Annotated in this window: 52 protein-coding genes, 3 tRNA genes and 3 pseudogenes (2 of these 58 running past the window's edge); 35 read left to right on the forward strand and 23 right to left on the reverse strand. The window is 71.3% G+C overall.

What is annotated here, in order from left to right; all coding sequences use genetic code 11:
• From ACO1BR_RS03120 to ACO1BR_RS03135, 4 genes are all read left to right on the forward strand, one after another.
• Positions 1-216: the 3' portion of a DUF3566 domain-containing protein gene (locus tag ACO1BR_RS03120; RefSeq protein WP_426793470.1), read on the forward strand. 489 nt of this gene lie to the left of the window's left edge; only the last 216 of its 705 coding nucleotides appear in the window; the start codon falls outside the window, past its left edge; the stop codon is at positions 214-216.
• An 88-nt stretch (positions 217-304) separates the two neighbouring features.
• Positions 305-378: transfer RNA gene (locus ACO1BR_RS03125), tRNA-Ile, on the forward strand.
• A 229-nt stretch (positions 379-607) separates the two neighbouring features.
• On the forward strand, positions 608-742 hold the full coding sequence (locus ACO1BR_RS03130; RefSeq protein WP_003958712.1) for a DLW-39 family protein: 135 nt from the start codon (positions 608-610) through the stop codon (positions 740-742).
• 185 nt (positions 743-927) lie between these two features.
• Positions 928-2,340, forward strand: coding sequence for a hypothetical protein (locus ACO1BR_RS03135; RefSeq protein WP_426793471.1), 1,413 nt, complete (start codon positions 928-930; stop codon positions 2,338-2,340).
• Between the two features lie 357 nt (positions 2,341-2,697).
• Here the strand turns inward: ACO1BR_RS03135 and ACO1BR_RS03140 are convergent, their stop codons facing one another.
• Positions 2,698-4,080: a protein kinase domain-containing protein gene (locus ACO1BR_RS03140; protein WP_426793472.1), complete on the reverse strand. Its 1,383-nt coding sequence runs from the start codon at positions 4,078-4,080 to the stop codon at positions 2,698-2,700.
• A gap of 67 nt (positions 4,081-4,147) precedes the next feature.
• Positions 4,148-4,696: a helix-turn-helix domain-containing protein gene (locus tag ACO1BR_RS03145; RefSeq protein ID WP_043265208.1), complete on the reverse strand. Its 549-nt coding sequence runs from the start codon at positions 4,694-4,696 to the stop codon at positions 4,148-4,150.
• 129 nt (positions 4,697-4,825) lie between these two features.
• Here ACO1BR_RS03145 and ACO1BR_RS03150 point away from each other — a divergent pair.
• A tRNA-Ala gene (locus ACO1BR_RS03150) sits at positions 4,826-4,898 on the forward strand.
• 581 nt (positions 4,899-5,479) lie between these two features.
• Here the strand turns inward: ACO1BR_RS03150 and ACO1BR_RS03155 are convergent.
• On the reverse strand, positions 5,480-6,853 hold the full coding sequence (locus ACO1BR_RS03155) for an MFS transporter (RefSeq protein WP_426793473.1): 1,374 nt from the start codon (positions 6,851-6,853) through the stop codon (positions 5,480-5,482).
• A 92-nt stretch (positions 6,854-6,945) separates the two neighbouring features.
• Between ACO1BR_RS03155 and ACO1BR_RS03160 the strand changes: the two genes are divergently transcribed.
• On the forward strand, positions 6,946-7,866 hold the full coding sequence (locus ACO1BR_RS03160; RefSeq protein ID WP_426793474.1) for a LysR family transcriptional regulator: 921 nt from the start codon (positions 6,946-6,948) through the stop codon (positions 7,864-7,866).
• A 58-nt stretch (positions 7,867-7,924) separates the two neighbouring features.
• Here ACO1BR_RS03160 and ACO1BR_RS03165 read toward each other — a convergent pair whose 3' ends face one another.
• Positions 7,925-8,644, reverse strand: coding sequence for a DUF5324 family protein (locus tag ACO1BR_RS03165; protein ID WP_426793475.1), 720 nt, complete (start codon positions 8,642-8,644; stop codon positions 7,925-7,927).
• A 293-nt stretch (positions 8,645-8,937) separates the two neighbouring features.
• On the opposite strand from ACO1BR_RS03165, the gene ACO1BR_RS03170 reads away from it, so the two are divergent.
• Positions 8,938-9,465, forward strand: a complete 528-nt coding sequence (locus ACO1BR_RS03170; protein ID WP_426793476.1) for a peptidylprolyl isomerase — start codon at positions 8,938-8,940, stop codon at positions 9,463-9,465.
• A 119-nt stretch (positions 9,466-9,584) separates the two neighbouring features.
• Complete coding sequence (locus ACO1BR_RS03175; protein WP_426793477.1) at positions 9,585-10,493, forward strand: rhomboid family intramembrane serine protease; 909 nt, start codon at positions 9,585-9,587, stop codon at positions 10,491-10,493.
• Positions 10,494-10,737: 244 nt separating this feature from the next.
• Here ACO1BR_RS03175 and crgA read toward each other — a convergent pair whose 3' ends face one another.
• Positions 10,738-10,992: a cell division protein CrgA gene (crgA, locus tag ACO1BR_RS03180; RefSeq protein WP_043265204.1), complete on the reverse strand. Its 255-nt coding sequence runs from the start codon at positions 10,990-10,992 to the stop codon at positions 10,738-10,740.
• A 178-nt stretch (positions 10,993-11,170) separates the two neighbouring features.
• On the opposite strand from crgA, the gene ACO1BR_RS03185 reads away from it, so the two are divergent.
• The 6 genes from ACO1BR_RS03185 to ACO1BR_RS03210 all read left to right on the forward strand — a co-directional run bounded on the left by ACO1BR_RS03185 (position 11,171) and on the right by ACO1BR_RS03210 (position 15,899).
• The gene (locus tag ACO1BR_RS03185; RefSeq protein WP_426793478.1) at positions 11,171-11,944 is read left to right on the forward strand and encodes a DUF881 domain-containing protein; all 774 of its coding nucleotides are present in this window, start codon (positions 11,171-11,173) and stop codon (positions 11,942-11,944) included.
• A gap of 37 nt (positions 11,945-11,981) precedes the next feature.
• Complete coding sequence (locus ACO1BR_RS03190; RefSeq protein WP_426793479.1) at positions 11,982-12,674, forward strand: class E sortase; 693 nt, start codon at positions 11,982-11,984, stop codon at positions 12,672-12,674.
• Positions 12,675-12,755: 81 nt separating this feature from the next.
• Complete coding sequence (locus ACO1BR_RS03195) at positions 12,756-12,932, forward strand: hypothetical protein (protein WP_201304759.1); 177 nt, start codon at positions 12,756-12,758, stop codon at positions 12,930-12,932.
• Complete coding sequence (locus ACO1BR_RS03200; RefSeq protein ID WP_159502823.1) at positions 12,929-13,585, forward strand: aminodeoxychorismate/anthranilate synthase component II; 657 nt, start codon at positions 12,929-12,931, stop codon at positions 13,583-13,585. The genes ACO1BR_RS03195 and ACO1BR_RS03200 overlap by 4 nt, the downstream gene beginning before the upstream one ends.
• Positions 13,582-15,123: a class E sortase gene (locus tag ACO1BR_RS03205; RefSeq protein WP_426793480.1), complete on the forward strand. Its 1,542-nt coding sequence runs from the start codon at positions 13,582-13,584 to the stop codon at positions 15,121-15,123. Before ACO1BR_RS03200 ends, ACO1BR_RS03205 begins: the two co-directional genes overlap by 4 nt.
• A 26-nt stretch (positions 15,124-15,149) precedes the next feature.
• Positions 15,150-15,899, forward strand: coding sequence for a class E sortase (locus ACO1BR_RS03210; protein WP_426793481.1), 750 nt, complete (start codon positions 15,150-15,152; stop codon positions 15,897-15,899).
• Between the two features lie 86 nt (positions 15,900-15,985).
• On the opposite strand, the gene pknB is transcribed toward ACO1BR_RS03210, so the two are convergent.
• The 6 genes from pknB to ACO1BR_RS03240 all read right to left on the reverse strand — a co-directional run bounded on the left by pknB (position 15,986) and on the right by ACO1BR_RS03240 (position 24,016).
• Positions 15,986-17,983: a Stk1 family PASTA domain-containing Ser/Thr kinase gene (gene pknB / locus ACO1BR_RS03215; protein WP_426793482.1), complete on the reverse strand. Its 1,998-nt coding sequence runs from the start codon at positions 17,981-17,983 to the stop codon at positions 15,986-15,988.
• 146 nt (positions 17,984-18,129) lie between these two features.
• The gene (locus ACO1BR_RS03220) at positions 18,130-19,599 is read right to left on the reverse strand and encodes a peptidoglycan D,D-transpeptidase FtsI family protein (RefSeq protein WP_426793483.1); all 1,470 of its coding nucleotides are present in this window, start codon (positions 19,597-19,599) and stop codon (positions 18,130-18,132) included.
• Positions 19,596-20,978 (reverse strand): FtsW/RodA/SpoVE family cell cycle protein, encoded by a 1,383-nt coding sequence (locus tag ACO1BR_RS03225; RefSeq protein ID WP_426793484.1) that lies wholly within the window; start codon positions 20,976-20,978, stop codon positions 19,596-19,598. The genes ACO1BR_RS03220 and ACO1BR_RS03225 overlap by 4 nt, the downstream gene beginning before the upstream one ends.
• Before the next feature lie 22 nt (positions 20,979-21,000).
• Complete coding sequence (locus ACO1BR_RS03230) at positions 21,001-22,536, reverse strand: PP2C family protein-serine/threonine phosphatase (RefSeq protein ID WP_426793721.1); 1,536 nt, start codon at positions 22,534-22,536, stop codon at positions 21,001-21,003.
• A gap of 132 nt (positions 22,537-22,668) precedes the next feature.
• Positions 22,669-23,187, reverse strand: coding sequence for an FHA domain-containing protein FhaB/FipA (locus tag ACO1BR_RS03235; RefSeq protein ID WP_426793485.1), 519 nt, complete (start codon positions 23,185-23,187; stop codon positions 22,669-22,671).
• Positions 23,188-23,197: 10 nt separating this feature from the next.
• Positions 23,198-24,016: an FhaA domain-containing protein gene (locus ACO1BR_RS03240; protein ID WP_426793486.1), complete on the reverse strand. Its 819-nt coding sequence runs from the start codon at positions 24,014-24,016 to the stop codon at positions 23,198-23,200.
• A 483-nt stretch (positions 24,017-24,499) separates the two neighbouring features.
• Here ACO1BR_RS03240 and ACO1BR_RS03245 point away from each other — a divergent pair.
• Positions 24,500-24,583, forward strand: a tRNA-Leu gene (locus ACO1BR_RS03245).
• A 680-nt stretch (positions 24,584-25,263) separates the two neighbouring features.
• On the opposite strand, the gene ACO1BR_RS03250 is transcribed toward ACO1BR_RS03245, so the two are convergent.
• On the reverse strand, positions 25,264-25,914 hold the full coding sequence (locus tag ACO1BR_RS03250) for an FMN-dependent NADH-azoreductase (protein WP_426793487.1): 651 nt from the start codon (positions 25,912-25,914) through the stop codon (positions 25,264-25,266).
• Between the two features lie 126 nt (positions 25,915-26,040).
• Here ACO1BR_RS03250 and ACO1BR_RS03255 point away from each other — a divergent pair, with 126 nt between their 5' ends.
• Complete coding sequence (locus ACO1BR_RS03255; protein WP_426793488.1) at positions 26,041-26,403, forward strand: winged helix-turn-helix transcriptional regulator; 363 nt, start codon at positions 26,041-26,043, stop codon at positions 26,401-26,403.
• Positions 26,404-26,430: 27 nt separating this feature from the next.
• Here the strand turns inward: ACO1BR_RS03255 and ACO1BR_RS03260 are convergent, their stop codons facing one another.
• Positions 26,431-26,865: a MarR family winged helix-turn-helix transcriptional regulator gene (locus ACO1BR_RS03260; protein WP_426793489.1), complete on the reverse strand. Its 435-nt coding sequence runs from the start codon at positions 26,863-26,865 to the stop codon at positions 26,431-26,433.
• 173 nt (positions 26,866-27,038) lie between these two features.
• Here ACO1BR_RS03260 and ACO1BR_RS03265 point away from each other — a divergent pair, with 173 nt between their 5' ends.
• From ACO1BR_RS03265 to ACO1BR_RS03280, 4 genes are all read left to right on the forward strand, one after another.
• On the forward strand, positions 27,039-28,310 hold the full coding sequence (locus tag ACO1BR_RS03265) for an ABC transporter permease (protein WP_426793490.1): 1,272 nt from the start codon (positions 27,039-27,041) through the stop codon (positions 28,308-28,310).
• A gap of 316 nt (positions 28,311-28,626) precedes the next feature.
• Positions 28,627-30,123, forward strand: coding sequence for a DUF2252 domain-containing protein (locus ACO1BR_RS03270; RefSeq protein ID WP_426793491.1), 1,497 nt, complete (start codon positions 28,627-28,629; stop codon positions 30,121-30,123).
• Between the two features lie 446 nt (positions 30,124-30,569).
• Entirely contained in the window at positions 30,570-31,550 is a 981-nt protein-coding gene (locus tag ACO1BR_RS03275; RefSeq protein WP_426793492.1) for a J domain-containing protein, read from the forward strand.
• Between the two features lie 10 nt (positions 31,551-31,560).
• Positions 31,561-31,905, forward strand: coding sequence for a rhodanese-like domain-containing protein (locus ACO1BR_RS03280; protein ID WP_426793493.1), 345 nt, complete (start codon positions 31,561-31,563; stop codon positions 31,903-31,905).
• A gap of 249 nt (positions 31,906-32,154) precedes the next feature.
• Here the strand turns inward: ACO1BR_RS03280 and ACO1BR_RS03285 are convergent, their stop codons facing one another.
• From ACO1BR_RS03285 to paaA, 6 genes are all read right to left on the reverse strand, one after another.
• Complete coding sequence (locus ACO1BR_RS03285) at positions 32,155-33,288, reverse strand: acyl-CoA dehydrogenase family protein (protein WP_426793494.1); 1,134 nt, start codon at positions 33,286-33,288, stop codon at positions 32,155-32,157.
• Between the two features lie 131 nt (positions 33,289-33,419).
• Positions 33,420-34,466, reverse strand: a complete 1,047-nt coding sequence (locus tag ACO1BR_RS03290) for a 2Fe-2S iron-sulfur cluster-binding protein (protein WP_426793495.1) — start codon at positions 34,464-34,466, stop codon at positions 33,420-33,422.
• Entirely contained in the window at positions 34,466-34,963 is a 498-nt protein-coding gene (gene paaD / locus ACO1BR_RS03295; protein ID WP_426793496.1) for a 1,2-phenylacetyl-CoA epoxidase subunit PaaD, read from the reverse strand. Before paaD ends, ACO1BR_RS03290 begins: the two co-directional genes overlap by 1 nt.
• Positions 34,957-35,676: a 1,2-phenylacetyl-CoA epoxidase subunit PaaC gene (gene paaC / locus ACO1BR_RS03300; RefSeq protein WP_426793497.1), complete on the reverse strand. Its 720-nt coding sequence runs from the start codon at positions 35,674-35,676 to the stop codon at positions 34,957-34,959. Before paaC ends, paaD begins: the two co-directional genes overlap by 7 nt.
• Entirely contained in the window at positions 35,673-35,939 is a 267-nt protein-coding gene (gene paaB / locus ACO1BR_RS03305; protein ID WP_159509564.1) for a 1,2-phenylacetyl-CoA epoxidase subunit PaaB, read from the reverse strand. The genes paaC and paaB overlap by 4 nt, the downstream gene beginning before the upstream one ends.
• Positions 35,940-36,046: 107 nt before the next feature.
• Positions 36,047-37,033: a 1,2-phenylacetyl-CoA epoxidase subunit PaaA gene (paaA, locus tag ACO1BR_RS03310; RefSeq protein WP_426793498.1), complete on the reverse strand. Its 987-nt coding sequence runs from the start codon at positions 37,031-37,033 to the stop codon at positions 36,047-36,049.
• Positions 37,034-37,200: 167 nt separating this feature from the next.
• Between paaA and ACO1BR_RS03315 the strand changes: the two genes are divergently transcribed.
• The 4 genes and pseudogenes from ACO1BR_RS03315 to ACO1BR_RS03330 all read left to right on the forward strand — a co-directional run.
• Positions 37,201-37,872, forward strand: coding sequence for a DUF5819 family protein (locus tag ACO1BR_RS03315; RefSeq protein WP_426793499.1), 672 nt, complete (start codon positions 37,201-37,203; stop codon positions 37,870-37,872).
• Entirely contained in the window at positions 37,869-39,248 is a 1,380-nt protein-coding gene (locus tag ACO1BR_RS03320) for an HTTM domain-containing protein (RefSeq protein WP_426793500.1), read from the forward strand. Before ACO1BR_RS03315 ends, ACO1BR_RS03320 begins: the two co-directional genes overlap by 4 nt.
• A 188-nt stretch (positions 39,249-39,436) precedes the next feature.
• On the forward strand, positions 39,437-40,198 hold the full coding sequence (locus ACO1BR_RS03325) for a TrmH family RNA methyltransferase (protein WP_426793501.1): 762 nt from the start codon (positions 39,437-39,439) through the stop codon (positions 40,196-40,198).
• A gap of 45 nt (positions 40,199-40,243) precedes the next feature.
• Positions 40,244-40,681 (forward strand): annotated as a pseudogene (locus ACO1BR_RS03330) (TrmH family RNA methyltransferase); the annotation flags it as partial.
• A gap of 85 nt (positions 40,682-40,766) precedes the next feature.
• Here ACO1BR_RS03330 and paaN read toward each other — a convergent pair.
• Positions 40,767-42,449 (reverse strand): phenylacetic acid degradation protein PaaN, encoded by a 1,683-nt coding sequence (gene paaN / locus ACO1BR_RS03335; RefSeq protein ID WP_426793502.1) that lies wholly within the window; start codon positions 42,447-42,449, stop codon positions 40,767-40,769.
• A 149-nt stretch (positions 42,450-42,598) separates the two neighbouring features.
• Between paaN and ACO1BR_RS03340 the strand changes: the two genes are divergently transcribed.
• Together ACO1BR_RS03340 and ACO1BR_RS03345 are read left to right on the forward strand one after the other, a co-directional pair.
• Positions 42,599-44,119: a 3-hydroxyacyl-CoA dehydrogenase gene (locus ACO1BR_RS03340; RefSeq protein WP_426793503.1), complete on the forward strand. Its 1,521-nt coding sequence runs from the start codon at positions 42,599-42,601 to the stop codon at positions 44,117-44,119.
• A gap of 2 nt (positions 44,120-44,121) precedes the next feature.
• Positions 44,122-44,712 carry a TetR/AcrR family transcriptional regulator gene (locus ACO1BR_RS03345; RefSeq protein WP_426793504.1) on the forward strand — a complete coding sequence of 197 codons (591 nt, stop codon included), beginning with the start codon at positions 44,122-44,124 and terminating at the stop codon, positions 44,710-44,712.
• A 178-nt stretch (positions 44,713-44,890) separates the two neighbouring features.
• On the opposite strand, the gene ACO1BR_RS03350 is transcribed toward ACO1BR_RS03345, so the two are convergent.
• On the reverse strand, positions 44,891-45,400 hold the full coding sequence (locus tag ACO1BR_RS03350) for an Lrp/AsnC family transcriptional regulator (protein ID WP_426793505.1): 510 nt from the start codon (positions 45,398-45,400) through the stop codon (positions 44,891-44,893).
• A gap of 225 nt (positions 45,401-45,625) precedes the next feature.
• Here ACO1BR_RS03350 and pdhA point away from each other — a divergent pair, with 225 nt between their 5' ends.
• The 6 genes and pseudogenes from pdhA to ACO1BR_RS03380 all read left to right on the forward strand — a co-directional run.
• A complete protein-coding gene (gene pdhA / locus ACO1BR_RS03355; protein ID WP_426793506.1) occupies positions 45,626-46,819 on the forward strand; it encodes a pyruvate dehydrogenase (acetyl-transferring) E1 component subunit alpha in 1,194 nt (397 codons plus the stop codon).
• Positions 46,816-47,850, forward strand: coding sequence for an alpha-ketoacid dehydrogenase subunit beta (locus ACO1BR_RS03360; RefSeq protein ID WP_426793507.1), 1,035 nt, complete (start codon positions 46,816-46,818; stop codon positions 47,848-47,850). Before pdhA ends, ACO1BR_RS03360 begins: the two co-directional genes overlap by 4 nt.
• Positions 47,850-49,280: a dihydrolipoamide acetyltransferase family protein gene (locus tag ACO1BR_RS03365; protein WP_426793508.1), complete on the forward strand. Its 1,431-nt coding sequence runs from the start codon at positions 47,850-47,852 to the stop codon at positions 49,278-49,280. Before ACO1BR_RS03360 ends, ACO1BR_RS03365 begins: the two co-directional genes overlap by 1 nt.
• 119 nt (positions 49,281-49,399) lie before the next feature.
• On the forward strand, positions 49,400-50,314 hold the full coding sequence (locus ACO1BR_RS03370) for an NTP transferase domain-containing protein (protein ID WP_426793509.1): 915 nt from the start codon (positions 49,400-49,402) through the stop codon (positions 50,312-50,314).
• Positions 50,311-51,852 (forward strand): molybdopterin molybdotransferase MoeA, encoded by a 1,542-nt coding sequence (locus ACO1BR_RS03375; RefSeq protein WP_426793510.1) that lies wholly within the window; start codon positions 50,311-50,313, stop codon positions 51,850-51,852. Before ACO1BR_RS03370 ends, ACO1BR_RS03375 begins: the two co-directional genes overlap by 4 nt.
• A pseudogene (locus tag ACO1BR_RS03380) lies at positions 51,849-52,252 on the forward strand (potassium channel family protein); the annotation flags it as partial. The gene ACO1BR_RS03375 and the pseudogene ACO1BR_RS03380, both read left to right, overlap by 4 nt.
• A gap of 35 nt (positions 52,253-52,287) precedes the next feature.
• Here the strand turns inward: ACO1BR_RS03380 and ACO1BR_RS03385 are convergent.
• Positions 52,288-53,289, reverse strand: coding sequence for a potassium channel family protein (locus tag ACO1BR_RS03385; RefSeq protein WP_426793722.1), 1,002 nt, complete (start codon positions 53,287-53,289; stop codon positions 52,288-52,290).
• 644 nt (positions 53,290-53,933) lie between these two features.
• Between ACO1BR_RS03385 and ACO1BR_RS03390 the strand changes: the two genes are divergently transcribed.
• A complete protein-coding gene (locus ACO1BR_RS03390) occupies positions 53,934-54,644 on the forward strand; it encodes a hypothetical protein (protein WP_426793511.1) in 711 nt (236 codons plus the stop codon).
• A 33-nt stretch (positions 54,645-54,677) separates the two neighbouring features.
• On the opposite strand, the pseudogene ACO1BR_RS03395 reads toward ACO1BR_RS03390, so the two are convergent.
• Positions 54,678-54,767: pseudogene (locus ACO1BR_RS03395) on the reverse strand (IS5/IS1182 family transposase); the annotation flags it as partial.
• Positions 54,768-54,925: 158 nt separating this feature from the next.
• On the opposite strand from ACO1BR_RS03395, the gene ACO1BR_RS03400 reads away from it, so the two are divergent.
• Positions 54,926-55,213: a nuclear transport factor 2 family protein gene (locus ACO1BR_RS03400; protein ID WP_426793512.1), complete on the forward strand. Its 288-nt coding sequence runs from the start codon at positions 54,926-54,928 to the stop codon at positions 55,211-55,213.
• A 151-nt stretch (positions 55,214-55,364) separates the two neighbouring features.
• Positions 55,365-55,734, forward strand: the 5' portion of a protein-coding gene (locus ACO1BR_RS03405; protein WP_426793513.1) for a class I SAM-dependent methyltransferase. Its footprint extends 260 nt past the window's final position; the window shows 370 of its 630 coding nt (coding positions 1-370); its start codon is at positions 55,365-55,367; its stop codon lies off the right edge, out of view.

The raw sequence follows: 55,734 nt of genomic DNA on the forward strand, positions 1-55,734 counted from the left end.
GGCAGGACGATCAGTGAGGCGACCGGCTCGGCGGACGGCGGCGGCTTCGATCTCCAGTCGTTCCTGTCGCTGCCGCGGGTGCTGCTGTTCACCTCCGTCATCGCGGTGATCGACGTGGTGCTGGCGACCGCGCTGGCCACGCTCGGCTCGTTCATCTACAACCTGTCGGCCGGCTTCGTCGGCGGTGTGGAGCTGACCCTCGCGGAGGACGAGTGAGTCCTCGGCCGGCGGGCGGTCCTGGAGCCTCGGGAACCGATTTTGGGAACGCCTCTGAAGTGCGCTAATCTTTCGTTGCAGCGAACGAGCGGCTATAGCTCAGACGGTTAGAGCGCTTCCCTGATAAGGAAGAGGCCCCAGGTTCAAGTCCTGGTAGCCGCACCGCACCATCGGCCCGGCCGGAGATTTCTCCGGCCGGGCCGATGCTTTTGCCGGGGCGATGGGAACCGACGGCGTGGGCGATTCGTTGTAGAGGGACGGAAGTTGAGGCCCTTCGGCGCCCGCGGAAGAGGTGTTGCCGAGTGCGGGCTAGATAACCGATCGGTATCGGCCGGTGTGTATCATCGGCCGACATAGGGTCCCCTACGTCAACGAAAGACGAGGTCGCGCGGTGAAGAAGCTTCTCCTGGTCGCACTGGCCGCCATCGGCGGGCTCCTCGTGTACCGCCAGATCCAGGCGGATCGCGCCGAGCAGGATCTGTGGACGGAGGCGACCGACTCCGTGCCCGCAGGTTCGGGTGTGTGAGACCACACGCACAGCACAGTTTGTAGGGACCCCGGTTGCCGATGGGCGGCCGGGGTTTCGTATGTCCGGGGTCGGGCAGACGGGCAGGTGGGTTTGCTGTCGCATAGCCTTCGATTGCAACAGCAAAGACCATGTCCGTGATGGTGGTGTCTGTGATGTGATCGGCGGGACGCGAGGGGGACGACATGGCACGACGACCATGCCGCGGGGCGGTGGCGGCGTTCGGGGGGCTGTTCGTGGCCCTCACCGCGGCGGTCCTCCCCGCCGCGGCGGCACCGTCCGCGGCGCCGGCCGCCGAGGGCACGGGCAGGGCGTACGGCGCCCCGAACGCCCGGGCGCTCTCCCGCCATGCGCAGCGATCCGGCCAACTCTCCGCGCCCGGCTACCGGTTCAGCGGTAAGCCGGTCCAGGGCACGGCCGACCGGCAGAGCGCGCCGGCCATCTCGCCGGGGCAGTATCTGGACAGCATCGGCCCCAACGAAGAGCGGTACTACGCCACCGACCTGGACGCGGCGTCGGCGGCGGACTTCTCGGCGACGGCGGTCCCGCCGCCCGGGGCGGCGGTCGACTCCCCGGACGCGCTGCACACCAAGGTCGTGTACGGCACGGACGGTTCCTGCGAGTCCACGACGGCGATGTTCGGGCAGCGGGAGGGAGCCGCACCGCTGACCTCGGGCGTCAGCCGGATCCCGTCGCAGCGCGGCACCAACAGCTGTGACAAGGCGGGCCGGTACTGGCTGGTCGTCGAGCGCACGGCGGCCAAGGGGGCGGGCGCCGCGCGCTGGCCGCTGGAGCTGACGTTTCACGTGGAACCACCGCTGGCGAAGGGCGTCGCCCCCGCCCCGGCCGAGCCGGACTACGGCGCCGGCGGCAAGGACGCCACGCTGCCCACCACCGCCCCCGAGGAGGTCTCCGGCGGCACCGGCTTCAACGACGCCCGGCTGCTGCACCAGGGCGTCTGGCGGGACAGGATCCTTCCGGCCCAGACGCTCTGGTACAAGGTGCCGGTCGGCTGGGGCCAGCAGCTGCGCTACGACGTGGAGTTCGCCAAAGAGCCCAAGGCCAAGGGCGCCGTCACCCGGACGTCCTTCGGCAGCACCCAGGTCTACACGCCGTACCGGGCGCCGGTCGGCAGCGGCACCGGACAGTTCATCCCGCAGGTGCCCTACAACGGGCGGGTGGCGTCGCTGAAGATGGGGACCGTGCCGGTCTCCTGGACCAACCGCTACGAGACCCACCCCGACGTCGTCCCCGTCCACGCCAAGGGCGACTTCTACATTGCCGTCACGCTGGGCGCCAGAGCCGCCCAGATCAGCCAGAATTCGCAGATCGACCTGGTGCTGCGGGTCGCCGTCCTGGGCAAGGAGAAGGCCGGACCGGAGGCCGCGGCGACCGCGGTCAAGAGCCTTGCCACGGGCGGCGGTTCGGGGTCCGTGGCGGGCCGCGGCGGATGGCCCGCGATCCGCGTGGCCGGGGTGTCCGTCGGCGTGGTGGGCGTCCTGCTGCTGGCCGGCCTCGGGACGTCGTACGTCTGGGCCCGCCGGAAGCCGCGGCCGACCGGTGCGGCGGCGGATCCGCGGAAGAGCGGCTCGTGCTGAAGGGGCGGGCGGCGCCGACCGGGGGCTCGCGGCCCTGGCGGAGCTGACCGGGCCGGCGCTCGCACCGGGCACGGTGGGCGTGGCCGCGGCCGGCGGCTTGCCGGGCTGTGCGAGGGCGCCCGACGGCACGGCGGTCAAGGGCAGCGCGGACACCGCCAACGCCCCGCAGCTCGCGCCGGGGCAGCACGCCGACACCATCAAGCGCGGTGGGACCAAGTACTACGCCGTCTCTCTCGACGCCACCGGCAACGCCTACTTCTCCGCGGCCGCCGCGCCGCGGCCCGGGACCAAGGTCGCGGACCACGCCGCCCGCCTCATCGGCCCGGACATCCCGCCAAAGCCCCTGGCCCGCAGGTGTCAGGCGGCGAACAGGGCCCAGACGCCGACCGCGATGCACAGCAGCGCCACGATGAGTACCGGGATCGCGACCTTCGGAGGCGGCCCCGGTCTGCGGTCCGGGATGTCGGGGCGCGGCGCCGCGGCGGAGCCCGGGGAAGGCGTCACCGGGGCGTGGGCGGCGCCCGGCGGCGGGCCGGGGAGCGGGGGCTGCCCGGTGGTGTACGGGCGGGTCGCGGACGCCTCCGGGTGGCCGGCGGCGGTCGGCTCGTAGCGGGGCATCGGGGCGGGGGTCCGCGGCGGGGTGCTCGGCGGGGCCGGGACGTTCCGGGCGGGCGGCGGTCCCGGCGGCATCGGCGCCGGGGTCGGCGGGGTGCTCGGCTGCGGCGGGATCTGCGGCTCCGGCGGCGCGAGCTGGAAGCTCCCGGTGTCCGACAGGGAGCCGGGCCCGACGGCGGCCGGCTCGCCGGTCCCGGAGGTGGCCACGATGGTGCTGTCGGTCGCGCCGTCGCCGCCGGCCGGGCGCAGTGGCCCGTCCGGCCCGAATCCGGCGGGCAGCGGCCCGATGTGGTCGAAGACCTCGACGACCTCGTCCTCGATCGTCGCCTCGGGCAGCAGCTCGGCCGCCGCCAACAGCGCCTTCCGGGCTCCCGTCGCCGTCTTGAAGCGGGCGTCCGGATCCGGGTGCACCAGTGAGGCCAGCACCTGCCACAGCGGTTCCGGTACGCCTTCGGGGGCGTTCGGTATGCCGTGGTCCGCGAAATGCCGGATCAACGCCTCCGCATCCGGCTTGACGCCGGTGAGCAGGGACAGCGCGACCAGCCCGGCGGCGAACAGGTCGGCGGGGAAGTCCGGTTCGGCGCCGAGCATTTGCTCCGGCGCGAAGTAACCGGGCGTGCCCACCACGTAGTTGGTCTCGGTGAGCCGCGGCTCTCCCTTGCGCATCGCGATGCCGAAGTCGGACAGCCGCAGATGGGGGCGGCCGGTGCCGGTCGCCTCCAGCAGGAGGTTCGCCGGTTTGATGTCCCGGTGCACCACGCCCTCGGCGTGTACGGCGGTCAGTCCGGCCAGCAGCTGGTCCATCAGGGTGCAGACCATCCGCGGCGGCAACGGGCCGTAGTCGCCGGACAGATGGGCCAGCGAGCCGCCGTGCACCAGATCCATGGTGAACAGCACCTTGTCGTCGTCCGCGGCCCAGCTCGCGGGGGCCAGCACATGCGGGTGGTCGATCCGCAGTGCCTGTTCGCGGACGAAGCGCAACAGCGTGTGCGCGTCGCTCTGCTGGAGCACTTTGGCCGCCACGTAGCGGCGCCGCCGGTGGTCCCAGGCGCGCCAGACCGCGCCCACTCCGCCCCGTCCGATCGGATCCACGAGCTCGTACCGACCGGCGAAGATCTCACCCATTGCGCCCCGTCCGCTTCTGGCTCACGAGTCCCCTGCGACCGACTCTCGGCTGGCCAACGCTCCCCGGCTAACTCTGGTGCGCCTCGTAATGGGCGACCGCGTCCGCGGTGCGGCCGGCACCGTAGACCCTGAGGAACTCTGCCAGTTCGGGGTGCGTGGGGGCGAGGGTGGTCGCCGCCTCGATGATGTCCCCGGCGTCGGAGACCGACCGCAGGAGCGACTGGATCTCCCGCACCACCCGGCGCACCGTGGTGGCTCCCGTGGAGGACGTGGTCTGCGCGGTGTTGTTCAGCACCGAGCCGCCCGCCGTCTTCTTGATCTCCTCCATCCGGTCGGTGGCCTCCGCGGCGCTCACGCTGCCGTCCGCGACCTGCCCGGCCAGCTCCTGGAGCGCCTGGACCCGCTGGACCACGGCCGGGTTGCCTATCTTGGCGCGCTGCCCGCTCATCAGCTGGGACAGCATCGGCGCGGACAGGCCGAGCACCGAGGCCAGCCGGGCCTGGTTGAGCCCGAGGTCGTCGATCAGCCGGCGGAACAGCGCGCCCAGAGGTTCCCCGTACCAACTGCGCTGGAGCTCCCGGGCCCGCGCGGTGGCTTCCTGCTGTGCTGCGTCCATGCCGTCTCCCCTGTCTCCCCGATCGCGCTTCGCTGCCGCGAATCTCGCGAAGCATCCTACGGAGAGCAACGGTGTGCGGCGATACCCGGTCGGGAAAGCGCGCCCACACCGGGTACCCTGTTCCGCGAAGGGGCCTTAGCTCAGTTGGTAGAGCGCTGTCTTTGCATGGCAGATGTCAGGGGTTCGACTCCCCTAGGCTCCACTCCATCAGACCTCTCTGACCTGCGGAAACGCGGTTGGAGGGGTCTTTTTGTCCCGGTTTTCCGTGCTGGCGTGTCAGCGCGGCGGCGCTGACGAAGAGCCTTGCGGCTCCCTGTTCACGGGCTGCGGGGCGGCTCTTGTTCCCCCGGTGGATCCCCTGGACCCCGTGCAGCTCGTCCGATGCGCCCGCAGCCGCTGGGCGGTGGTGTACGTCGTGCGGCCCGGATCCGGGACAGCCGTACTTCTCAGGGAGGCGACCGGCCGGGGCGGCGGCGCGGTCGAGTTCACCGAGCCTGAGCCGCGGAAGGAGCCGAGGAACCTGGGCAAACTCATGTGCTCTGCTTCAGCGTTCCTCGGGGAAGGCGTCGCCGTACATCGGAAGGCCGCTCACCGACTGCTCCCGGGAGACCTCCTCTTCGATCACGTACCAGTCGCGTCCCGGTTGCGGGTTCGCCCCCTGGGCTCCACCGCATGAACCCCTCCGACCTGCGGGGACGCGGCCGGGAAGTCTATTTGTACGGTCTGTGTGGTCTGTGCGGTCCGTGCCGCGGTGCGGACCGGTGCGGCGGGCGGGGCCCGCCGTCACCGGCGGGCGGTGGCACCCGCGCGGAAGACCAGCAGCAGCGCGGCCGATCCGATGACGACGAGTACGCCGCCCGCGCCCGGCAGGCCGCCCAGGGTGCCCAGGACCGCGACGCCGAGCGCCGAGCCCGCCTGCCGGATGCCGTTGAGGGCGCCCTGGCCGGTCGCGGCCAGCTCGGCCGGCGCGGCGACGGCCATCTCCGCGGCGGCGCCGGGGATGGAGAGGGTGCCCGCGGCGGCGAGGGCGAGCTCGGCCGCGACGACCACGGCGAGCGGGGCGTGCCCGCCGCCGGCGAGGAGCAGCAGCGCCCCGGCCAGCGCGGTGGCCGACATTCCGGTCAGCAGCACCGGGCGGGCCCCGTGCCGGGCCACCAGGCGGCCGGTGAAGAAGGGCATCACGCACACCGGGAAGGTGAGCGGCAGCGACGCCAGGCCGGCCGCCAACGGGGAGAGCCCGTAGGCGTGCTGGAGCCGGACGGCGAGCAGGTACATCCCGCCGAAGTAGGCGAAGCAGGACACCGCGGCGGCCAGCATCGCGGCCCGCACCCGGGGCAGGGCCAGCAGTGTGGGCGGCAGTACGGGAGCGGCGGCGCGGCGTTCCACGGCGGTCAGCGCGGCGCCGGCGAGCAGCGCAGCGGCGATCGGCCCCCAGGCGTACGGCGCGGCCCAGCCCTCGATGCCGGCCTCGACCAGGCCGAAGGTGAGCGCGGCGAGTGCGGCGGTGGACAGCAGCAGCCCGGAGCGGTCCAGGGCGGTGCCCGCGGACCGGGCGGCCGGCGCCGGGAGCCGGCGGGCGAGCAGCAGGGCGGCGAGCGCGAGCGGCGGGTTGACGAGGAACACCAGCCGCCAGCCGCCGAGTTCGATCAGCCCGCCGCCCAGTACGGGCCCGGCGGCGGCGCCCAGGCCGCTCAGTGCGGCCCAGGCCCCGATGGCGCGGGTGCGCCGGGCGGGGTCCGGGTTGAGGGCGATCAGCAGCGCGAGCGAGGCGGGGACCAGCCCGGCGCCGGCGGCTCCCAGCAGGGCCCGTCCGGCGATCAGCGACCCGGCGTCGGGCGCCGCGGCGCACAGTACGGACAGCACGGCGAAGGCGCTGAGGGCGGTGACGTAGACCCGCCGCGCGCCCCACCGGTCGGCGAACACGCCTGCCGCGAGGAGCAGTCCGGCGAAGACCACGGTGTACGCGTCGACGGTCCAGGGGAGTGCGGCGGCGGCCGGGTGGAGGGAGTGCTGGAGGTCGGGGACGGCGACGTTGAGGACGGAGGTGTCCAGGAGGACGAGCAGGTTCCCGGCGGCGATCCCGGCGAAGGCGAGCCGGGACCGTACGGGCGCCGGCGGTGCGGCGGCGGCGCAGCGCGCCATGGCATCGGTGGTCATGGGGGAACGGTGGCCCGGCGGGCCGGGGTTCGGCGACGCCGCACTCTCGATGGCCCCATCGGAATGTCCGATGGCGGTGGCATGCTGGTGGGGTGGACTCCCGTTATCTGCGTGCCTTCGTCGCCGTCGCCGATCACGGCGGAATATCCGCCGCCGCCCAGGAGTTGGGCTATGCGCAGTCGAGTGTGAGCGCACAGCTCAAGCGCCTGGAGGCGGAGCTGGGCGCCGCCGTGCTGGTTCGCGCCGGCACGGGCGCGACGCTCACCGACGCCGGGCGCCGGCTGCTGCCGCACGCCCGTGAGGCGCTGGAGCTGGAGGAGCGGATGCGCCGGGCCGCGCTCGGCGACCGGCCCCGGCTGCGCATCGGCTCCCAGGAGTCGCTGGCGCACGCCTGGATGCCGGAGGTGCTGGCGGCGCTGGAGTACGGCGCCGGCGGTCCCGGTACGGACGTCGAGGTCGAGCTGACCGTCGGCAGCCGCAGCCTGGTGGAACGGGCCTTCGGCGCGGGCGAGTTGGACGTGACGTTCCAGTACGACAACGGGCGGCGGGCGGTCGGTCCGCACGTGGTCGTGGGCCATGACCGCACGATGCTGGTGGCGTCCTGCGGCCATCCCCTGGCCGGGAGCGCGCAGGTGACGCCGGATCAGCTGCTGGCGTACGACTTCCTGGTCGCCGAGCCGGGCTGCACCTCCGAGATGCTGGTGGACCGCTTCGGGCGCGACCTGCTCGCCGGGGCGCACCTCGCGATGATCACCGGCTCGCTGTCCGCGCTGCTGCGGCTGACCGGGCACGGCCGCGGTGTCTCGCTGCTGCCGGAGCTGGCGGTGGCGCGGGAGCTGGAGACGGGGGAGCTGGTCGCGCTGCGGCTGACCGAACCGCTCCGCCCGGTCAGCATCGTCGCCCAGTGGCGCCCCCGCCTCGGCCTCGCCGAGCGCCCGCTGCACGCCCTCCTCGACGTGGCCCGGCGCGCCGACCCGCTGCCGGCGGCCGGGCACCGGGCCGAGGCGTCCTGAGCGGCCGTACGCCGCGGGCCGCGCCCCCGTGGGGGAGCGCGGCCCGTGGCGGTACGGATCAGGCGGTGGAGCCGCCGCCCCGTTCGTCGTCGTCGGCCTCGGCCTGCTTGGCCTGGACCTCGGGGTCGAGCGGGGCGCCCTCGCTGCCGTCGACGGCGCTCAGATGGCCGCGCTCGCCGACCTCGGTGGGGGCCGGCGGCTCGACCAGCCAGTCCGGGTTGGCCTGCTTGTCCCACCACTTCCAGGCGGCGACCGCGCCGGCCACCACGATGCCCAGCAGCGCCAGCCGCTTGGCCGCCTTGCCGCAGGCCGCCCGCCGCTGCTGCTTCTTGTGGAGTTTCTCGATCTCCGCGGCGGTCACCTGGCCGCGGAGCGCGGCGAGCGCGGCGGTGCCGCGGGCGAGCGCCTCCTCGCGCACCGGCTCGGCCGCCGCGCGGGCGCTGTCCACGGCGTTCTCCAGCCGCGGGGCGGCGTAGTCGGCCGCCTGGCGGGCCGCCTTGCGGGTGCGGCAGGCGGCCCGGGTCGCCGCCTCGTCCACCTTGGGCGGCAGCGCGCCGCGGGCGTGCTCGATACGCGGGTACAGATGGGCGTCGTACTGGGAGCGGGCCTGGTGCGCCGCCTCGACCACCACGGGGGCCAGCCGCGTACGGGCCTCGTGGGCGTACTGGACAGCGGCGTCCTTGGCCGTACCGGCATAGGGAGCCACCACCTCCGCTGCGTGCCGCACGCTGTCCTTGGCGGTGCCGGTCGCGGCGCGCACGCTGTCCTTGCGGGTCACGGGGATCCTCCTCCTCGGCGGTGTGTCCGGGTAGCGGGGGCTGCTGCCCCGTTGCTGCTCTGTCGCCTGTCCACCCGATTGACGAGCATGCCCGCTCCGGCGTCGTACGGCATGTGTGAGCGGGCATCCGGGTCATTGGGGACCTTCCGGAACCTTGTGACGACCATGCCACGCTGCGCCGCATCCTGCGCGAGAAATGAGTACGAACACCGTCAAGAGGTGGCGGCCGGGCGCTCGGCGGGCGCTTCGTGCGAGGATCAGGGACCGTCAGTGAAGACTATGGAAGGTAGATCGTGGCTGAGCAGCTCTACGCCACCCTGAAGACGAACCAGGGCGACATCGAGATTCGGCTCCTGCCGAACCATGCCCCCAAGACGGTCAAGAACTTCGTCGAGCTCGCCAACGGCGAGCGGGAGTGGACCCACCCGGCGACCGGTAAGAAGTCCACCGACCGCCTCTACGACGGCACCGTCTTCCACCGGGTCATCAGCGGCTTCATGCTGCAGGGCGGTGACCCGCTGGGCAACGGCACCGGCGGCCCCGGTTACGAGTTCGCCGACGAGTTCCACCCCGACCTGGCGTTCAACAAGCCGTACCTGCTGGCCATGGCCAACGCCGGTCCGGGCACCAACGGCTCGCAGTTCTTCATCACCGTCTCGCCGACCGCGTGGCTGACCGGCAAGCACACCATCTTCGGCGAGGTCACCAACGACGCCAGCAAGAAGGTCGTGGATGCCATCGCCGGGACGCAGACCAACCCGCGCACCGACCGTCCGGTGAAGGACGTCGTCATCGAGTCGGTGGTCATCGAGACCCGCTGAGGCGCGTCTTGTGCCCCGGCGAGGTCCGGGGGAACCATTACGCCCCGTCCGGTCGTACACCGGGCGGGGCGGTGTGTTCACGCGCTCAGGCGAGAAAGAGGACAAGGGGACAAGGGGACATGGACCAGGTGCCAGGCAGCCCGCAGGAGCCGCAGGACGCGCACGGCCGCGACGGCCGCTCCGGCTGCTACCGCCATCCCGACCGGACGACCGGCATCTGCTGCACCCGCTGCGACCGGCCGATCTGCCCGGAGTGCATGGTCAGCGCCTCGGTCGGCTTCCAGTGCCCGGACTGCGTACGCAGCGGCGGCGGCACCGGCCACGCGCCGGGTGCGAGCGCGCCGCGCACGATAGCGGGCGGCACGGTCACCGCCGACCCCCGGCTGGTCACCAAGATCCTGCTGGGCGTCAACGCCGCCGTCCTCGTCGCGGTGCTGGCGGCCGGCAGCGGCCTGGTCGACCGGCTGGACATGCTCGGACTCGCCGTCGACCCGAGCAGCTACCACCTCGTCGGCGTCGCCCACGGCGAGTGGTACCGCCTGCTGACCGCGATCTTCCTGCATCAGCAGATCCCGCACATCGCCTTCAACATGCTCTCGCTGTGGTGGCTGGGCCCGCCCCTGGAGGCGGCGCTCGGCAGGCTCCGCTACCTCACCCTCTACCTACTCGCCGGCCTCGGCGGCAGCGCCCTGACGTATCTCCTCGCCGCGCAGAACCAGCCCTCGCTGGGGGCGTCCGGCGCGATCTTCGGGCTGCTGGGCGCGACGGCGGTGCTGATGCGCCGGCTGCGCTACGACATGAAGCCGGTGCTGATCCTGCTCGGCCTCAACCTGGCCTTCACGTTCCTGTGGCCGAACATCGCCTGGCAGGCGCATGTCGGCGGGCTGGTCGTGGGCGCCGCGGTGGCGTTCGGGATGGTGCACGCGCCGCGCGACCGCCGGACGCTGGTGCACGCCGGGACGTGTGTGCTGGCGCTGCTCGCGATCGTCGCGGTGGTGTGGGTACGGACCCTTCAGCTGGTGGGCTGAGAGCCCTACCCACACCACCGCGCCACGTTGTCCACAGTGCGTGGCGGATCTTGTGCATGCTGTGCGGAAGATCCTCCCGGACCCCGACGGTCTGCGTTTCCCCAGGAAGGACAGGGGGAGACGCGGTCCGCGGACGGCTACCGCCGGTCACACCGGCGTCAACCTCCCGAAGGTTATCCACAGATCTTCTGAAGTTTTCCCCGGCTGTGGATAACTGTGTGGATGGCCTTGGGTAGGGCTTGCGCTACTTCCACTGCGTGGAGATGCCGAAGCCCACCGCGATGAAGCCAAAGCCGCAGACGATGTTCCAGTTGCCCATCGCCTTGATCGGCAGATCGCCCTCGGACACGTAGAACAGCACGATCCACGCCAGGCCGATCAGGAACATCGCCAGCATCAGCGGCGCGACCCAGCCACGGCCTGAGTTCATCTTCAGGGCGGTGGTCTTCGCCGGCGGCGGCGTGAAGTCGTCCTTCTTGCGGATCCGTGACTTCGGCACGAGGAACTCTCCTGTCGATGTGCTGCTCCCCCGCTCTCCACGGCGAGCGGGCGGTGCCCCCATCCGTGCGGGGGCGGTACGGAACGGGAGCCAGGGTACGGACACGATGGGAACGGATTTCCTTCCCGGGCGTCCGTTAGCGTAGTGCTTCCGCGGCGTCGTAAGGAGTAAGGGTACGTTGAGCAATTCCGCTGACATCCCCGGGCGTCCGGCCCGCCCGCGGCTGCGGCCCGTCCGACTCCTCACCCTCGTCGTCTTCGCGCTCGCCGGGCTGCTGTTCTGGCTGAGCTTCGACACCGCCCGCGGCACCAACCTCCGCTCCGACGACTCGATGCTGCGGCTGTCCGACCTCATCCAGGAACGCAGCCACAAGAACGGGGCCCAGGACGGCCGCAACGCCGCCCTGCGCGCGGAGGTCGACGCGCTGGCCCGGCGCGAGACCAGCAGCGCCTCCACGACCGAGCAGACCAGGCTCAGGGAGCTGGAGAAGACCGCCGGCCTGGATCCGCTGTCCGGTCCGGGCCTGACCGTCACGCTCATGGACGCCCCGCCGAACGCCACCGCCAAGATCCCCGGCATCCCCGAGCCGCAGCCCAACGACCTGGTCATCCACCAGCAGGACCTCCAGGCCGTGGTGAACGCCCTGTGGCACGGCGGCGCCAAGGGCATCAGGGTCATGGACCAGCGGCTGATCTCCACCAGCGCCGTCCGCTGCGTCGGCAACACCCTGATCCTCCAGGGCCGCGTCTACTCACCGCCCTACAAGATCACCGCCGTTGGCGACCGCGACGCCCTCAACCGGGCGCTGACCGCGTCCCCCGCCATCCAGAACTACCTGCAGTACGTCAACGCCTACGGCCTCGGCTGGAAAGTCGACCAGCACGAGGCGGTGACTCTTCGCGGCTACTCCGGCACAGTGGATCTCCACTACGCACAGCCTGTGAAGCCGTAGCCCGCAGCCCGCGGGACGGCGGGGAGGGGCGGTCCGGATGACGGTGCGGTGGATCGTGCGGACGGGTAGCGAAATCTGCGTCACCGCCGGCACGCTGATCGTCCTCTTCGTCGCCTACCTCCTCTTCTGGACCGGCGTACGAGCCGACAGCGCGATGGCCGGCGAGATCGGCAGGCTCCAGGACCAGTGGTCGGCCGGCTCGGTCACCGCCCCCGCCGGCCGGCCCGCCAGCCCGCCCACCGCAGGCCCCCGCCCCTACGAGCCCGGAAAGTCCTTCGCCGTCATGTACATCCCGCGGCTCGGGGCGGACTGGGCCAAGCCCGTCCTGCAGGGCACCGCCACCGACGTCCTCCAGCGCGGCCTCGGCCACTACGACCGCACCGCCCGGCTCGGCGAGATCGGCAACTTCGCCGTCGCCGGCCACCGTCGCACCTACGGCGACCCCTTCAAGGACTTCCCCCAACTCCGCCCCGGAGACGCCGTCGTCCTCACCGACGGCACGACCTGGTTCACCTACCGCATCGACAACCGTCCCTATACGACGCTGCCCGGCGACATCGGCGTGATCGACCCCGTACCGCAGAAGTCCGGCTACCGGGGGCCCGGACGCTATCTGACCCTGACCACCTGCGAGCCGGAGTGGGGCCACAGCCACCGGCTGATCGCCTGGGCCCACCTGGATTCCACCCAACCCGTCGAGCAGGGAAGGCCGTCGGCTTTGACCGGCTGACCCACCTGCCCACAGCCTCTCCCCTTACTCTGGTGTCCAATCGACATCGTCAACGGGCATCGGCAAGGGGACAGCGACAGCATGTACGGCTGGATCTGGCGGCAGCTGCCGGGCAACACGTGGGTGAAGGCGCTGATTTCCCTGGTGCTCGTGCTGGCGGTCGTCTTCGTGCTCTTCCAGTGGGTCTTTCCGTGGGCGGAGCCGCTGCTCCCCTTCAATGACGTCACTGTCGACCAAGGGATGGCAGCCAACCGATGACCGCACGCATTCTCGTCGTCGACAACTACGACAGCTTCGTCTTCAACCTCGTCCAGTACCTCTACCAGCTCGGCGCCGAATGCGAGGTGCTCCGCAACGACGAGGTCGCCCCGCGCCACGCCCAGGACGGCTTCGACGGCGTGCTGCTCTCCCCCGGTCCGGGCACGCCCGAGCAGGCCGGGGTCTGCGTCGACATGGTCCGGCACTGCGCGGACACCGGCGTCCCGGTGTTCGGCGTGTGCCTGGGCCTGCAGTCGATGGCCGTCGCCTACGGCGGTGTGGTGGACCGGGCGCCCGAGCTGCTGCACGGCAAGACCTCGCCCGTCCTGCACGAGGGCGCCGGCGTCTTCGCCGGACTGCCGTCGCCCTTCACCGCGACCCGCTACCACTCCCTGGCCGTCGAGCCGGACACCGTCCCCGACGCGCTGGCGGTCACCGCCTGGACGGAGGCCGAGGACGCCCCCGGCGGCCGGATCATCATGGGCCTGCGGCACCGTGAACTCCCGGTGGAGGGCGTGCAGTTCCACCCCGAGTCGGTGCTGACGGAGTGGGGACACAGGATGCTCGCCAACTGGCTGGTGGAGTGCGGCGACGAGGGAGCGGTGGGGCGTTCGGCGGGGCTGGCCCCGGTGGTCGGCAAGGCCGGCGCGTGACCGCCCTGCGCCCCGAGCGTGACGGCAGATCCTCCGACCCGTACGAGCCGGAGCGGCCGTACGCGGCGCAGGATCCGTACGAGCCGGGAGCCCCTGACGGGCCCCCCGACGCGTTCGAGGCGGCGGTACGGCAGCTCAGCGACCCGCTGAACGACCCCCTGCCGGACCGGGCGGCGGCATCGCTGCCGGGACCGTACGAACCGGAGGAGCGGGCACCGCGGACCGACGAGGGGCCGGGCTCCCCCTGGTTCCGGCCGCACCACGAGCCGCCCGCCCAGAACCGGCCGCCGACCCAGCCCCAGCCCCGTCCGGCGGCCCGGCACCGGAAACCCACCCCCGAGGACACCCCACCCACCCCGCCCGCCCCGCGCCGTCCGCAGTCCTACGGCCCCGAGCGCGACGACTTCGGGCAGGTCAACGGCGGCCTGGGAAGCGGAGGTTACGCCGCACGGACCGAGCCGATACCTCCGCCGTTCACGGTCGCCGAGGCCCTGACGGCGCCGCTCCCCACGATCCCACCGCTGGTCCCGAAACCCGCCGCTCCCGCTGCTCCCGCCGCTCCCGGACCGCAGCGGGACGAGGAGACCATGGCCCTGCGCCAGGCGGAGGGTGACCGGGACGCCGTTTCACGTGAAACCGGCACCGCCGCGGTCGTTTCACGTGAAACCGGGACCGACCCGGCGCCGGAAGGCCGCGCGGCCCGCCGCAAGGCCGCTCAGCAGGCCGCCCGGCGAGGTGGCCGCCACGGCCGCCATGGAGTCGTGGCAGCCGAGGCCACCGCTGCCGCCACCGCGACGGCCGCCGAATCGCCCAAGGCCCCCATGACCCGGGTCGAGGCCCGCCGTGCCCAGCGCGCCGCCAAGGACAGCCCCAGCCTGATCGCCAGCCGCGCACTGGGCGAAGTGTTCATCACCCTCGGCGTGCTGATGCTGCTCTTCGTCACCTACCAGCTGTGGTGGACGAACGTGCGGGCCGACGAGGAGGCGGGCGGCGCCGCCAACACCCTGCAGCAGCAGTGGGACAAGGGCGGCGGCGAGAAGAAGAACCTCGCGGTCGGTGAGCGCTTCGGGATCATGTACATCCCCAAGCTCGACGTGAAGGCCCCGATCGCCGAGGGCATCGACAAGACCACGGTGCTGGACCACGGCATGATCGGCCACTACAACGCCAGCAGCGGGACCAAGACGGCGATGCCGTGGGACCCGAAGGGCAACTTCGCGGTCGCGGCCCACCGCAACACCCACGGTGAGCCGTTTCGGTACATCAACCGGCTCACCAAGGGCGACAAAATCGTCGTGGAGACGCAGAGCGCGTACTACACGTACGAGATGGAGAGCGTCCTCCCGCAGACGTCGCCCAGTAACACCAGCGTGATCGGTCCGGTACCGCCGGGTTCGGGATTCACCGGTCCGGGTCGCTACATCACCCTGACCACCTGCACACCGGAGTTCACCAGTACCTTTCGGTTGATCGTCTGGGGCAAGATGGTCGACGAGCGACCGCGGAGCAAGGGCAAACCGGAAGCGCTCGCCGGCTGAGCGAAACAAAAGAAGGGTGCGCCGCGGTGACTGCCAGCGGAATCGACCAGGACAGCGACCGGTCCGCGCGGTCGTCGAACCCGCGCCGGAGGTGGGCGGCCGTCGCCTCCGTCATCAGCGTCATCGGTGAGCTGCTGATCACGGCCGGCGTGATCCTGGGGCTGTTCGTCGCCTACTCGCTGTGGTGGACCAACGTCCTCGCCGACCGCGAGTCGCACAAGCAGAGCGACCAGGTCCGCAAGCACTGGGCGGCGCCGCCGCCCGCCGGCCCCAAGGGACCGGGGGAGCTGGACACCAAGGACGGCATCGGCTTCCTGCACGTACCGGCGATGGACAACGGCGAGGTGCTGGTCAAGAAGGGCACCGACACCGACGTCCTCAACGAAGGCGTCGCCGGCTACTACACCAAGCCGGTCAAGTCGGCGCTGCCGCAGGACACGAAGGGCAACTTCGCCCTCGCCGCGCACCGCGACGGTCACGGCGCCAAGTTCCACAACATCGACAAGCTCAAGGACGGCGATCCGATCGTCTTCGAGACGAAGGACACCTGGTACGTCTACAAGGTCTTCGCGACGCTGCCGCAGACCTCGAAGTACAACGTGACCGTCCTCGACAAGGTCCCCGCGGAGTCCGGCAAGCACACGGCGGGCCGCTACATCACGCTCACGACCTGCACCCCCGTCTACACCTCGGACTACCGCTACATCGTCTGGGGCGAGCTGGTCCGCACCCAGAAGGTCGACGCGGACCGCACGCCCCCCGAGGAACTCCGCTAGGACCCGCGCACCCGGCCCCACACGACAAAGCCCCGGCCGCCCTCCATGGGCTGCCGGGGCTCCGTCGTACGACGCGGTGCGGGCCGCTAGTTGTTCTTGCCTCCGAAGGCCCCGCCGAAGAACCCTCCGCCGTTGCCGTTGTCGCCCTGGCCACCGGCGGTGGTCAGCGTCACGGTGGTCGACGCGGGGTCCGCGGGGGTCCCGGGCTGCGGGTCCTGCGCCATGACCATGGCCTTGTCGTCCTGCGAACTACCGCCGGCGAACTGGATGTTGTTGAAGCCTGCCTGCTGCAGCGTCTTCTTCGCGTCCTTCACCTTCTGGCCGACCACGTTCGGCACCGGCGTCTGCGCCGCCGCCTTGCCGACCGTCAGCGTGACCGTGGAGTTCGGCGCCGCCTGGGTGTTGCCGTCCGGGCTCTCGCCGACGACCTTGCCGTTCTGCGACGGGTCGGTCACATTCCGGTCCGGCCCCCGCTGGACCGTGAAGCCCTGGTCCTGCAGCTGCTTGGTCGCGGCATTGACGTCCTGCCCCTTGACGTCCGGGACGGTCACCTTCGGGGTCGCCTGCGCGATGGTCAGCGTGATCTGGGTGTCCTTGGGCGCCTCGGACTGAGGGTCGGGGCTCTGTTCCGTGACGGTGCCAGGCTTGGCGTCCGAGACCTTCTGCTGCTGCTGGACGTTGGTGAAGCCCTTGCCGGCCAGAATCGTCTTGGCCTTGTCGAAGGTGTAGCCCGTCACATCCGGGACGGCGACCTTCACCGTGCCCGAGCACATCGTGACGGTGACCGTGCCGTCCTTGTCGATGTTCGAGTCGGCCGCCGGGTCCTGCTCGGTGACCTGGCCCTTCTTGGCGTTGTCGCAGGCTTTGCTGCCGCCCTTGACGACATTGAAGGAGCCGTTGTGGCCGAATTCCGTGGCCTCCGCCAGCGTCTTGCCGACGAGGTTCGGCACCGGGACCTTGGAGCCCTTGTTGCCGCCGCTGAACATCGCCTTGCCGATGAAGATGGCACCGACCAGGACGAGGATGGCCGCGAGGACCAGCAGGATCGTCGAGACGTTGCTCTTCTTCCGGCCGCCGCCCCGGCGCCGGTCGGTGCGCTCGTCGTAGCCGTAGCCCCCGTCGTCCGCGCTTATCGGCGGCATCATCGACGTCTTCGGGCCGCCCGGGTCCTGCGGGCGCAGCATCGTCGTGGGCTGGTCCTGGTCGTAGCCGACCGCACCCAGCGCCGCGGTCGCCGCGACCGGCTGGCCGTCCAGCGCCGCCTCGATGTCGGCGCGCATCTCGTCGGCCGACTGGTAGCGGTAGTCCGGGTCCTTGACCAGCGCCTTGAGGACGATGGCGTCCATCTCGGGCGAGATCTCGGGATCGAAGTTGCTGGGCTTCTGCGGCTCCTCCCGGACGTGCTGGTACGCCACCGCGACCGGTGAGTCGCCGACGAACGGTGGGCGCACGGTCAGCAGCTCGTAGAGCAGGCAGCCGGTGGAGTACAGGTCCGAGCGGGCGTCGACCTGCTCGCCCTTGGCCTGCTCCGGCGAGAGGTACTGCGCGGTACCGATCACCGCCGCGGTCTGCGTCATGGTCATCCCGGCGTCGCCCATGGCGCGGGCGATACCGAAGTCCATGACCTTGACCTGGCCGGTGCGGGTCAGCATGACGTTGGCGGGCTTGATGTCGCGGTGCACGATGCCGGCCCGGTGCGAGTACTCCAGCGCCTGCAGGACGCCGGTCGTCATCTCCAGCGACCGCTCGGGCAGCAGCTTCCGCCCGGAGTGCAGCAGCTCACGGAGCGTCGACCCGTCGACGTACTCCATGACGATGTACGGGATCGACACCCCGTCGACGTAGTCCTCGCCGGTGTCGTAGACCGCGACGATCGACGGATGGTTCAGCGAGGCGGCCGACTGGGCCTCACGGCGGAACCGGGCCTGGAAGGACGGGTCGCGGGCGAGGTCCACCCGCAGTGTCTTCACCGCTACGGTGCGGCCGAGGCGGGTGTCATGCGCGAGGTAGACCTCGGCCATGCCACCACGGCCGAGCACCGAGCCCAGCTCGTACCGGCCGCCGAGGCGACGCGGCTCTTCCATAAGCTTCTCCAGCCCTCTCCGTCAGTCCCGACCGCACCGGTGTGTGGTCCGGCGGTGTGCTGTCCGGGCATACCGTACCCGGCACGCCGTATCGGACCGGGCCGGAGCCGCAACCTGATACGTGACCGGTATGGGCATGACCCGCGTCACTTCTCGCCCGAGATGACCGCCTCCATCACGCCTTTTGCGATCGGAGCGGCCAGCTTGCCACCGGCGATGTCGTCCCGGAGCGTGTCCGATCCCTCAATGACGACGGCGACCGCGACCGGGGTTCCCTTGGCGGTCTTCGCGTAGGAGATGAACCAGGCGTACGGGTTGTCCTTGTTGTTCTCGCCGTGCTGCGCGGTGCCCGTCTTCCCGCCGACAGTAACGCCGGGGATCTGCGCGTTGGTTCCCGTGCCCTCCTTGACCACGGTCTCCATCATGCTCTGGATCTTCTGCGCGTTCTCCGGCTTGAGCGGCCGGCTCATCTCCTGCGGCGTGTGCTGCTGGACGACGTTGAGGTTCGGCGCGACCAGCTGGTCGACCATGTACGGCTTCATCAGCTTGCCGCCGTTGGCGACCGCCGAGGCGACCATGGCCATCTGCAGCGGGGTGGCGCGGTTCGACGCCTGGCCGATGCCGGCCATCGCGTTCTGCGGCCGGTTGTCCTTGGGGAAGATGCTCTCGGCGGCGCGGACCGGAGTGTCGATCATGTCGTTGTTGAAGCCGAACTTCTCCGCCTCGGCCTTCATCTTCTTGTTGCCGAGATCCCCACTGATCTTGCCGAAGACGGTGTTGCAGGACCACTGCAGCGCCACCCGCATGCTGGCGTTCTCGCAGGGGATGTCGCCCTCGTTCTTCAGCTGCACGCCGGCGGTGTCGGGGAGCGTGTACGGCACCGGGGAGTCGGTCTTGGCGTCGACGTCGGTGTAGAGGCCGTTCTCCAGGGCCGCCGAGGCGGTGACGATCTTGAAGGTGGAGCCGGGCGGGTAGGTCTGGCGCAGCGCCCGGTTGAGCATCGGCTCGTCCGGGTCGTTCTTCTTCTGCAGCGCGTTGTACGCCGCGGCGTCCTTGTTGCTCATTCCCGCGAACGTGGACGGGTCGTACGACGGGGTGCTGGCCAGCGCCAGGATCGCACCGGTCTCCGGGTTGAGCGCGACGACCGCGCCCTTGCTGTTGCCGAGACCGTCGAAGGCGGCCTTCTGGGCCTTGGGATCCAGCGTGGTCACCACGTTGCCGCCCTTCTGCTTGCCGCCGGTGAACATGTCCACGGTGCGGCTGAAGAAGAGCCGGTCGTCGGTGCCGGTGAGGATGGCGTCGTTGAGCTTCTCCAACTGGTTGGAGTCGAACGCCTGCGAGGCGTAGCCGGTGACCGGTGCCCACATTTTGCCGTCTTTGTACGTGCGCTTGTACTTGAAGTCGCCGACGTCGGTGGTCGCCGACCCGGTGATGGCCTTGCCGGCGACGATGATGTTGCCGCGCGGCGTGCTGTAGCGCTCGATGGCGACCCGGCGGTTGTGCGGGTCGTTCTTGAGCTGGTCGCTCTGCACGAACTGCACCCAGTTCACGCGGATCAGCAGGGCGAGGACGAGCAGGCCGCAGAAGATCGCGACCCGGCGCAGGGGCTTGTTCACGGGCGGACCACCTGGGTCATCTCGGCGTCGGTCGACGGTGCGGGAGTGGGAGCGGGACGGCGCGCGGTGTCGCTGATGCGGATCAGGATCCCCACCAGCGCCCAGTTCGCGATGACGGACGAGCCGCCCTGTGCCAGGAACGGCATGGTCATGCCCGTCAGCGGGATCAGGCCCGTCACACCGCCGGCCACCACGAAGACCTGCAGGGCGAAGGCGCCGGTCAGACCGACGGCCAACAGCTTGCCGAACGGGTCGCGGGCGGCCAGCGCCGTACGGATACCGCGCTCGATCAGCAGACCGTACAGCAGCAGGATGCCCATCAGCCCGGCGAGGCCGACCTCCTCGCCCACGGTGGCCAGGATGTAGTCGCTCTTCGGCGCGATGCCCTGGATCAGCCGGGAGTAGCCCTGCCCCAGACCGGAGCCCAGGAGGCCGCCGGACCCGAAGGAGTACATCGCCTGCGCGGTCTCGGTCACCCCGCCGTTGACCAGCTCCAGCGGGTTCAGCCAGTTGTGCACCCGGGTCTGCACATGCGACTCGAAGCTGGCCACCGCGACCGCGCCGCCCGCGCTGAGCAGCAGACCGAACACGATCCAGCTGGTGCGCTCGGTGGCGACGTAGAGCATCACCACGAACAGGCCGAAGAACAGCAGGGACGTGCCGAGGTCCGTCTCGAAGACCAGGATCATCAGGCTCAGCGCCCAGACCACCAGGATCGGGCCGAGGTCCCGGCCGCGCGGCAGGTAGAGCCCCAGGAAACGGCGGCTGGCCAGCGCCAGCGCGTCTCGCTTCACCATCAGGTACCCGGCGAAGAAGATCGCGATGACGATCTTCGCGAACTCGCCCGGCTGCAGCGATCCGAGCCCCGGAATCGTGATCCAGATCTTCGCACCGTTCACACCGGGGAAGAACACCGGCGCGATCAGCAGCACCAGCGCGACCACCATCGAGACGTAGGTGTAGCGCTGCAGGACGCGGTGGTCCTTGAGGAGGATCAGCATGCCGATGAACAGCGCGACACCGAGCGCCGACCACAGCAACTGGTTCGGCGCCATCGCCTTGCCGAGCGAAGGCTCCTGGTCAAGGCGCCAGATGAAGACCAGACCCATGCCGTTGAGCAGCGTCGCCACGGGCAGCATCAACGGGTCGGCGTACGGCGCCCACTTGCGCACGATGACATGCGTCACACCCGCCAGCAGCCCCAGACCCACGGTGTAACCCAGCGCACCGGCCGGCACCGAACCGTCCTTCGCCAGGCCCACGTTGACATACGCGAACACCGGGATCAGCACCGCGAAGACCAACAGCGCCATTTCCGTGTTGCGCCGGCTCGGCGCCGCGAACGTGCCGATGGTGGTCGTGGTGGTGATGCTGCTCATGAATCTACGGCCCCCTACGCCCTCACTGGGTGCTGCAATTCTTTTCCAGCTTCTGCTGCTCCTCTGAGGGCGTCTGGCTGGGCGTGGGGGTGGGGGTGTTGGCGGTCGCCGAGAGCGTCCCGGCCAGGCCGCTGCCCGTGCCGGTCTTGCCCGTCTTGTCGCCGGCCGTGGGCTTGCCGCCGGGCTTGGTGGGCTGCGTTTCCTTGCCCTTGGCGGCGGCCGCGGCGCGCTCGGCGGCCTCCCGCTGCTCCTTGGACTGGCAGGCACTGGCCTGCTTGCCGAGCTCGGTGACCTTCTCGCTGGCCTGGCCGCGGTTGTCGACCGCGATCGTCTCCTTGACCTGGTTCCGCTGGTAGACCGGCAGGTACTTGAGTTCGATCTCGGGGTGGTCCTCGTCGACGGAGTTCAGCTTGATCCAGGCCAGGTCCTGGCTGATGCCCCGGTAGAGCGCGACGTGGTCGTCCTTGGCGCCGACGAAGTACTGCGTCTGCGTCCACTGGTAGCCCGCGTAGAGCCCGCCGCCGATCACGGCCAGCGCGAGCGCGGTGAACAGCGACGCCTTGAGCCACCGACCGCGCCGCCGCGGCTTGAGGAAGTCCTCGTCGGTGAACGCGCCGAACGAACCCTGCGGCATCCCGCCGACCTCCGGGTCACCGCTTCCGGGCGGCCCGAAGGCACCCCCGGGAGCAGGCGGAGCGTCCCGGCGGCCCAGCTCCGCGGCGCGGGCGGCCGGCGTCTGGAGCGTGCTGGGGTCGTTGAGCTGATGCTGGTTCTCGGCGACCGCGCCCACGATCACCGGGGTGTCGTTGAGCTGGCCGGCCATCGCCTCGTTGCCGTCCACGTCCAGGACGTCGGCGACGATGCAGGTGATGTTGTCGGGCCCGCCGCCGCGCAGCGCGAGCTGGATCAGCTCCTGCACGGTCTCGTGCGGCCCGTGATAGCTCGCCAGGGTCTCTTCGAGGGTCTGGTGGCTGACCACCCCGGACAGCCCGTCCGAGCAGATCAGATACCGGTCCCCGGCCCGCACCTCGCGGATCGACAGGTCCGGCTCGACGTGGTCGCCGCTGCCCAGCGCCCGCATCAGCAGCGACCGCTGCGGGTGGGTGGTGGCCTCCTCCTCGGTGATGCGGCCCTCGTCGACCAGCCGCTGCACCCAGGTGTGGTCCTGGGTGATCTGCGTCAGCACCCCGTCGCGCAGCAGATAGGCGCGCGAGTCGCCGACGTGGACGAGACCGAGCCGCTGACCCGTCCACAGCAGGGCGGTCAGCGTCGTCCCCATGCCCTCCAGCTGGGGATCCTCCTCGACCATCACCCGCAGCTGGTCGTTGGCGCGCTGCACGGCGGTGCCCAGAGACGTGAGGATGTCCGAGCCCGGGACGTCGTCGTCGAGCTGGACGAGGGTGGAGATCACCTCCGACGAGGCGACCTCACCGGCGGCCTGGCCGCCCATGCCGTCGGCGATGGCGAGCAGACGGGGCCCGGCATAACCGGAGTCTTCGTTCCCCTCGCGGATCATGCCCTTGTGCGATCCGGCGGCGAAGCGCAGCGACAGACTCATGCGCACCTCACCCGTCGGCTCGGGGTACAGCCGGTCTCGTCGAGCCACACTGCCCACCCTCCGGTCGGGAGCACGCCCGGGTCCGCCGAGTGGACCGTCACGGCTCGCTCGCTCCGCTCGCTCATTGTCGTACTACTTCCGCAGCTCGATGACGGTCTTGCCGATGCGGATCGGGGCTCCCAGCGGAATGGGTGTCGCGGTCGTCAGTCGGGTCCGGTCAAGGTACGTGCCATTGGTGGAACCCAGATCCTCGACGATCCACTGGCCGTCACGGTCCGGGTAGATCCTGGCATGCCTGCTGGACGCGTAGTCGTCGTCCAGCACGATCGTGGAGTCGTGCGCCCGCCCCAGGGAGATCGTCTGCCCCTGGAGGGCGACGGTCGTACCGGCCAACGTGCCTTCGGAGACCACCAGTTTGGTGGGGGCACCGCGCCGCTGGCGGTTGCCGCCGCGACCGCCTTCCTGGCGCCGCTGCTGCGGCGGCGCGGACTGGCGCTGGGCGCGCGGTTCCCCGCCGCGACGGGCGGCACCGCGTTGTGTGACGCGCGTGCCGAACAGGTCGCTGCGGATGACCTGGACGGCCACGATGACGAACAGCCACAGTACGGCGAGGAAACCCAACCGCATGACCGTGAGGGTCAGCTCTGACATTGGCCCCGCTTCACCCTTCGGCTTGCCGGTAAACGATGGTGGTACTGCCCACGACGATCCGCGAGCCGTCGCGGAGACTAGCGCGGGTGGTGTGCTGCCCGTCCACCACGATGCCGTTGGTGGATCCCAGATCCTGGATCGTGGGGGGCGTTCCGACCCGGATCTCGCAGTGACGCCGGGAGACCCCCGGGTCGTCGATCCGTACGTCGGCGTCGGTGCTGCGGCCCAGCACCAGGGTCGGACGGGAGATCTGGTGGCGGGTGCCGTTGATCTCGATCCAGCGCCTGGTCTGCGCGTGGGGCTGCGGCCCCGCACCGGGCGGCGCCGTACGGGGTACGGGCGCCGCGCCGCCGGGGGGCGGGGACGTGGGCATGGGGGGCGGACTCACATGACCGCCGCGGGGCACCGCGGTGCGGGCGGCCGCCGCGGCCTGGCCCGGGTGGTCCTGGGACGTGCTGGAGGCGAGCGTGCGGCTGCGGACGCGGTAGAGGCCGGTGTCGAGGTCGTCGGCCTTCTCCAGATGGACCTTGATCGGGCCCATGAAGGTGTACCGCTGCTGCTTGGCGTAGTCGCGGACCATGCCGGAGAGCTCGTCACCGAGCTGCCCGCTGTACGGGCTCAGCCGCTCGTGGTCCGGGGTGCTCAGTTCGACGATGAAGTCGTTGGGGACGACCGTGCGGTCGCGGTTCCAGATGGTGGCGTTGTTGTCGCACTCGCGCTGCAGCGCGCCGGCGATCTCAACGGGCTGCACCTCGGACTTGAACACCTTGGCGAAGGTGCCGTTGACGAGACCTTCGAGTCGCTGCTCGAAGCGCTTCAGTACTCCCACGGGGCACCTCCTTCCTCAGTCTTCCTCAGGGTCGTCCTGATACTGCTTACTGATCGTATCCACGCGCCGGGAAATCAGCTGGTTCCCCTTTCCTGCCTGGAGGACGAGTGTCGCCCACCACAGGGTTGCCCGTGCCCGTCGTCGTCCCCGCCAGCCTCCTCGTCGTTCCGTGTCGTTCCGTGTCGTTCCGTGTTGTCGCCTCGTGTGCACTGCGATCGTAGATGTGCCCCGTTAACAGTGTCCCGCAACCGCCGACCCGTCCGAGGGGGCGGGGGCCGAGTCCGGCCAGCGCCGGGGATCCTCCCGGCGAACGTACGAGGACGCCGCGGAGTGCCGACCGGTCCCCGCAGGCCGGGGACCGGGGGAAAGGCGTGTGAAGGCTCCCCAGACAGCGTGCTAGTGTTCTGCATGTCGGAAGGCGCTCGCACAAGACCCGGACGGAACAACCCGGATCGCGTGAGAGAATAAACCGGCAGCACCCATGCGCGGGTGGCGGAATAGGCAGACGCGCTGGATTCAGGTTCCAGTGCCCGAAAGGGCGTGGGGGTTCAACTCCCCCCTCGCGCACAGATGAGACCCCCGGTCTCCGGAGAAATCCGGAGACCGGGGGTCTTTCGTCATGCCCGCGGCCCGCCCCGCACGGCGTGACGGGGGCGACTTGAGTCATACGTCACATTCGCGCCGCCGCCCGGCTGTTCGCGTATCCCGGCGGCGGATTCTGTGGCCGCGGTCACCGCCGCACCGCACACGCGGACCCGGGCGGTTTCGCGGGCGGAGCGGCGCCGGCGGTGGGGCTGCCGATGCCGGCGGTGGGGCGCGACGCGGGGGTGCCGGGGCGGCGGTCCTGGTGGCCGTCCGGGGGTCGGCCTACGGGGGCCTGTCGGCCGGTACGCGGACCTGGCTGACGGCGGGCGGCACCGGGCGCCCGGGAGGCCGCCGCCGCGCTGTTCGTGGCGGTGTTCAACGGGGCCGTCGGGTTGGGCGCGCCGGGCGGGCCGGCCGGCGGGCGGGGCGTGGACGGCTGGGGGACCGTCGGTGTGCTGGGGCCGGGCGGCGCGCTCGCCGTCGGGGCGCCGGCGACGGTGGCTCTGGGGAGGGCACCGGGTGGGGAGAGTCGGGGCGGCTGAACGGGGCGCGGGCCCGGGGGCGTTGGGGCACGGGCGGCAGGCTCGTGACCGCAGCCCCGGGGCGGGCGCGTCAGGGCCGGACGTGCGCGCGGTGTCCGGCCGGTGGGGGAGGCCGTCCTGTCAGGCGGCGAGGCGCTCGACGAGGGCCTTGGCCTTGGCCGCCGCCTCCTCGTGGGCCTTTTCGCGGGAGGTCTCGTACAGCGGGACCAGCTCGGCCATCGCCGGGTTGACGGGCGCCATCGTCAGCTCGGGCACGATGAAGTCGACCTCCAGGCCGAACCCGCCGTTCAGCACGGCCTCCAGGTAGTTCTGGACGTACTCGAAGGGCTCGCGCGGGGTGCCCGGCGCGTACGAACCGCCGCGGCTGGCGACGACGGTGACCGGCTTGCCCTTGAGGGACGAGTTCTCACCGGCCGTACGGCCCATGATGATCGCCTGGTCGAGCCACGCCTTCAGGGTGGACGGGATCGTGAAGTTGTACATGGGCGCGCCTATGACGATCGCGTCGGCCCGCTCCAGCTCCTCGGCGAGCTGGGTGCGCAGCGCGAAGGCGGCCTGCTGCTCGGGGGTGTGGGTGGCGGGGTCGGAGAAGCCGGCGGAGGCGCCGACGCCGTCGAGGTGGGGGACCGGGTCGGCGCCCAGGTCGCGGTGGATGACGGTGCCGTCGGGGTGCTGCTCCTCCCAGGTCTTGCGGAAGGTCGCGGTCACCGAGCGGGAGGCGGAGCCGCCCTCGGGGAAGACGGAGGAGTCGATGAGCAGAAGCGTGGCCATGGGGACCCGTCCTTCGGTACGCGGCCGGAGGGTGCCCGGCCGCTGGTTGAAATCCGTACGTCACTATTCATAGCACAGGAACTTACTTTTTTTTAGCAGCCAACCGGAGGGCGGTACCCTGGGTGCATGGCGGACCACAGCGAGGCGACGTGCAGGAAGGTCGACGACGGCATGACGCGCGTCTTCGAGCTGTTCGGAAAGCGCTGGACGGGCCTCATCGTGGCGACCCTGATGCCCGGACCCGTGCACTTCGCGGACCTGCGCCGGGCCATCCCCGGGATCAGCGAGCGGATGCTGTCCGACCGCCTGATGGAGCTGGCGGCGACCGGCCTGGTCGTCCGCGAGGTCGATGCCGGGCCCCCGCTGCGGGTCGCCTACCGGCTCACCGAGGCCGGACGCGCGATGGAGTCCGCGCTCCAGGAGCTGGGGCGCTGGGCGGAGACCTATCTGGCCGACGGCGGGCAGTGCCCGGAGCGGTTCCGTAAGTAGCCCCTCGGCCCCCGAGGGCGTGCGGGTTCAACCGAGCCGCTCCTGCGCGGCGTTGTAGCGCGCCAGATACGACGCGAACCGGTCGAGATCGGCCTCGTCCCAGTCGGCGAGCCGCTCGTGGAACGCCTGGCGGCGACTGGCGGTGACGTTGGCCAGCACCTGGGCGCCCTCCGCTGTGGGATGCAACACCTGGACGCGCTGGTCGTCCGGGTCCACGCGGCGCTCGACGAACCCGAGCTTCTCCAGGGCGGCGATCTGCCGGCTGACCGTCGACTTGTCCAGGAGGTAGTGCGCCGCGAGGTCGGTGGCACGGCATCCGTGCTGGTCGTCGAGGTGCGCCAGCAGTGTGTAGGAGACCAGGGACAGCTCGGGGTGCATCCGCGCGGCGGTCGCGCGGGCGCGCCGGGCGAAGGCGGTCATCTCCTGCTGGATGGTCTCGACGGAGTCGTCGCGGTGGGTCACGTGGTTGCCTTTCGCCGAAGTAGTTGTATAGTACAACGTGGATTGAGAGTTGTAATTGCCAACCTTATGAGTGGCAAGTGCCACCTACTGGCCGCGCGCGACCCGACCACCCGGAGCCGCCGACCGGCGACAACTCCCCCGACGACCAGACGACCAGCGGAGAAGGCTTGCCCATGAGCGCGGTCCGACGCACCGACCACCGAAACGACCACCGAAACGAACGGCGCGGCGCCCAACGGGGCGAGCTGCGGCACGTACTGACACACCTGATCACCCCGCTCCTGATGTGCATCGGGATGGGACTGGCCTACCTCGGCGCATTCGCCCACCCCACACCCCACCAGCTGCCCGTCGCGGTCGTCGGATCCGGCACCCACGCCCAGGTGCTCGCCCAGACCCTCAACGACACGGCACACGGCGACCTGGAGGCACGCACCGTGCCCGACCGCGCCGCGGCCGTCGAGCAGCTGAAGCACCAGGAGATCTTCGGCGCGTACGTGATGGGCGGCACCGGCCCCGCCGCCGGCGGAGCCGCGGCATCGGACACCGTGCCGGGGACCGCTCCGGGCACCACGGCCTCGGAGGCGGCGCCTTCCCGCGGCACCGCCGCCAAGCCCGCCCCCGAACTGCTCGTCGCCACCGCCGGCTCCGACACCAGCGCCTCCGTCGTGCAGAAGATCTTCACCCCGCTCGCCGCCCGGCAGGGCGCCCCCCTGAAGGTCACCGACGTGGCGCCGACCGCCAACGACGACCCCACAGGACAGGGCATCTTCTTCCTGCTCGTCGCCATCAGCATCGGCTCGTACGCCTCCGTCGCCGTCATCGGCGGCGCCGGAGCCGCCCTCCCGATGCGGCTGCGGGCCATGCTGGCCATCGGCACGTCCTTCGTGGTCAGCATCATCGGAACGCTGTTCGCCGGCCCCGTCTTCCACCTCGTCGACCACGGCAGGTGGGGACTGTGGGGCATGGCCTGGCTGTACTCCGCGGGCATCCTGCTGATCGGCACCGGCCTGCACACCTTCCTCAAGCGCTGGACGACGCTCGGAGTCATGGCGCTGTTCGTGATGCTCAACTTCACCTCGTCCGGCGGGATCTTCCGCCCCGAGATGCAGAACGGGTTCTTCGCCGCCCTCCACTCCTTCTGGAACGGCGCCGGCTTCGTGGAAGGCACCCGCAGCCACGTCTACTTCGACGGCTACGGCCTCGCCCGCCACGTCTGGACGCTGGTCGGCTGGCTGCTCGCCGGCCTGCTCGTGGTCGGCGTCGCCACACTCGCCGAACGGCGGCGGCGCGCAGCCGAAGCCGACGCCGTGGCCAACGCGACGGCAGTGGCGGCAGCCGCGATCGCCGCAACGGTGCCGGAGCGGGCACCGCGGCGGCCGGCGGCACGACAGCCGGAACGGGCGGACGCCGAAGAGGAGATGGAAGAAGCGGTGGGGGTGTAGGCCGGGGCTCTGGGCGTGTGGGCCGTGGGTGTGCGGGTGTGCGGATATCCGGGCGTGGATGCGTGAGCCATGGACGTCGGATGTGGGGGCCGGACGTGGTCCTTTCCACCCTGTCCCTCAACTCCGCACCTCCACCCGGTCGTTCCCGGCGCGCGGAGAGTTATCCACAGGCCCTGCAGCCTCCGCACGAGTCTCGGTAACGTCGTGATCGGCGCACCGGAAACAGCCGGTGAGCCGGACGGATGTGGGGGCGCCGGTGTGCCGGGCTACCGGACACCGCGCGCAGCCAGCGTCGTGAAGGGGGAGGTGGCCCGCCATGTCGCGTGTGCCGTACGTACCGGGGTTCGCCAGGGCGGACAAGGAAACACCCTCGGCCAAGGCCAGAGGCCGGGCGCTGCGGGAACGACTGCCGCGCGCCGAACAGGCCGCACTGCGCATCGCGGCCGACCGACCCGACGCCGTGGCGGCGGTCGAGGAGTCCAACGCGGGGCGGCTGCCCGAACTGACACCCATCCGCGTCGGACGGATGTCTGCCAGCCCGTTCGCCTTCCTCCGCGGCTCGGCCGGACTCATGGCGCACGACCTGGCGACAAGCCCCGTCACCGGCATAGGGGCCCAGATATGCGGCGACGCCCACGCCGCCAACTTCGGCCTCTACGGCGACGCCCGCGGCGACCTTGTCATCGACCTCAACGACTTCGACGAGACCGTCCACGGCCCGTGGGAATGGGACACGAAACGCCTCGCGACCTCGATAGTGCTGGCCGGTCGGGAGGCGGGCGCCGGAGAGGACGACTGCCACACCGCGGCACGGGACGCGGCCGGCGCGTACCGGCGCACGATACGGCTGCTCGCGAAGCTGCCGGTGACCGACGCGTGGAACGCCATCGCCGACGAGGAACTGGTGTCGCACACGGACGCCCGGGATCTGCTCGGGACCCTGGAGCGGGTCGCCGCCAAGGCCCGCAAGAACACCAGCGCGCGGTTCGCGGCGAAGTCGACGGAGCAAGGACCGGACGGCGGCCGTCACTTCGTGGACGCGCCGCCGGTACTGCGGCGGGTGCCGGACGCCGAGGCGGCGACGGTCGCCTCCGCGCTCGCCGGCTATCTGGAGACGCTTCCGGAGGACCGTCACCCACTGCTCGCCAGGTACGCGGTACACGACGTGGCCTTCCGGGTGGTCGGCACGGGAAGCGTCGGACTCCGGTCGTACGTCGTGCTGCTGCTCGACCACCGAGGCGAGCCACTGGTGCTCCAGGTGAAGGAGGCACGCCCCTCGGCGCTGGCACCGTTCGTGACGAAGGCGGGCTTCCCGGTCCCGCCGGCCACACACGAGGGACGCCGGGTGGTGCTCGGGCAGCGGCGGATGCAGGTGGTGAGCGACCTGCTGCTGGGGTGGGCGACGGTGCCGGACGACGAAGGGGGAGCTGACGGCCCGGGCATAGCGTCGTCGGACGCGGGTGGCGCCGGCGTTGGGACGGGTACCGGAGATACGGGCTTGTCGGACGGCCGGAGTCCGGGACGGCCGTACCAGGTACGGCAGTTCAGGAACCGTAAGGGGAGCGTGGATCCGGCCCGGCTCTCCGCGCCGCAACTGGACGACTACGCCCGGATGACCGGCGCGCTGCTGGCCCGCGCCCACGCCCACAGCGCCGATCCGCGGGTGCTGGCCGGGTACTGCGGCAAAGGCGAGGAGCTGGACGAGGCGATAGCGCGCTTCGCGGTCGAGTACGCGGACCGGACGGAAGCGGACCATGCGGTACTGGTCGCGGCGGTGCGGAGCGGACGCATCGCGGCGGAGAGCGGCGTCTGAGGGGCGGAGGGCCGAGGGGCGGGCGGGAACGCGGGGGGAAGGGGGCACGGGGCCGGGGCATGGGCAGGGGTGGGCGAGGGGCGGGGCTGGGGGAGGGTGGGGGGAGGGGGAGGGCCCCGAGGGGAGAGCTCGAAGGTCACCCACAGCCCCAGCCTCCTCACCACCCCCCACCCCCACCCCCCAAGCACCCCCAACAACCCTCCCCCCCACACCCCCCCACCCCCCCCCCCCTCCCGCACCCCCACCGATCGTCCCCCCCCCACCCCCCCCCCCCTCCCTACTGCCCCGAGGGGAGAGCTCGAAGGTCACCCACAGCCCCAGCCTCCTCACCACCCCCCACCCCCACCCCTCAGGCACCCCAAGCGGTCGTCCCCCCCACGCGCCCCCGCCCCCCTCGCCCGGTGCGGCCCGAGGGCCGGTGCTGGTGGGGGCCGTACGCTGACCGGGTGACGAACTCGCACGCGGAGAACGCGCAGGACGGCCAGGACCGACCGGACGTACCGGGGGCACCCGGTGCCCCGGCCGAACCGCGGGCGGTGGACGCCCGCGGGGAGGCGCGGGGCGAAACGGGGCGTGATGCGGCGGATGCCGCAGGCCCGGAGGGGGGCGTTGCGGAGGGTTCGGACGCGGCGGCCGACGGCCAGGGCGGGCACGACGAGGCCACGCGGCGGCTGGCGAAGGCGGTGCGGGCCGCCGAGCAGGCGTTGATCGAGTTCGAGATCGCGGTGGAGACGTTCCGGGTGGAGGTGGAGAACTTCTCCCGGCTGCATCATCAGCGGCTCGGCCCCATGTACGCGCGGCTGGACGAACTCGATGCGCAGATCGCCGAGGCGGTGGCGGCTCGTACCGGCGATCCCGAGGACATCCGCAAGGCCCGGGAGGCGCGGGCGTCGGTGCTGCCGATGCCGGAGGTGGAGGAGCTGTTCCACGGCTGGCTGGGGTCGGAGGGGCTGTTTCCGGAGGCTCAGGCGATGCTCACGGATCAGCCGGTGCGCCCGCCGCAGAAGGTGCGGCCCAGCGAGGAGGCTCGCAAGATCTACCGTGAGCTGGTGCGCAAGGCGCATCCGGATCTGGCGCGGGACGACGCGGAGCGGGCGCGGCGTGATGGGTTCATCGCGCGGGTCAATGCCGCGTACGGGCGGGGTGACGAGGCGGCGCTGCGGGAGCTGGTGCGGGAGTGGGAGGCCGGTCCGGTGCCGGTCGAGGAGCGGCTGAGCGAGAGCGAGGAGCTTTACGCCCGGCTGGAGTGGCTGGCCCGGCGCAAGGAGCTGCTGGCCGCTGTCGCGGGGGAGCTGGAGACCAGCGCGATCGGCGCGATGATCAAGATGGCGCCGGAGGACCCGGACGGGCTGCTGGACGAGATCGCCGAGAAGCTGCGCGCCGACGTCGCAGAGCGCGAGGCGTACCTTGCGCGGCTGGTCGGGTAGCGTCGGGAGTATGCAATTTGGTTCTCTGCCCACGGTCGGTGTCGATGATCTCGCGCCCGGGGACTTCCTGCTGGACGTACGCGAGGACGACGAGTGGGAGGCGGGGCACGCCGAGGGTGCGCTGCACATCCCGATGAGTGAGTTCGTCGCTCGTTACGGTGAGTTGACGGAGGCGGCGCCCGAGGGCGGCAAGGTGTTCGTGTTGTGCCGGGTCGGTGGGCGTTCGGCGCAGGTGGCGCAGTATCTGCTCCAGCAGGGCATCGACGCGGTGAATGTCGCGGGCGGTATGCAGGCGTGGGAGGCGGCCGGGCGTCCGGTGGCGGACGGCAGGGGCGGCCTGGGGACGGTCGTCTAGCCGTCCCCACGGTCGGCCCATGGCCGTCCGGCGGGGCGGGCCGGCATTCGGTGGGTGGCGGATCGTCTGCCGGACTTGCGCATCGTCGGCCGCGCTCGGCGCGCCGGCCCGGCGTCCGCATCGGCGTTTTCACCGGCCCCGCATCGGCGTTTTCACAAGTCTGCCGTCCGCGCGGGGCATGGTGCCTCCGGCCTTCCGGCGCAGCTGCTTCCGCTTTGCGGGACACCGGCTCCGCTCCTCGGCCGCGGCTCAGCTCAGTGGGTGTGCCGCGAGCAGTTCGCCGAGTGCTTCTTCGTGGGCGGCGGCCGGGCCCAGGGAGAGTTCGAGCTGTTTGGCCCAGGCGTGGTAGCGGTGCAGCGGGTAGTCGGTGTCGGCGCCGAAGCCGCCGTGCAGGTGCTGTGCGGTCTGTACGACGCGGCGGACGCCTTCGGCAGCCCAGATCTTGGCGACCGCGATGTCTCCCGCGGGCGGCAGTGGCCCGGCGGCGTCGGTGGTGATGCGCCAGGCGGCTTGCCAGAGGGTGGCTTCCATGGCGCGCAGGTCGATGAAGCGGTCGGCGGTCTGGACGGCGACGGCCTGGAAGGTGGCCACGGGGAAGCCGAACTGTTCGCGTTTGCCGGTGTAGTCGCTGGTCATGGCGAGAACGCGTTCGCCGAGGCCGAGTGCGAGTGCGCAGGTGCCGGTGGTGAGCAGGTTGCGCAGGGTTTCCCAGGCGGCCGGGTCGGTGATCGTTTCGCGGGTGCCGAGGCGTACGGAGTCCAGCCGGATCTCGGCGTGGCGCTCTCCGTTGGTGGAGGTCTGGGGAGCGAGTGTGACGCCGGGGTGGGTCGGCGGGACGAGCGCGAGGACGGCATGGCCGTCGGGGGTGTGGGCGGGCAGCAGGATCCGGTCCGCGGTGTGGGCCCAGGGGACGGTGGTGTGGGTGCCGTCGAGGAGCCAGTCGGTGCCGTCCTGGCGTGCGGTTGCGGCGAGTTCGGCCGGGTCGTGGCCGGTGCGTCCGGCCGCGGCGGTGGTGATGACGAGATCGCCGGTGGCGATCTGCGGCAGTACGTCCGCCCGGAGGCTGTCGGTGGCGTGTTTCTGGAGGGTGAGTGCGGCGGCGCCGGATTCCAGCAGGGGTACGCGGGCCAGTACTTTGGCCGACTCGCGCAGCACCAGGCAGAGGGCGATCGGGTCCAGGCCGGAGCCGCCGTACTCGGGTGCGATGGGCAGGCCCAGGAGGTCGGCGTGGGCGAGCTTGCGCCACAGTGGGCGGTCGAAGTCGTCGGCGACGGCGCCTGGGGTGAGTGCCGGGCTGGGCACGCTGTCCGGTGCGACGCCTGAGAAGACGGCTTTGGCCGCTTCCACGGCGGCCTGCTGTTCCTCGGTGAAGGTGAAGTCCACTGGTCTGTCCTCCCGCACGCCGCCTGAATCTGACGAAGCGTCAAGGTAGAACATGTTCCGGGAATGGGGAATGGCGCGGTGGGTGAAGGACAGCGCGTAGGGACCGGGTTGCGGCTGCGGCGAGCCTCCTCTCAGCGGTCGAAGTCCAGCTCGACCTTCTCCGTGGCGGGGTGGGACTGGCAGGCCAGCACATAGCCGGCGTCGACCTCGTCGGACTCCAGGGCGAAGTTGCGGTCCATCCGGATCTCGCCGGAGACGAGGAATGCGCGGCAGGTGCCGCAGACGCCGCCCTTGCAGGCGTACGGCGCGTCCGGGCGGTTGCGGAGCACCGCTTCCAGCAGTGATTCGCCGTCGTGCACCGGCCAGTTGCCCGAGCGGCCGTCGAGGGTGGCGGTCACCGTGCTGTGGGCGGGCGCGGTGGCGGCGGGTGCCGGGGCCGCCGCGCCGTTGTCTATGTGGAAGATCTCTTCGTGGATGCGGCCACGCGGCACCTTGAGGGCGCGCAGGGCCCGTTCGGCGCCCTGGACGAGTCCGAAGGGGCCGCACAGGAACCAGCCGTCGACGGATGCGACCTGGAGCAGTGCGGGCAGCAGCGTGAGCAGCCGCTGCTCGTCGAGGCGGCCGGACGGGAGGCCGGCTTGCTGCTCCTCGCGGGAGAGGGCGTGGATCAGCTGGAAGCGTTCCGGATAGCGGTCCTTGAGGTCGGCCACCTCCTCCAGGAACATCGTCGAGGCCGCCGTGCGGTCGCTGCGGATCAGGCAGAAGCGGGCGTCCGGCTGCTCGGCGAGCAGGGTGGAGGCGATGGAGAGGACGGGGGTGATCCCGCTGCCGCCGACGATGCCGGCGAACTGGCCGGGGCGCGGTTCGAGGGTGAAGCGGCCGGCCGGGGCCATGACGTCGACGGTGTCGCCGACGGCCAGTTCCTTGAGCGCGTAGGTCGAGAAGGCGCCGTCCTCGACCAGTCGGATTCCGACCCGCAGTACGGGTTCGCCGGTGGCCGGGGTGCAGATGGAGTAGGTCCGGCGGATCTCCTGGCCGTCGACCGTTCTGCGGAGGGCGATGTGCTGCCCGGGGGTGTGCCGGAACGTCGTGCGCAGCTCGGGCGGGACGGTGAAGGTGACGGCCACCGCGTCGTCCGTGAGCTGCTCGATCTCCCGCACCTGGAGCGGGTGGAACATCACAACTCCTTGAAGTGGTCGAAGGGTTCGCGGCAGGACTCGCAGCGGCGCAGTGCTTTGCAGGCCGTGGAGGAGAAGCGGCTGAGCAGGGTGGTGTCGGTCGATCCGCAGTGCGGGCAGCGGATCGTGAGGTCGACGGAGACCGGTCCGTCGGCCGGGGCCGTGGGGCGCGGTGGGGCGATGCCGAATTCCGCGAGCTTGCGGCGGCCTTCGTCGGTGATCGCGTCCGTGGTCCATGGCGGGCTGAGGACCGTGTGGACCTCGACTTCCGGTATTCCGTGGTCGTGCAGTACGCGTTCTATGTCGGCGGACATCGCCTCGATGGCGGGGCAGCCGGTGTAGGTGGGGGTGAGGCGGACCTCGACGCGGTCCGGGGCGGTGAGCCGTACCTCGCGCACTACGCCGAGTTCGGCGAGGGTGAGGACCGGCAGCTCCGGGTCGGGGACCGAGCCGGCCAGGGCGAGCAGTTCTGCTTCGAGGGCGGTGGGGGTCACCATGTCGCCCCCGGGTGGCTGCGGTGGAGGTGCTGCATCTCGGAGAGCAGCCGGCCGAACGGTTCGGTGTGCAGGCCCTGGCGTCCGGCGCCGGCGGTCCAAGCGCCGCGCTGGGGGCCTTCGGGGACGCTGAGGGTGGCGCGCTCCAGGATCGCGGTGATGCGGGCGGTCCACCGGTCGTAGAGGGCCGGCCAGGGGACGGTTTCCAGCCCTTCCACCGGTTCGAAGAGCTCGCCGGTGAAGCGCCAGAGGGCGTCCAGCGCGCGCTGCATGCGGGCGTGGCTCTCGTCGGTGCCGTCGCCCAGGCGCAGTGTCCACTGCTCGGCGTGGTCGCGGTGGTAGGCGACCTCCTTGACGGCCTTCCCGGCCAGGGGGGCCAACTCGCTGTCTCCGGTGGCGAGATGGGCGTACAGCAGCTCCTGGTATGTGGAGAAGTAGAGCTGGCGGGCGATGGTGTGGGCGAAGTCGCCGTTGGGCTGCTCGACCAGCTGGAGGTTGCGGAACTGCCGTTCCTCGCGGAGATACGCCAGTTCGTCCTCGTCGCCGGCCAGGGAGAGCAGGACGCGGGCCTGGCCGAGGAGGTCCAGTGCGATGTTGGCCAGGGCGACCTCCTCTTCCAGGACGGGGGCGTTGCCCGCCCATTCGCCCAGGCGGTGGGAGAGGATCAGCGCGTCGTCGCCGAGGGGCAGGGCCGGGGTGGCCGTCAGCTGCGTCACAGGTGGTGCACCCCCTCCGGGATCTCGTAGAAGGTCGGGTGGCGGTAGGGCTTGTCGCCGGCCGGTTCGAAGAACTCGTCCTTCTCGTCCGGTGACGAGGCGGTGATCTGGGCGGAGGGGACCACCCAGAGGGAGACGCCTTCCGAGCGGCGGGTGTACAGGTCGCGGGCGTTGCGCAGCGCCATTTCGGCGTCGGGGGCGTGCAGGCTGCCGGCGTGGGTGTGCGACAGGCCGCGGCGGCTGCGGACGAAGACCTCCCACAGCGGCCAGTCGGCGGGGCGGGGGGCCGCCCCGGCGCCGGTGTCCGCCGCCGTCGCCGCGGATGCCGCTGCGGCGGACGGCGTCGGGGTGTCCGAGGGACGTGCTGTCGTCATCGGTTCGCCTCTCCCGTACCGGCCGTGCGGGCCGTGTGCCCGGCGTGCTTGTTCTTTGCGGCGTGCGCGGCGGCTGCCTCGCGTACCCAGGCGCCCTCTTCGTGGGCGCGGCGCCGGCGGCCGATCCGCTCTTCGTTGCAGGGGCCGTTGCCCTTGAGCACCTCACGGAACTCGGTCCAGTCGATCGGCCCGAAGTCCCAGTGGTCCCGCTCCTCGCTCCACCGCAGGTCCGGGTCGGGGAGTGTCAGCCCGAGGGCCTCGGCCTGCGGGACGCAGATGTCCACGAAGCGCTGGCGCAGTTCGTCGTTGGAGTGTCGCTTGATCTTCCAGGCCATGGACTGCGCGGAGTGCGCCGATTCGTCGTCGGGCGGGCCGAACATCATCAGGGAGGGCCACCACCAGCGGTTCACCGCGTCCTGCGCCATGGCGTGCTGGGCCTCGGTGCCGCGGCTGAGGGTGAGCAGGAGCTCGTATCCCTGCCGCTGGTGGAAGGACTCCTCCTTGCAGACGCGGATCATCGCTCGGGCATACGGGCCGTAGGAGCACCGGCACAGGGGGACCTGGTTCGTTATCGCCGCGCCGTCCACGAGCCAGCCGATGGCGCCGACGTCGGCCCAGGTCAGGGTGGGGTAGTTGAAGATCGAGGAGTACTTCTGGCGGCCGGAGTGGAGCTTGTCGAGCAGTTCGTCGCGGCCGGTGCCGAGGGTCTCGGCGGCGCTGTAGAGATACAGGCCGTGGCCGGCCTCGTCCTGCACCTTGGCCATCAGGATCGCCTTGCGGCGCAGCGACGGGGCGCGGGTGATCCAGTTCGCCTCGGGCTGCATGCCGATGATCTCGGAGTGGGCGTGCTGTGCGATCTGCCGTACCAGTGATGAGCGGTAGGCGTCCGGCATCCAGTCCCGTGGTTCGATCCGCTCGTCCGCGGCCACGGTGGCGTCGAACACGGCCTCGCGGGCCGTTTCCTCCGGCGCGATCGTCGTCATGTACTGCCCCCTCGCTCCCGACCGACCGATCGTTCGGTTCAATGGTGAGTGGCCGGACCGCGGGTGTCAAGCCTGTGGATAAGCCGGGGGAGGGTGTGCCCGGTGCGGCGGCATAGGTACGGTTCCGGGGCGGAGTCAGCCGCGGAAAATCTCGGAACGGGGCGGGAATGCAGTCATACGGGGACGAATCGCGGCCACTGGCCGCGCTGTCGCTGCCCTCGCGGATCGTCATAGGCGTAGCGGCCTGCGCCATCGCCGTCAGCGTCGCGCTGCATCTCGCCATGATGTTTCTGCACGTCGCGCCGTCGAACACGCTCAGCAAGCAGCAGAGCAAGCTGATCAGCGACTACGTCTATCCCGAGTACGAGCAGAACTGGAAGCTGTTCGCGCCCAACCCCCTCCAGCAGAACATCGCGGTCCAGGCCCGCGCCCAGGTGCGCACCCAGGACGGCACGTTGCAGACCACCGGCTGGACCGATCTGACCGCCCAGGACGGCCGAGCCATCCTCCACAACCCGCTGCCCAGCCACACCCAGCAGAACCAACTCCGCCGCGGCTGGGAGCTCTTCACGAACACCCATGACGCCCAGGACCGCCCGATCGGCAGGCGCGGCGAGCTGTCCGAGCGCTACATCCGGCGGATCGCGATGCTCCGGATGTCCGCGGAGTGGACCAAGGGCGGTGGCCGGGTCGAGCAGATCCAGGTTCGGTCGCAGACGACGGCGGTGCAGCCGCCCCCGTGGAGCGACGAGAAGATCAGCGACAAGCCCGTGTACCGCGTGCTGCCCTGGTGGCAGGTCACCGCAAACGACCTGCCCGAGGGGGCGACGAACAAGTGACTTCGCCGACGCCGCAGCAGCCGGACTCCGCACCGCCGACCCCCGGCATCCCCGAGGAGGCCGCCGTCCAGGAGGCCCCTCCCCAGGAGACCCCGACCTCCTACGAGGAGACCCGCATCGAGCGCGCGATAGGCCGCGGCTTCATATGGGTCACCGGCCGGGCCATGGCCCCGTACCAGACCGCCGTCATCCGGATCGGCTTCGCCGCCACCTGGCTGCTGTTCCTCTTGCGGGAATGGCCCAACCGCCAGGAGCTCTACGGGCCCGGCGGCCCCTGGAACGCCGGGATGGCGCGCGAGCTCCTCCACGGCAACCACGCCTTCTCCGTCCTGCTCTGGTCCGACAGCCAGAGCTGGTTCGAGTGCGTCTACCTCCTCGCCATCGTGGCCAGCGCCCTGCTGATGCTCGGCTGGCGCACCCGCACCATGTCGGTGCTGTTCATGCTGGGCGTGCTCTCGCTGCAGAACCGCAGCGTCTTCATAGGGGACGGCGGCGACAACGTCATCCACCTGATGTCGATGTATCTCGTCCTGACCCGCTGCGGGCAGGTGTGGTCGCTGGACGCGCGCCGCGCCAAGCGGGCGGCCGCCGCGGCGACCGGGGAGGGCGCGGCGGGCGCCACACCGCCCCGCGACCTGCCCGGCATCGTCCTGTGGGCGGTGCTCGGCCTCGGCCTGGCCGCGGCCCAGGTACAGGGCGGCTACGCGCTGACCTGGTTCGGCCACGGGCCGTTCCCGTATGTCGGCTGGAGCCTGGTGCTGTGGGGCCTGTGGGCGACGCACGGCCTGTGGTGGGCGGTGCGGCGCCACGCCCCGGGGGAGCCGCGGATCGTCCTCGACACCCTCGCCAAGCTCGCGCACAACGGCGCACTTCTGGTGATCATGGTCGAGGTCTGCCTGATCTACTCCACCGCCGGCTGGTACAAGATCCAGGGCTCGCGCTGGCAGGACGGCACCGCGGTCTTCTACCCGATGCATCTGGACTACTTCTCCCCCTGGCCGGCGCTGTCCCAGATGTTCGGCGGCAACGGCTTGATGATCATGCTGGTGACCTACGGGACGGTGATGGTGCAGGTCGCCTTCCCGTTCACGCTCTTCAACCGCCGGCTCAAGAACGTGCTGCTGGTCGTGATGATCTGCGAGCACCTCTCGATCGCGTTCCTGCTCGGGCTGCCGTTCTTCTCGCTCGCGATGATCACCGCCGACGCGGTCTTCCTGCCCACGAACTTCCTGACCTGGCTCTCCGGGAAGCTCTCCGGGCTGCGCCGGCGGCTGTTCCCGCGCGGCGCCGGCACCGGTCCGGACGCCGGATCCGGCGGCGTCGAGCCGGAGGCCCGTACGCATTCCGCCGGCGGTGGCCAGCCGCTCGTGGGCTGAGCAGCGAGAACACCGCCCCCGCCGAGCCCCTCCCGTACGACGAGGAGTACGGACCCAGGCGCCGGCGGCCGGGCCCCGGTCCGCTGCGGGCACCCCGAGCCCTGATGGACGTCCTCCGGCGCTGTCCGGGGTGGGGTGCGGTTCTGGGCGAAGGCCCTGGTAGCGGCCATGAGCCGTAGTCTGATGTGGTGAGCGAGGACGAGATCACGAGAGTCGTACGGCAGTGGCGGGACGCTGCGCCCCAGACGGTGCTGCTGGACGGGTTCCATGCCGTGAAGCACGCGCTTCGCTTTGCGGCGGACGTTCGCCTCGCGATCTCCAGCGACAAAGGCTCTGTCCTGGCACTGGCGGAAGAGCTGGCCGACGACCTCACGGACCGCATCGACGATCTTGTGACCGAGGTGCCGGCCGAAACCTACCGGGACCTTGTGCCGAGGGTGCACCCCACACACGTGGCCGCTCTGGCGGTCAGACCCGGCCTGCGACGGAATCTGGACGACTTGTCGAGAGCCCCACGGCAGGCACCGGTCGTCGTCCTGGAGAATCCTCGCAACCTGGGGAACGTCGGTGCCGTGGTCCGGCTTGCGGCGGGGTTCGGGGCCACCGGCGTGGTCACGACCGGCGACATGGATCCGTGGCACCCCAACGTGGTGCGCGCAGCAGCGGGCCTTCATTACGCGACCGCCGTGGAAGGTCTCCCGCTCGACGACCTACCGCCGGGGCCGGTGTACGCGCTGGACCCGGAGGGAGACGACATCAGATCTGTGGTGCTTCCTGATGACGCGCTGCTGGCGTTCGGATCCGAGCGGCACGGGATATCGCCAGAACTCCGCAAGCGGGCCACCAGGCTCGTGGCACTCCCGATGCGGCCCCAGGTGTCCAGCTACAACCTGGCCACGAGCGTCGCCATGGCTCTCTTCCACTGGGGAGGCCCGCCTCCAGCGCCGTGAGCAGGCGGGACGGCGGGCCGCCGCACCCCCGTCAGCTGACCACACTTCACCAGCGGCTCGGCCGTAGGGACCGCGAGCGCCTTCCTGGCCAAGGAGGTCCGCACCGTCGGGCAGCGGCGCTGGAACCGGCGCGACGCGACGGCGACCGACCGCAATCAGACGTCCGCTCCTGCCCGGTCATCGCCGAGCTGACGGCCCGGGCCGCTGCCGAGGGGTGGCCGACCATCGGGCTCGGCAACCTCCCCGGCTCCGCCCGCTGGAGACGACCGAGCTGCGCCGCCGCCGTGTGCTGCACTTCGGCCAGGAGGGGCCGGGGCTCGCCGAAGAGGCTCGTCGGCACGCCTCCCCGGTCTGCTCGACCGCCCGGTTCGGATCGACCCGCTCGATCAACGCGTCGGATCGACCCGCTCGATCGACGCGGGGGCCGCGGCGGCCATCACGATGCACGCCCGGATCACGCGCCAGGACCAGCTCCGAGGTCCGCTCTGCGGGACCGCGAGCAGCGGCCCGCGGACAGGGGCCTGCGAACAGGGGGCCCGGTACGGCGGTACCGCCCGGGCCCCGGGCCTCACGCCTCCCGCCTCACCTCCACCGTCCGGAAGCGGTTCGCCACGAACGCGGCGTCGCACAGCACGGCGTTGGCCGCCGGATTGCCGCCCGAGCCGTGGAAGTCGGAGAACGCCGCGGTCTGGTTCACATAGACCCCGCCGGTCAGGTTCAGCGACAGCTGCGCGCACTCCTCCAGGCAGGCGTCCTCGACCAGCCGCTCCACCTCGGACGAGGTGGTGTAGGCGCCGACCGTCATGGCCCCCTTGTCGCGGATCGTGCGCCGCAGCAGAGCGACCGCGTCGGCCGCGGAGTCGACGGCCACCGCGAACGACACCGGGCCGAAGCACTCCGAGAGATACGCCGCCTCGGCGTCCGGCTTGGCGCCGTCCAGCTTGACGATCACCGGCGTGCGGACCGTGGCCTTGGGGAACTCCGGATGGGCCACCTCACGGGAGGCCAGCCCCACCTCGCCGAGCCCCGAGGCCGCGTCGATCCGCTCCTTGACCTGCGGATTGACGATCGCGCCGAGCAGAGCGTTGGCCCGCGCGTCGTCGCCGAGCAGGCCGCTCACCGCGCCCGCCAGATCGCTGACCACCTCGTCGTACGACTTCGGCCCGGCGTCCGTGCCGATGCCGTCCCGGGGGATCAGCAGGTTCTGTGGGGCGGTGCACATCTGGCCGCTGTAGAGAGACAGCGAGAACGCGAGGTTGCCGAGCATGCCCTTGTAGTCGTCGGTGGACTCGATGACGACGGTGTTGACGCCGGCCTTCTCCGTGAAGACCTGGGCCTGGCGGGCGTTCTCTTCCAGCCAGTCGCCGAAGGCGGTCGAGCCGGTGTAGTCGATGATCCGCACTTCGGGGCGCACGGCCAGCGTCTTGGCCAGCCCCTCGCCCGGCTTGTCCACGGCCAGGCACACCAGGTCCGCGGGGAAGCCGGCCTCGGCCAGCACCTCACGGGCCACCCGGACGGTCAGCGCCAGCGGGAGCACCGCGCGCGGATGCGGCTTAACCAGCACCGGATTGCCGGTGGCCAGCGAGGCGAACAGGCCGGGATAGCCGTTCCACGTCGGGAAGGTGTTGCAGCCGATCACCAGGGCGACACCGCGCGGCACGGCCGTGAAACTCTTGGCCAGCTCCAGCGGATCGCGCTTGCCCTGCGGCTTGGACCAGGTGGCCTTCTCCGGCGTCCGGGTCTGCTCGGCGTACGCGTACGCCACCGCCTCCAGGCCGCGGTCCTGGGCGTGCGGCCCGCCCGCCTGGAAAGCCATCATGAACGCCTGCCCACTGGTGTGCATCACGGCCTGGGCGAACTCATGGGTGCGCGCACTGATCCGCGCCAGGATCTCCAGACAGACCGCGGCGCGCGCCTCGGGGCCCGCGTCCCGCCATGCGGGGATCGCGGCCCGCATGGCCGGCAGCAGCACCGAGACGTCCGGATGCGGATAGGTGATGCCCAACTCCGGGCCGTACGGCGAGACTTCCTCGCCCGTCCAGTCGTCCGTGCCGGGCTGGTCGAGGGCGAAACGGGTGCCGCGCAGCGCCTCGAAGGCGGCCAGGCCCTCCGACGCGGCGTTCTCGCCGTACGCCTTGGGGTGCTCGGGGTGCGGGGACCAGTACTCACGGGTGCGGATCGCTTCCAGCGCCTTGTCGAGGGTCAGGCGGTGCTTCTCGATCAACTGCGCTGCGGTCGGTTCGGCGGCCATCGGTGACCAACTCCTCGTCGGGTGCTGGGCGGAGATGTGGATAGGGCTGGGAGCTGTCAGGGCAGCAGGGCTAGAGTAACCGAACGATCGGTCGGGGCAAGAGGGCCCGGCGAACCTGTGGAAAACTCGGTCGGGGAGGATCAGCTGCCATGACGGCAATCGGAACCAGCAGCACGGTTGCAGTGGTCGGTACCGGCACCATGGGGCAGGGAATCGCGCAGGTGGCGCTGGTCGCCGGCCATCGCGTATGCCTCTACGACACCGCGCCGGGCCGCGCGGAGCAGGCCGCCCGGGCCATCGGGCAACGGCTCGACCGGCTGGTGGAGAAAGGCCGGATCCCGACGGCGGAGCGGGACGCCGCACGCGAACGCCTCTCCCCCGCCGCGTCCCTCGGTGAACTGGCCGACGCCGCGCTGGTCGTCGAGGCGATCCTGGAACAACTTCCGGCCAAACAGGAGCTGTTCCGCTCCCTGGAGGACGTGGTCGCGGCGGACTGCCTGCTCGCCACCAACACCTCCTCCCTGTCCGTGACCGCGGTCGCGGGCCCGCTGCGCCACCCCGGCCGCTGTGTGGGCCTGCACTTCTTCAACCCCGCACCGCTCCTCCCGCTGGTCGAGGTCGTCAGCGGCTTCGCGACCGACGAGGCCGCCGCCGCCACGGCGTATGAGACCGCCGCGGCCTGGGGCAAGACCCCGGTGCGCTGTGCCGACACCCCCGGCTTCATCGTCAACCGCGTCGCCCGCCCCTTCTACGCCGAGGCGCTGCGCCTCTACGAGGAGCGGGTCGCCGACCCCGCCACCATCGACGCCGTGCTGCGCGAGGGCAGCGGCTTCAAGATGGGCCCGTTCGAGCTCACCGACCTCATCGGGCAGGACGTGAACGAAGCGGTCACCCACTCCGTGTGGACCGCCTTCTTCCAGGACCCGAAGTTCACGCCCTCCCTGGCGCAGCGCCGGCTGGTGGAGTCCGGGCTGCACGGCCGCAAGACGGGGCGCGGCTGGTTCGACTACGCCGATGGCGCCCGCCGGCCCGCGCCGCACACCGCCGAGCCCTGCCCGGCCCCCGCCTCGGTCGCCCTGCACGCGAAGCTGCCCGGCCCGGCCCGGGTGCTGCACGAGTTGATCGAGGAAGCCGGCATCAAGATCACCCGCGACCGGGCACCAGGGGAGTCCGAGGGCTTCGTCCGGCTGCCCGGCGGTGCCTGCCTCGCGATGACCGACGGCTCCCCGGCCACCAGCGCGGCCCGCGGCGCCTCCATCCGCTTCGATCTCTCGCTCGACTACCGGGCCGCGACGCGGATCGCCCTCGCGCCCTCGGCGGCGGTATCCGAAGCGGACCTCGCGGAAGCCGTCGGGCTGTTCCAGGCGCTGGGTAAAGAGGTCAGCGTGATCGACGACGTCCCGGGCATGATCGTCGCCCGTACGGTCGCGATGATCATCGACTTCGCCGTGGACGCCGCGGCCCGCGGAGTCGCCACCCCCGAGGACATCGACACGGCCATGCGGCTCGGTGTGAACTACCCCGGAGGCCCCATGGAGTGGGCCGAGCGGCTCGGCGCCCGGTGGGTGTGGGATCTGCTGGATTCCCTGCACCACCAGAATGCCGGCGGACGCTACGCACCGTCCTGGGCGCTACGGCGCCGTGCGGACCACGAGGAATTGGTGCTCTAATCATGACCATGGCCAAGCGCGACGCCTATACGCCCGATTCGCTGCTCGCGGTCTCGGTGGAGGTGTTCATCGAGCGCGGCTACGACGGCACGTCCATGGAGCACCTGTCCAAGGCGGCCGGCATCTCGAAATCGTCGATCTACCACCATGTGCGCAGCAAGGAAGAGCTGCTGCGCCGTGCGATAACCCGCGCCCTGGACGGGCTGTTCGGGGTCCTGGAGGAGCCTGGCGCCGTCCGGGGACGGGCCATCGAGCGACTGGAGTACGTCACCAGGCGCGAGGCCGAGGTGCTGATGGACGAACTCCCCTATGTGACGCTGCTGTTGCGGGTACGCGGAAATACGGACACCGAGCGGTGGGCCATGGAGCGCCGCCGGGAGTTCGACCACAGGGTCGCCGAACTGCTCAAGGAGGCCGCCGCCGACGGTGACCTGCGGGACGATGTGGACATCCGGCTGGCCACCCGGCTGCTCTTCGGCATGATCAACTCGATCGTCGAGTGGTACCGCCCGGGACGCGGCGACGCGGCCAGCCGCGACGAGGTCGCCGAGGCCGTGGTCCGCACGGCGTTCGGGGGGCTGCGGAGCGCCTGAGGGGTGGGTGAATGCTCGTTGAGGGTGGAATCTCTCGGGGCGGGGCGGGTTGAGCGCTCGCCAGGGGCCGCTCTGCCACCGACCGTCCCGCCGGGCGGCTCCGCCACCGAGCCGCCCCCGACGCCGGCCCAGCGCCCCGCCCCCACCCGTATCCGCACCCCTACCCCCACCCCTGTCTTTATCCTTCCTCCACCCCCAGATCGGTCTCCTCGAAGACCAGCAAGGTGCGGGTGCTGAGCACTTCCGGTATCGACTGGATGCGGGTGAGGACCAGCTCCCGTAGCTCGCGGTTGTCCTTGGTGTGGACGAGCAGCAGGACGTCGAAGTCGCCGCTTACCAGAGCGATGTGGGCCGCTCCGGGCAGCGCGGTGAGCTGCCTGCGCACGGTCCGCCAGGAGTTCTGAACGATCTTTAGCGTGATGTAGGCGGAGGCACCCTGACCTGCTCTTTCCTGGTCTACGAGGGCGCTGAAGCCACGGATGACGCCGTCGTCGAGCAACCGGTTGATCCGGGCGTAGGCATTGGCGCGGGAGACGTGCACCTGCTCGGCGACGGAGCGTATGGAGGCCCGGCCGTCGGTGCGCAGCAGGCGCAGGATGGCTCGGTCGATGGTGTCGAGGGGGCGCGCGGCCGGAGCGGGCGTCGCCGGTGGCTGCCCGCCTGGATTGGCCATCTGTTCCTCCGGCATGTGATCCCGCCTCCCCCTTGTGGACGACCTGCCTTCATCACAAGCTGTGGAGAACCGTTTGTCCACAGGCTGAACCCGCCTGTAGCCAAAATGCATCAGCGACCGAACAATCGGTAGGGAAGGGCGTACCCGCCCCGACCGACTTCATCCTGCCCGTGCGTCGCCCGCCCACCACCCCTTTTGAGGCGCCTCGCGCCGCCCCTTCGATCCGAGGAGGTGCTCGTCATGACGGTCCTTGAGCAGCCCGGCAGCAGCAGGCACACGAGCGGCCTGGCCGGACCGCCGCCCGACTGGCGTCCCCGTGTAGACCCGGCACCCCTCCTGCCCGACGCGGAGCCGTTCCGACTCCTGGGGACGGACGCCGCCCGCGGGGTCGGCTCCGGACTGCTGAAGCGGCTGTACGCGGAGCTGGTGCGCGGCCGCCGGTACAACGCCCAGGCCACCGCGCTGACGCGGCAGGGGCGGCTGGCGGTCTACCCGTCCTCCACAGGGCAGGAGGCATGCCAGGTCGCCGCGGCGCTCGCGCTCGAAGACCGCGACTGGCTCTTCCCCAGCTATCGCGACACCCTGGCCGCCGTGGCCCGCGGCCTCGATCCCGTACAGGCGCTGACGCTCCTGCGGGGCGACTGGCACACCGGGTACGACCCGCACGAGCACCGCATCGCCCCCCTGTGCACCCCGCTCGCCACGCAACTCCCCCACGCCGTGGGCCTGGCACACGCCGCCCGCCTCAAGGGCGACGACGTGGTCGCGCTGGCGATGGTCGGCGACGGCGGCACGAGCGAGGGCGATTTCCACGAGGCGCTGAACTTCGCCGCGGTGTGGCAGGCGCCGGTCGTCTTCCTCGTGCAGAACAACGGCTTCGCGATCTCCGTCCCGCTCGCCAAGCAGACCGCCGCGCCGTCGCTCGCCCACAAGGCGGTCGGCTACGGCATGCCCGGTCGCCTGGTGGACGGCAATGACGCGCCCGCGATGCACGACGTCCTCACCGAGGCGATACGGCGGGCCCGTGAGGGCGGTGGCCCCACCCTGGTCGAGGCCGTGACCTATCGCCTTGAGGCGCACACCAACGCCGATGACGCCACCCGCTACCGCACCGACGACGAGGTCGAGACCTGGCGGGCGCACGACCCGATAGCCCTGATGGAGCGCGAGCTGGCGGACCGGGGTCTGCTCACCGACGCCTTCGTCGCCACCACCCGGGAGAGCGCCGAGCACCTGGCGGCCGACCTGCGGGAGCGGATGAACGCCACCCCGCTGCTGGACCCGATGGACCTGTTCGACCACGTATTCACCCGGCAGACCAGCCAACTGCGCGACCAGGCTGCCCAGTTGCGTGCCGAACTGGCCGCCGAGGCCGAGGGACACACCGAGCACGCAGCGGGCGCCGCGGCGCCCGCCCAGGAGGCCAGGCCATGACCACCATCGCTCCGGCGACCGCGCGCAAGCCCGCCACCATGGCGCAGGCGCTGACCCGCGCGCTGCACGACGCCATGGCCGAGGACCCGTCCGTCCACGTGATGGGCGAGGACGTCGGTGCCCTGGGCGGCGTCTTCCGGGTCACCGACGGGCTGGCCGCGGAGTTCGGCGAGGACCGCTGCGTCGACACCCCGCTCGCCGAGGCCGGCATCCTGGGCACCGCCGTCGGAATGGCCATGTACGGGCTGCGGCCCGTCGTGGAGATGCAGTTCGACGCGTTCGCCTACCCGGCGTTCGAGCAACTGGCCAGCCATGTCGCCCGGATGCGCAACCGCACCCGAGGCGCGGTGGCGATGCCGCTGACCATCCGCATCCCGTACGGCGGCGGGATCGGCGGTGTCGAGCACCACAGCGACTCCTCCGAGGCGTACTACCTCGCCACCCCCGGCCTCCAGGTCGTCACCCCGGCCACGGTCGAGGACGCGTACGGGCTGCTGCGTGCCGCCATCGCCTCCGACGACCCGGTCGTCTTCCTCGAACCCAAGCGGCTGTACTGGTCCAAGGCCGACTGGTCGCCGGACACACCGACTCCGGTGGCCCCCATGGGCCGCGCCGTGATCCGGCGCCCCGGCAGCAGTGCCACGCTGATCACCTACGGCCCCTCGCTCCCGGTCTGCCTGGAGGCCGCCGAGGCCGCCCGGGCCGAGGGCTGGGACCTGGAGGTCCTCGATCTGCGCTCGCTGACGCCGTTCGACGACGAGACGGTCTGCGCGTCCGTACGGCGCACCGGGCGGGCCGTCGTCGTCCATGAGTCCAGCGGATTCGGCGGCCCGGGCGGCGAGATCGCCGCGCGGATCACCGAGCGCTGCTTCCACCACCTGGAGGCCCCAGTGCTGCGCGTCGCCGGTTTCGACATCCCTTATCCGCCTCCGATGTTGGAGCGGTACCACCTTCCGGGTGTGGACCGGATACTGGACACCGTCGCCCGCCTCCAGTGGGAGTCGGACTGGACCGAGGGACGTGGTGAGTGATGGCCGTGGTCCGCGAGTTCACCCTGCCCGACCTGGGGGAGGGCCTCACCGAGGCGGTGATCGTGCAGTGGCTGGTCGAGGTCGGCGACGTGGTGGCCGTCGACCAGCCGGTGGTGGAGGTCGAGACCGCCAAGGCGATGGTCGAGGTGCCGTGCCCGTATGGCGGTGTGGTCACCGCCCGCTTCGGCGCGGAGGGGGCCGAAGTGCCGGTGGGTGCCCCCCTGGTGACGGTCGCCGTGGGGGCGGCGGACGATCTGGCGCCGAGCGGCGGGGCGGGACCGGACACCGCGGGCGCGGAGCCGGACTCGTCGGCGCCCCCGGCCCCCGCCGGGGAGGACGCGGCGGATTCCGGGTCGGGGAACGTGCTGGTCGGGTACGGGACGAGCGCGTCGGCGGCACGCCGGCGGCGGGTCCGGCCCGGGACGCCGGCCGGTCCCGGGGCGCGGGCGTCGGCGAAGTCCCCTGAGGCGACCGCGTCCGCGGCCGCTGCCCCCGTGCCCACCGGCACCCGGACGGACACCGCCGGAGCCGAGGTCGCAGGCACCCGTACGGTCGCCGTCATCTCTCCGCTGGTGCGCCGTATCGCGCGGGAACACGGCCTGGATCTACGGGGGTTGACGGGCTCCGGCCGCGACGGGCTGATTCTCCGTACGGACGTCGAGTCCGCGATCGGGGCGCTGCGCGAGCGGGAGACGGCCGCCGCCGGAGCCGCCCTCGGTGCGGGCACCGCGGCCGTCCCCGGGGAGGAGCGGATCCCGCTCCGGGGGATGCGCGGCGCCGCCGCCGAGAAGTTCAGCCGCAGCCGCCGGGAGATCCCGGACGCGACCTGCTGGGTGGACGCCGACGCCACCGAACTCCTCGCCGCCCGCAGGGCGATGAATGTTCCCGGCGCTCCCAAGGTCTCGCTGCTCGCGCTGCTGGCCCGGATCTGCACGGCCGCGCTCGCCCGCTATCCGGAGCTGAACGCCACCGTCGACACCGCCGCCCAGGAGATCGTCCGGCTGCCCGCCGTCCATCTGGGCTTCGCGGCGCAGACCGACCGCGGCCTGGTGGTGCCGGTCGTCCGGGACGCGCAGAACAGCACGGTCGAGGAGCTGTCCGCCGAGATGGCCCGGCTCACCGAGACCGCGCGCTCCGGCGGGCTGTCGCTGGCCGAGCTGACCCATGGCACGTTCACGCTCAACAACTACGGCGTCTTCGGGGTCGACGGCTCCACGCCGATCATCAACCACCCCGAGGCGGCGATGCTCGGCGTCGGCCGGATATCCGCCAAACCCTGGGTCCACGAAGGTGAGTTGGCCGTCCGCCAGGTCGTCCAGCTCTCGTTCACCTTCGACCACCGGGTGTGCGACGGCGGCACCGCGGGCGGGTTCCTGCGCTATGTGGCCGACTGCGTGGAGCGGCCCGCGCTGCTGCTGCGCGGGCTCTGACCGCCGGGCCGGCGCGACCGGCCGCCCTCTGGGCGGGCGGCGCGCCGGCTGTGCCGGCCGTGACGCGATGACCGGGTCCGGGGCTGTGTGATCGCGTCACCCCTGGCGATACTCAAGGGATGAGCGACCACACCGTCCATGACGCCATCGTGCTGGCCGGGGGCGCGGCCCGGCGGCTCGGCGGGGCCGACAAGCCCGCCCTGTCCGTCGGCGGCCGTCCGCTGCTGGACCGGGTGCTGGCCGCCTGCCCCGACGCCGCGGTCACGGTCGTCGTCGGCCCCGGCCGCCCCACCGTCCGCGCCGTCGTCCACGCCCTGGAGGACCCACCCGGCGGCGGCCCGCTCGCCGCGCTGGACGCCGGGCTGCGGCACACCACCGCGCCGACGGTGCTGGTCCTCTCCGCCGATCTGCCGTTCCTGACGGCCGCGACCGTACGGGACCTCCTCCGGGCGGCGACCGCGCACGGCGCAGCGCCCCGGGACGGAGCGCTGCTGTGCGACGCCGAGGGCCGCGACCAGCCGCTGGTGGCCGCGTACGGTGCGGCGCCGGTGCGCCGCCGACTCGACCTGCTGCGCGCCGAACACGGCACCCTGGCCGGGCTGCCGGTGCGCCGCCTGACGTCCGCGCTGGCGCTCGCGCGGGTCCAGGACGCCACGTCCACGGCCTCCTTCGACTGCGACACCTGGGAAGACATCAGCGCGGCTCGCGCCCGTATCAGGGAGCATGGACACGTGTTGGACGAATGGATCACGGCAGTCAAGGCCGAACTGGGCATCGACCTCGATGTCGACACGGCGGCGCTTCTCGACCTCGCACGGGATGCGGCGCACGGCGTGGCCCGCCCCGCCGCGCCGCTGACGACCTTCCTGGTCGGTTACGCGGCGGCCCAACAGGGCCGGGACGTGGTCGAGCTGGCGCAGCGGGCCGCCGCGCTGGCCGACCGCTGGGCCGCGGAGGCCGAGGCCGAGGAGGCACAGGCGGCCGGGGCGGCGGAGGCGGGCGGCGCCGGCAGCGAAGCGAAGCCCGCGCAATGACCGACGGGGAGTTCGGCGGCGCGTTCCGCGAGGTGACCGGGGACCCGTTCGACGATGCGCTCGCGCTGGTCAACGACGCCGCACCGGGGCGCCTGCGGTCCGGTGCCGCGGACGGGCCGTACGGCGCCCGCGGCAGCGGACCGTTCGGCGCCGGCGGCGACCGCGGCACCGGCGGCGGGGACGGCCCGCACCACCCCACCGGGCCCGGCTCCGGGAGGGCCCGGCCGCACGCCGGCCGCCCGGCCACCTCCTGGCCATCGGCCCGGGACCTCGCCGCGCGGGCGGTGCCCGAGCCGCCCGAGCCCGGGACGGCCGCGCTCGGCGACGCGCTCGGCCGCACGCTCGCCGCGGCCCTGACGGCGCTCACCGACCTGCCGTCGTTCGACACCTCGGCCATGGACGGCTGGGCGGTCGCCGGACCCGGCCCCTGGCGCGTCGCCCGCCCCGTGGAGGACGACGGCGAGCCCGGCCCGTCCGCCGGCATCCTCGCCGGCCAGGCCACGACCGACGTGCTCCCCGACGGCCATGCGATCCCGATCGCCACCGGCGCCCGCATCCCGCCCGGCGCCACCGCCGTACTGCGCAGCGAGCACGGCGAGGTCCTCGACCTGCCCGACGGCCGCGCCCGGCTGTACGCGCCGCGCCCGGTGCCGCCCGGTCAGGACATCCGCCCGCGCGGCCAGGAGTGCCGCCGCGGTGACCACCTGCTGCCGGCCGGCGCCGTGGTGACCCCCGCGGTCCTCGGCCTGGCCGCGGCGGCCGGCTACGACGAGCTCGCCGTCTACCCCCGGCCCGCCGTCGAAGTGCTGGTCCTGGGCGACGAGTTGCTGCGCCAGGGGCTGCCCGAGGACGGCCGGATCCGCGACGCGCTCGGCCCGATGCTCGCGCCCTGGCTGCGGGAACTCGGCGCCGAGGCGGCCGCGCCGCGGCACCTCGCCGACGACGCCGACACGCTGTACGAGGCCATCGCCGGGTCCACCGCCGACCTGGTCGTCACCACCGGCGGCACCGCGTCGGGCCCCGTCGACCATGTGCACCCCACCCTGCGCCGGCTGGGCGCCGAGCTGCTGGTGGACGGCGTGGCGGTGCGACCCGGCCACCCCATGCTGCTGGCCCGCCTCGCACCGCGCCGGCACCTCGTCGGCCTCCCCGGGAACCCCCTCGCCGCGGTGTCCGGCCTGCTCACCCTCGCCGAGCCGCTGCTCCGTGCCCTCGCCGCCCGCCGGCCCGGCGCCCCGTACCGCGCGCCGCTGGCCGCCGTCGTCCATGGCCATCCGCACGACACCCGTCTCGTCCCGGTCGCCTACCGCGACGACGAACGGCACGGACTGGTGGCCACACCGCTGCACTTCCAGGGTCCCGCCATGCTGCGCGGCATCGCCGCCGCCGACGCGATGGCCGTGGTCCCGCCCGGCGGCGCGGAGTACGGCGCCGAGGTCGAACTCCTCGAACTCCCCTGGCCGGCGAGCTGGTCAGCGGGCTGGACCGCCCCCGGTGCGCCCTACGACGCCGCAGGCCCTTCGGGAGGCCCCGCGTGAAGCTCCCGTCCCACGACACCGCGCACGTGAGCTTCCCGAGGACCGGCCCCACCGGGTGATCCTGCCCCGCCGCACTCCGAAGGCGCCGATACGGCAGGTCGCCCGCCGGCTGCTGATGGCCCTGCTCGTGCTCGTGGCGACGGTCTTCATCGTCCGGATCGACCGCAAGGGGTACCACGACAACGCCGGCGGGCCCCTCGATCCGCTCGACTGCGTCTCTTACGCGGCCGTCACCCTCTCCACGTCGGGATACGGCGACATCGTCCCCTACAGCGCCGGCGCCCGGCTGCTGGACATCCTGCTCGTCACGCCGCTGCGCGTGGTCTTCCCGACCATCCTGGTCGGCACGGCCCTGGAGGTGCTGACCGAACGCACCCGCGAGCAAGGGCAAGGGAAACGCCGGGGTCAACACCTTGCCGAACGGAACACCGGCTTTCAGCTCGCATGATCCCCGGACGTTGCCCGCTGAACGGTGATGAGCCGGTCCGTGAGCTGGAGCGTCGCGACCTCCGACTCGGTGTAGTCCAGCACCCTGCCCCCTCGTAGGACGGCTACGACCAGGTCACCGCACTCGCGGGGGGAACGTCCCACCTCGGACTTCGCCACCGCGCGTTCCCTGAGGTCCAGTCCACTTCCGTACGTCATCAGTTCTTCCAGGACGGTGCTCGCGCTCGGGCTGGTCATCGCCATACCGAGCAACTGGCCTGCCGAGCTGGAGCTTGTGATGACCGTGTCGGCTCCACTCTGCTTCAGCAGCGGGATGTTCTCGTCCTCCCGGACCGCCACCACGATGGAGGCGTGCTTGTTGAGCTGACGCGCGGTCAGTGTCACCAGGGCGGCTGTCTCGTCCCGATGGGTGGCGACGACCACCTTCGAGGCCCGGTGCAACTCGGCCCTGCGCAGCGCGTCGGAACGGGTCGCATCCCCGAGGACACCCACGAGCCCGTCGTTGCTGGCCGCATCCACCGTCTGCTTCTGAGGATCGACCACAACGATGTTCTGCTTCGAGACGCCCTGGCCGACCAGGGTTTCGACGGTGTGCCGGCCCTTGGTTCCGTACCCGATGACGACGATGTGGTCGCGCATACGGGACCGCCAGCGATGAACGCGTACCTGATGCCGGGTGCGCTCGGTGAGCACTTCCAGCGTGGTGCCGACCAAGATGATGAGGAACAGGACGCGCAGCGGCGTGACGACGAAGATGTTGGCCAGCCGAGCGCCGTCGCTGACCGGGGTGATGTCGCCGTAGCCCGTGGTCGAGAGGGTCACGGTCGCGTAGTACGCCGAGTCGAGGAGACCGACGGTCCCGCCGGCGTTGTCGTGGTATCCAGCACGGTCGACCCACACGACGAACGTCGTGAGTGCCAGCACCAGAAGGGCCATGACCAGCCGACGGAAGACTTGCTGAAGCGGCGGTTTCACGCCCTGCACGGGCATGACGACGGACCGGCCGTCCTCGGCGTCCTCCTCGGCCTGGGCGCGTGAACGCGACCAGAGAGACCGGAAGATGGAGACCTTCCCGGTGTCCCGGAGTGGCTGTTGCTCTTCCCTCATAGGGGCGGCCCCTCTTGTGCGGCTTGCTCTGCGGAAGTCCGTCCATAAGGCATAAGGCCATCCTCAGGGATCAGGCTGCCTCATGTCCCGTTCGGAGTACCCCGTCAGGCATGCGGTCACATCCGGATGTACTCCTGGATACATGACATCGGACAGCCCCAAGCGGGCCGATGACTCCGACAAGCAGGAGAAGAAGAAAAAGTCGCTCTGGACTCAAGAAGATCGATAAGCCGGATCCGCCGCAAGACACCACTAATGCCACCTCCGCCGTTATCGCTGGTGAATCAAACGGCGGTCTGGCGAACTGTCGGTGAGCCCCACTCGCGAGTGCCCCGCTTTGAGTGAGGGAATTGCTGGGCGGATCTGCCGATCTCACCGAAGCGCGTTGGGCGGCTTGCGGAACTGATTCGGCCTCAGCCCGGCGCAAGGGGCTGTCCAGCACGGCTCCGACGCCGTGATCTCACCAGGTACACCGTGACCATCTCACCCATGGTCAGCAGTCATCGGACAGCCCTTAGAGTGAGCGGATGGTCGAACCTGGTGTGCGGGAAATGCGGGCGGGGCTGCCTGCGCGCGCGATCGAGGTCGGAACCGAGCCTCTGACCCGGCCGATACGGAACTCGGTGGGCGGCTGGCCCTTCCTCGACGAGGACCAGGAGTGGCCGGAGTGTTTCTGCGGCGAGCGGATGGTGCTGTTCTTCCAGCTCGATATCCCCCCGGACCTGGAACCTTTCGGCGGCGACCACCTGTTGGTCTTTCACTGCCGCGCGCACAATGACGCATCCGACCCGCAATTGACGGACGGGCGACTCGTGCCCCGGTACTGGGACGCTCCACAGCCGCCCTATCCGCGTCCGTTCTGGAGCTTGCTGCTCCAGCGCCACGCGACGCTGCCGGCGGCGGAGCCAGAACCATCCGTGTGCGCCCGACCGTTGACCCTGCGCCCCTTCGTGGACAGCCCCGACGCGCGAGGGCTGGGAGCCCAGACGTTCAAAGTGGGCGGTGCGCCATCCTGGGCGCAGGGCCCCGAGTTCTACCGGTGCGCGTGCGGCGCCGAGCTGGTGTACCTCTGCCAGGTGCCGGAGGGCATGGAATTCGCCGTCCACCCCGGCCAACCAGAGCAGCCCTACAGCGTCGACGCCAACGCCTACGGGCTCTTCCTCAGCAACGAGGTCTATCTGCTGGCCTGCCCTGCCCACTGCGACCCGGCCGCAGTCTGGCCGGTGAACCAGAACTGACCCTCGGCATCGCCGGCCTATCCGGCGGACGAGGAAGACATAGGCCCTCTCGTCGTATCTCGTGGCTACGGTACGGGAGTTCTGGAGGGCGTTGATCGTCCCCTCGACTTCGTTTCGGCGTTCCAGAGACCGCCCTGGGGCATGTCCGATGCTGGCTGCCCGGCCGCGGTGGGGCGTACGCCGCGTCACCCGGTGGGAGGACGCGGCGGTGTGTCATGTGCAGGTGAAGGGAAGAGGCACCCCGTACCCGAGCCTCTGGAGAAACCGTGAGCAATCCAACCGTGCAGGCATTCGTGAACGCGATCAACGCGGGCGATCGCGATGGCTTCGACGCCCTCCTCACACCCGACGCCACCATGTCCGACGACGGTACCGATCGCGACCTCACCGCGTGGGTGGACAAAGAGATCTTTTCCGCCGACGGCCGGATGGACATCGAGTCGGAGTCCGCCGACGGGCTTGAGCTGGTCGCCACCTTCACCAACAGCACGTGGGGCGCGATGCGAACTGCGTGGCGCTTCACGGTGGACGACGGCAGGATCAGCCGGTTCGACACCGGGCAGGCATAGACAGGGGAATGCCTGCCCGGTCTCTGACAGAGCCAGGCGAAGCAGCTCAGGGACGCACTCGTCCGTCGACCTACCGGACAGGCCCGAGGGGCGGGGATCGGCACGGGGCCGGAGAACGGCCGCGGACGTGCAGCTGTTAGCTTCGTTCCCCGTGGTGGAGCACCAGGACGAGACCAGGGCGGCCTACGACGGGATCGTCGAGCTGTATGCGTCGATGTTCGCTGATCGGCTGGAGACGCAGCCGTTCGCGCGGGCCATGCTCGGCACCTTCGCCGAGCTGGTGCGCGAGACGGGTAACCAGCGGGCAGCCGACGTCGGGTGCGGGCCCGGACATCTGACGGCCATGCTGCACGACCTGGGGCTGGACGCCTTCGGGCTCGACCTCTCCCCGGCCATGATCGACCACGCCCGGCGGGCCCATCCGGCGCTGCGGTTCGACGAGGCGCGGATGGAGGCCCTGCCGGTCGAGGACGGCGCGCTCGGCGGCGTGCTGGCCCACTACTCGATGATCCACACCCCTC

It is taken from the genome of Streptomyces sp. YGL11-2, from assembly GCF_050054615.1.
Taxonomy (GTDB): domain Bacteria; phylum Actinomycetota; class Actinomycetes; order Streptomycetales; family Streptomycetaceae; genus Streptomyces.

Bases quoted from the DNA above. Each gene is read 5' to 3' on its own strand.
- ACO1BR_RS03135 (WP_426793471.1), top strand. From the start codon at position 928: ATGGCACGACGACCATGCCGCGGGGCGGTGGCGGCGTTCGGGGGGCTG.
- ACO1BR_RS03140 (WP_426793472.1), bottom strand. From the start codon at position 4,080: ATGGGTGAGATCTTCGCCGGTCGGTACGAGCTCGTGGATCCGATCGGA.
- ACO1BR_RS03145 (WP_043265208.1), bottom strand. From the start codon at position 4,696: ATGGACGCAGCACAGCAGGAAGCCACCGCGCGGGCCCGGGAGCTCCAG.
- ACO1BR_RS03155 (WP_426793473.1), bottom strand. From the start codon at position 6,853: ATGACCACCGATGCCATGGCGCGCTGCGCCGCCGCCGCACCGCCGGCG.
- ACO1BR_RS03175 (WP_426793477.1), top strand. From the start codon at position 9,585: ATGGACCAGGTGCCAGGCAGCCCGCAGGAGCCGCAGGACGCGCACGGC.
- ACO1BR_RS03190 (WP_426793479.1), top strand. From the start codon at position 11,982: ATGACGGTGCGGTGGATCGTGCGGACGGGTAGCGAAATCTGCGTCACC.
- ACO1BR_RS03195 (WP_201304759.1), top strand. From the start codon at position 12,756: ATGTACGGCTGGATCTGGCGGCAGCTGCCGGGCAACACGTGGGTGAAG.
- ACO1BR_RS03200 (WP_159502823.1), top strand. From the start codon at position 12,929: ATGACCGCACGCATTCTCGTCGTCGACAACTACGACAGCTTCGTCTTC.
- pknB (WP_426793482.1), bottom strand. From the start codon at position 17,983: ATGGAAGAGCCGCGTCGCCTCGGCGGCCGGTACGAGCTGGGCTCGGTG.
- ACO1BR_RS03225 (WP_426793484.1), bottom strand. From the start codon at position 20,978: ATGAGCAGCATCACCACCACGACCACCATCGGCACGTTCGCGGCGCCG.
- ACO1BR_RS03230 (WP_426793721.1), bottom strand. From the start codon at position 22,536: ATGAGTCTGTCGCTGCGCTTCGCCGCCGGATCGCACAAGGGCATGATC.
- ACO1BR_RS03235 (WP_426793485.1), bottom strand. From the start codon at position 23,187: ATGTCAGAGCTGACCCTCACGGTCATGCGGTTGGGTTTCCTCGCCGTA.
- ACO1BR_RS03250 (WP_426793487.1), bottom strand. From the start codon at position 25,914: ATGGCCACGCTTCTGCTCATCGACTCCTCCGTCTTCCCCGAGGGCGGC.
- ACO1BR_RS03255 (WP_426793488.1), top strand. From the start codon at position 26,041: ATGGCGGACCACAGCGAGGCGACGTGCAGGAAGGTCGACGACGGCATG.
- ACO1BR_RS03265 (WP_426793490.1), top strand. From the start codon at position 27,039: ATGAGCGCGGTCCGACGCACCGACCACCGAAACGACCACCGAAACGAA.
- ACO1BR_RS03270 (WP_426793491.1), top strand. From the start codon at position 28,627: ATGTCGCGTGTGCCGTACGTACCGGGGTTCGCCAGGGCGGACAAGGAA.
- ACO1BR_RS03280 (WP_426793493.1), top strand. From the start codon at position 31,561: ATGCAATTTGGTTCTCTGCCCACGGTCGGTGTCGATGATCTCGCGCCC.
- ACO1BR_RS03290 (WP_426793495.1), bottom strand. From the start codon at position 34,466: ATGTTCCACCCGCTCCAGGTGCGGGAGATCGAGCAGCTCACGGACGAC.
- paaD (WP_426793496.1), bottom strand. From the start codon at position 34,963: ATGGTGACCCCCACCGCCCTCGAAGCAGAACTGCTCGCCCTGGCCGGC.
- paaA (WP_426793498.1), bottom strand. From the start codon at position 37,033: ATGACGACGATCGCGCCGGAGGAAACGGCCCGCGAGGCCGTGTTCGAC.
- ACO1BR_RS03315 (WP_426793499.1), top strand. From the start codon at position 37,201: ATGCAGTCATACGGGGACGAATCGCGGCCACTGGCCGCGCTGTCGCTG.
- paaN (WP_426793502.1), bottom strand. From the start codon at position 42,449: ATGGCCGCCGAACCGACCGCAGCGCAGTTGATCGAGAAGCACCGCCTG.
- ACO1BR_RS03340 (WP_426793503.1), top strand. From the start codon at position 42,599: ATGACGGCAATCGGAACCAGCAGCACGGTTGCAGTGGTCGGTACCGGC.
- ACO1BR_RS03345 (WP_426793504.1), top strand. From the start codon at position 44,122: ATGACCATGGCCAAGCGCGACGCCTATACGCCCGATTCGCTGCTCGCG.
- ACO1BR_RS03350 (WP_426793505.1), bottom strand. From the start codon at position 45,400: ATGCCGGAGGAACAGATGGCCAATCCAGGCGGGCAGCCACCGGCGACG.
- pdhA (WP_426793506.1), top strand. From the start codon at position 45,626: ATGACGGTCCTTGAGCAGCCCGGCAGCAGCAGGCACACGAGCGGCCTG.
- ACO1BR_RS03360 (WP_426793507.1), top strand. From the start codon at position 46,816: ATGACCACCATCGCTCCGGCGACCGCGCGCAAGCCCGCCACCATGGCG.
- ACO1BR_RS03365 (WP_426793508.1), top strand. From the start codon at position 47,850: ATGGCCGTGGTCCGCGAGTTCACCCTGCCCGACCTGGGGGAGGGCCTC.
- ACO1BR_RS03370 (WP_426793509.1), top strand. From the start codon at position 49,400: ATGAGCGACCACACCGTCCATGACGCCATCGTGCTGGCCGGGGGCGCG.
- ACO1BR_RS03375 (WP_426793510.1), top strand. From the start codon at position 50,311: ATGACCGACGGGGAGTTCGGCGGCGCGTTCCGCGAGGTGACCGGGGAC.
- ACO1BR_RS03385 (WP_426793722.1), bottom strand. From the start codon at position 53,289: ATGCCCGTGCAGGGCGTGAAACCGCCGCTTCAGCAAGTCTTCCGTCGG.
- ACO1BR_RS03390 (WP_426793511.1), top strand. From the start codon at position 53,934: ATGGTCGAACCTGGTGTGCGGGAAATGCGGGCGGGGCTGCCTGCGCGC.